Consider the following 40,392-nt stretch of genomic DNA (forward strand, 5'->3'; position numbering starts at 1 on the left):
CTGTTGGTAGCGCCTACATATTTCATGATGTTGATCTCTTTACGTCTTGCGAAAACGCTCGCTCTGGTGGTATTTGAAATGATTATCAGACAAACCACAACAAGTGCCACAATGACCGCAAAGGCAACTATCGTAAATACTCTTCTGATACTGATAAGGATATCAGCAAATGCTGTAGGGGACTTTGTTGAGTCAACATTGTCAAAGGTCTCTATCTGAGTGGTTGTTTCGCTCATCTTCTCGATATCCTTGACCGTTACCTTGTAAGTATCAGGCAATGGGTTATCATCGGCATACTGGAAGAAATCCTTTTCCTCGTCTGTCATGCCCTTGAGCATATTTTTCCACGCTTCGTCCTTTGAATAAAGGCTCACTGTGTTGATATTTCCGACCTCTTTGAGCTTGTTCTCAAGGGTCTGCATATCAGCTTGACTTGTGCCGTCCTTAACGATAACGATGACCTCACTCTTGTCCTCGATACCACCGATTATTCTTGTAAGGTTAATGGAAACCAGCACCGAAGTGCCTACCATAAGCAGGGAAACGAGCAGGATACAGAAAGAAGCGAACGTCATCATTCTGTTTTTCCAAATGCCCTTGAAGCCCTGATTTATAAGATATCTAAAACTACTTGCTTTCATTGGAGCCTCCTATCACTTCGTCAAAGGCGATCTGACCTTTGTTGATGTTGATAATTCTGCCTCCGAAATAGCGCACAAGGTCGTGCTCGTGGGTAACCATAAGAATGGTAGTGCCGCACTCGTTTATGCCTTTGAGAAGCTCTACTATCTCATATGAAAGCGCAGGGTCGATATTACCTGTCGGCTCGTCGGCAATGATGAGCTGTGGGTCGTTTACAAGGGCTCTTGCAAGTGCCACACGCTGCTGCTCTCCGCCTGAAAGCTCGGTCGGATAGCTTTTCGCCTTATCGGAAAGTCCCACAAGGCTTATAACATACGGAACACGGCTTCTTATGTACTTTGCAGGAGCGTCGATCACTCTCAGCACGAACGCCACGTTCTCATAAACTGTCATTGTAGGGATAAGTCTGAAATCCTGAAAAACAACGCCGATAGTTCTGCGAAGGGCAGGTATCTTTCTTCTTCTCAGCTTTTTCAGATTGAAGCCGTTTACCATTACTGTACCGCTGGTCGCATCTATTTCTTTAAGCACCAGCTTGATAAGTGTTGATTTTCCGGCGCCTGAAGGACCTACCACGAAAGCGAAGTCGCCGTCGTTTATCTTCAGGTTTACTTTGTTCAGAGCGTCCACACCGCTTGAATAGGTAACGGACACGTCTTTAAACTCTACCAAAATTTACACCGCCTTAGTTTTACAGAGGCAAGCAAGCCTCTTTTCCGCTCGTAGGATTTAGAACTTGACAGGGTTAGCGGAGAGATATTTCTTTACCATAAGAGCTATCTTAAAGATGATAGCGTGGTCGAACTCTCTCAGGTCAAGACCCGTGAGCTTTTTGATCTTTTCAAGTCTGTACACAAGAGTATTTCTGTGAACAAACAGTTTTCTTGAAGTTTCAGAAACGTTCAGGTTGTTTTCAAAGAACTTCTGGATAGTGAAAAGTGTTTCATGATCCAGCGACTCGATAGAGCCTTTCTTGAAAACTTCCTTGAGGAATGTTTCGCAAAGTGTTGTAGGCAGGTGATAGATAAGTCTTGCGATACCAAGATTGTCATAAGAAACGATATTCTTGTCAGTATCGAACACCTTTCCTACCTCGAGAGCTATCTGTGCTTCCTTGAAGCTTCTTGCCAGATCCTTTACGCCCTCTACTACTGTTCCTATACCTACAGTGACTCTTGTATAGAATTCACTTGAAAGGGTATCGGAAATAGAACGTGCCAGCTTTTCCAGATCCTTTGACTCAACGCCGTTTGCCACTTCCTTAACAAGCACGATATCGCTCTCAGTGATGTTGAAAACGAAGTCCTTGGACTTGTCAGGGAAAAGGTTCTGGATAACATCGTAAGCTGAAACGTCATTTGTGGAGAGTATTCTGATAAGCAGCACGACTCTTGAAATGTCAGCGCTGAAATGCAACTCTCTAGCTTTAACATGAACGTCGCCCGGCAGCACGTTGTCAAGCACTACGTTCTTGATGAAATTGTTTCTGTCGTATTTTTCGTCATAATACTGCTTTATGCTGGAAAGAGTAATGGCAAGTATGCTTGCATACTTTGCTGCCACCTCGTCTGTTCCCTCAACGAAAACAGCATAGTCAGGTTTCATATGAGCACCGAATGGCTTATAGGTATAACCGTCTCTAACAAAAATGTCGTGTGAATCGCCCAGATCTAACGAAACGAATTCGTTAGTCGTTCCGACCTGTGAAAGCTCAGAGCAGGCAATGATAGTTGCGTTCTCATCTATTACGCCTATGACGCAGTCGATAGTGTCACGCATCTGATGAACAACGCTCTGAAATAATCTGTTTGACATAAGTTATTCCCCTCTACTTGCAAAAATTTTCGACCTAAGTTCTGCCATGGGCATAATTACCCCATAAGGGCAGATGTCTGCACATTGTTATTATAACAAAAAACGATATGTTTTGCAAGTGTTTTATAGTGAAAATATGCAAAAAAACTTTTATACCGCAGTTTCAAGCACTGGTCTGCGGTCTGATATATTACAAATTGTAACACATTTTGCTCTCTTATGTGTGAATTTTTTGTTAAATCACAGGTTTTCATGGTGATTTTGTACAAAAGAGGGGCGTAAAGTTCGTTTTGAGTAACCGAATTGTAATTAATAAACTTTTTGTAAATATCCTGAGCTATGTGCATAACAGCGTAGTTAAAGCGTTGCAAAGGGTAAAAAAATATGTTACAATCTATAAAAAGAAAGCTGTAAGATTTGTTATCGGGAGGTAATCAAAATGGACGTAAAAAAATATCTTGAAGCAGGAAAGATAGTATCGGTGTTCGGCATAAAGGGCGAGATAAAAGTACAGCCATGGTGTGACGGACCTGAATTTCTCTGCGGATTTGACACACTATATTATAAGAGCGGTACTCCTGTGGAGATAGAGCGTTCGAGAGTTGCAAAGAATATCGTTGTAATGAAAGTCAAGGGCGTTGACACTGTGGAGGAGGCTCAGAAGCTTCGCAACAGGGTGCTTTATATCGACCGTGACGATGTGGAGCTTGATGAGGGCTGCTATTTTGTTCAGGATCTTATAGGTCTTGAAGTGGTCGACGCTGACAGCGGTGAAAGCTACGGCAAGATAACAGACGTAAGTCAGACAGGCGCAAACGATGTTTATCACATCACTGATGAAAAGGGAAACGTAAAGCTTATCCCTGCAATACCTGAAGTGGTGGCTGAAACTGATATTGAGAACGGTATGATGAAGATAACTCCTCTGGAGGGACTTTTTGATTAATGAAGTTCTGCAAATACGAGGACTTGAAAAGGCTTGTCAGAGATTATTCTGACGGTATGTTCAGCCTGATATTTCCAAAGCTCAACAGCCGTGAAAAGTCGCTGAAATGTATCGAGAGAGTTTTTACAGCATACATAGATGAAAGCCCAAGGCTGAGAAGTCCCAGGGCTGAGGAAAAATGGCTTATAAAAAGGCTGAGAAAAGAGAGCGGATTCAACAGGCTTGCCAACACATATAAGGGCGAGGGGCTGAGTTTTATTGAGCTTGACAATATGCTCACAAGTCTGAGGGTATACTATAATAACGAGGGCAACAAGCCGAAGAAGCGCAGGTCTGCTTTGTGGAGCTTATTTGTGGTGATAATAATCGCTATTGTGGTGACTATCGGTGTTGTGCAGGGCATAGGATACTATGAAAAAAGCGGTGGCTCTGTGCAGGAAAAGCTCAACAGCAACGCTGAGAACTGGGCTTGCCAGTCTTTTGACATGATATGGAGGAATTGATTTGAACATAGATATTGCAACGCTTTTTCCTGAAATGCTTGAGAATTATCTTTCTGAAAGCGTAGTAGGCAGAGCGAGGGCTAAGAATATTTTCACGGTAACGTGTCATAATATCAGGGACTACACTCAGGACAAGCACCGCAGAGTAGACGATACCCCTTACAGCGAAAGACAGGGTATGCTCATGCAGTGCGAGCCTATTTACAACTGCTACAAGTCGGTAACAGCTGGAAAGGCAAAGCCCCACGTTATCTATATGTCCCCTCAGGGAAAAACGCTGACCCAGAAGCGTGCAAAGGAACTTTCTCGGCTTGACAGCATATTTATATTATGCGGTCATTATGAAGGAGTGGACAGCAGGGTCATTGACGAAATAGTTGATGAAGAAATATCCGTGGGGGATTATGTGCTTACCGGCGGAGAGCTTCCTGCGTTGGTGCTGGTGGACTGCGTTGTGAGAATGCTGGAGGGAACGCTTTCGCAGGCGGATTGCTATGAGGACGAGAGCCATTATAATGGTCTGCTGGAATATCCACAGTACACACGTCCTGAGGTGTGGCACGACAGGGAAGTGCCTAAAGTGCTACTATCGGGCAATCATGCTGAGATAGCGAAATGGCGCCGTGAGGAGGCTGTAAAAGCCACCTATTTGAAGCGTCCTGAGCTGTTGGAAAGAAGTCCGCTGACGGAAAAAGATTTGGCTATTATACACAAATTAGAGGAAAAAGAGGATAAAAAGTGACATTGGTTTTCAACATTTTTCACATAATTGTTAAATGAATTTGTACAAAGTGATATAATGTAAAAATCTGTGTTGTGAACATATCACAAGTTTAATTGCAAAAGTTGCAAAGTTTAGAGCATTGTGCTGAAAATTAAGGGTTTTTCGCTTGTTTGTCTAAAATTTGCGTTGACTAAGGCAGACTTGTCGAGTATAATAAATATATCAAATAACCTGAGGGTATCTTGAAAAAGTCCCTTAATTAGGGAGTTTAACAGCATTATAATGAATGGGAGAGATCAGTATGTTCGTAAAAGACGTAGTAGTACAGAATCAGGTAGGACTTCACGCACGCCCTGCAACATTTTTCATCCAGAAGGCAAATGAATTCAAGTCATCTATCTGGGTAGAGAAAGAGGAGAGAAGAGTAAACGCAAAGAGCCTTCTTGGAATCCTTTCACTTGGCATCGTAGGCGGCACAACTATCAGGATCATTGCAGACGGTCCGGATGAGGAAGCAGCAGTAAAGGGTCTTGTTGATCTTGTTGACAGCGGCTTTGCTGAGGGTGCAAGATAATCGCTCCCTGAATATAACTAAATAGAATAGTTTGATTTAAGCGGAATGTTCTGTGTGGGGCGTTCCGCTTTTTTACGTCATAAAATAGGTTCGTCCTGCGATATCCTCGACAGGACAAAAAAACACCCACAGAAAACTGTGGGTGCCAAAAAATAAAAAATTATAGGGGAGAAGCTAGTAGAAATTAATCTACAAGCTGTATATATGAAGGCTTGGGGTAAAAGCCTACATACCAAAATCAACTGCCGCTCTCGGAACTTTCCTCGGTGGGTCTTGTCCCTTGCGACAACTATATAATACCCTGCCCGTATGTACTGCGTATGAAAGTTTTGTGTTAGTTATGTGAACTTTGTTGAACAATTTTTGAAGGTGTGGTATACTATACCAAGAAGCGACGGAAGCGTCGTGAAAGTGCGTAAAATCGTGATTTGAGATTGGAGGACAGTGCTTGACACTGGTTGGGAATATGCCTAGATTTTTTGTTGACAGCGTATCGGGAGATACGATAACTATCAGAGGTAATGACGCTTATCATATCGGCAGAAGTTTGCGTATGAGAATTGGGGATATCATAACTGTTTGTGCGGACAGGGTGGAATACAGAGCAAAAATTCTGTCCATTTCTGATAAGGAAGTGGTTTGCGATGTGCTTTCTGCTGAGAAAAGCGAAAACGAGCCTACTGTGAATGTCGTGCTTTATCAGGCGCTGCCTAAGTCTGATAAAATGGATCTTATAGTGCAAAAGGCTGTAGAGCTTGGAGTATACAAGATAGTGCCTGTTATTACGGCGAGGTGCGTTTCAAGACCTGCAAAAAGCGGCTATGAAAAGCGTGTGGAGAGATACAATAAGATAGCTTTGGAAGCGGCGAAACAGTCGGGCAGGGGATATGTGCCTGAGGTGACGAATTTTATCAGCTTCGAGGAATGCCTTGATGAACTTAAAGAGTGCGACGAGAGTTTTATGTGTTACGAAAAGGGCGGCGTGAGCCTTAGCAAGACAGGTATTTCCCCTGTCAGCGAGGACGAGGAAAAGACTATTGGCTTGTTTATCGGCTGTGAGGGCGGTTTCGAGAGCCATGAGGCGGAGAGCTGCAGTCAGGCAGGGGTCACTGTGGTGAGTCTTGGACCTAGGATACTGCGGTGTGAGACAGCTCCACTGGCGGCTCTTAGCGTGATAATGAGCCTTACGGGGAATATGTAGCAGTGGGCAATTTGTCAAAGCTTACTGAGATTTTTTGAGCAGGTTGTATAAAAAGTCAGTATTTTTTGTAAACGTCTTGATTTTTTATAACAAATATGCTATACTGTAGATAATCTGAACGCAGTTCAGAGTGGAATATTCAGAAAAGGAGCGTTTTATTATGGCAAGCGGATTGAAAGTTATAGCTGCACTCGGTGCGATCGCTGCAGGAGCTGCTGCTATTTTTGCATTTAAAAAGCACAAGGAGCTTGAAAACTACGATTACGAAGATCTCGACGAGGATTTCGACGATTGCTGCGGCTGCGACGAGTGTTCTGACGAGGCTGATGAAGCTGACAAGGCAGAGGACGCTGAGAAGTCTGAGGAAAAGGCTGAAGAGCCAGCGGAGGACGAGGCTGCAACTGAGGAGGACGCTGACGTTGAAGTTCAGCTCGACGCTATCGAAGAGCCTGTTGAGGACGTTGACAAGGAATAATCGAGTATTGTTTATGAAAATAAAAAGGACAAGCCACTGTGGTTTGTCCTTTTTTTAGTTTGCCGATATTATTTGTGTCATTTGTATGTATTTAGGCTTTGCTCAGGCGGGTTTCTATAAAGTCGAAGACCTCGTCTTGGGATATGCCCAGGACGGCTGAAAACTCATCGAAAAGAAGATTTTCAGCGTTTTTGAAAAAACGTTCGTCTAATGAATGGAGATGTCTGCCCTTCGCAATAAGATGTTTCTGTCTGAGATACAATGTTCTTACAAGCTGTGCAAGTCGCTTTCTGTCACCGCTTTCAAGTACCTGTGAATAAAGCTCGGCACGCTCGCTGCTGCTTTCTTTCCAAAGGGAGCTCTCCTCGGGCATTTCTTTTATGATCTCCTCTATCTCATCGCCTGTGAGCAGAGGTTTGAACTTTGTTTTAAGCTCGTCATTATCCAGTGGCACATACAAGGTGGAATTGATTTGGTGGACAGGCTTTAGAACTATGTAGCGCTTTTTCTGACCTTTGACTGTTTGTTCACACTCGCCCTCGACTTTGCACACTCCGGTTGTACCGTATGATATGACGTCGCCTTTTTTTAGCATTTTTAACGCTCCTTCCACATTAAATCGTGAATACAACTTTGTTTTGTCTCTTATATACATTATAACACTTTTTTTCTAAAAATGTCATAGGCAATTTTAACAAATCCTGCATAGAAGAGGATTGTATAAATGTGTATGAAATGGGTTGCAAAAAAGCGGAAAGAGATGTTCTTTCCGCTTTACATATCTTTATAGTAGGTCTTGTTTTTGGTTAGTCCCAGAAGATAGTCTACATTTGTTTTGTGATATTCAGCTAGGGCTATGAGGATATCCGTGGGAATATCACGCTGTCCTAGTTCGTAGTTGCTGTAAGCTTGCTGTGAGCAATGGAGTATTTTTGCCATATCGTTTTGTTTAAGGTCTGCATCTTCTCGCATATCTCGTATTCTTTGAAAAACCATGCGGCACTCCATTCCTTTCTGATAGTCTATATTTAATATATCATACAACATTATGTTGTGCTTTTCTTACTACATTATGTTGTAAAAACACTATGGCTGTTTGTGGGTATTTAACAAAATATTTATAAATGTCGAAAATATTGTTGACTAGCATAGGAGAATGTTGTAAAATAAATTTATTAAAGAAATATGGAGGTAACATTATGAAAAAAATATCTGCTCTTTTATTGGCGGTGGTAATGGCTTTTGGCATGGCAGGCTGTTCTGACAGCGGGTCTTCCGACAGTGATAAGGAAAGCTCTGCTGCGGCTGTGCAGACGGAAAGCAGTGCCGCTGACTCTTCGGAAGATACAACAGCAACGACAACTACCACTACAACTGCTCCTGCGGTAACGGAATCATCACAGGCTGAGGTGGCTGACACAAGCACTGCTGACGAAAATAAGCCTGCAAGCGGTGACAGCAATGACATTGCGGCTAGTGCTATAGAGCCGTCTGAAACAAGCGAGGAAAATCTTGCACCTATCGGTCAGTGGATAAAGACCACCATATACTGTCCTACAGATAAAATTTATCACACTATTTATACAAGAATAACAAAGGTAGTGAGCAAAACTGACGACGCAGATTATGTAAACAAGGCTATCGAGCTTAACAATTCTGTTGGCAGTGATTTTTATAAGATAGACGAGAGCGAGCTGAAAATACCTGATGACTGTGAGCTTTGCGTTATGGAATATGAGGTATATGTTCCTGAGGATTTCCCTAGCGATGAATGGGGCATAATCTCTCCTGATGTAAACTATTCTGCTTCTAACAAGGGCGGCGGAGGAATACCTTCTGCTGACGGTGCTTCTACTTATATCGGCATGGGCGGAACTACTGAGCTTCTTACACAGAAAAAGAACGAATATTTTGTTGGAAATACATACAAGTATGTAAACCTTTTCCTTATGGTAAAGGGCTACAAGGATTACAAGTTCACATTCAGCTCTTATCCAGAGGGAACAACTTCTGACAGCTCTGATGACGCTGTAACGGCATATATCAGCGCAGAATAATATGTATTTTGGGGCAGGCACGTTGTGTCTGCCTTTTTTCTTTGCGGAGAAATTGACAATGTGGGGCAAGCGTGTTATAATAAAGTATTATGGAAAAGTATACTTGTCTGAGAGAGGAAAAACAGTAAATGAACGAAAATAATATACGAAATTTCTGCATTATAGCTCATATAGACCATGGCAAATCTACTCTTGCCGACAGGATTTTGGAGCTTACCGATACTGTGAAGCTGAGAGATATGGAAGATCAGCTTCTCGATAATATGGATATCGAGCGTGAAAGAGGTATCACTATCAAGGCTCGTGCGGTGCGCCTTAATTATCACGCTGACGACGGGCAGGACTATGTTTTCAACCTTATTGACACCCCAGGTCACGTTGACTTCAACTATGAGGTGTCACGTTCTCTTGCTGCCTGCGAGGGTGCACTGCTTATCGTTGACGCTTCCCAGGGTATAGAAGCGCAGACCCTTGCAAACACTTATCTTGCTATCGAACATGACCTCGAGGTCGTGCCTGTTATAAACAAGATAGACCTGCCGTCCGCTGACCCTGAAAGGGCTTGCACAGAGGTGGAGAACGTTATAGGCATTCCTGCTATGGACGCTCCGAGAATATCAGCTAAAATGGGTACGAACGTCAAAGAGGTGCTTGAACGTGTCGTAAAGGATATACCATGCCCAAAGGGCGACGAGAACGCTCCGCTAAAGGCTCTTATTTTCGACAGCTATTATGACCAGTACAAGGGAGTTATCATATACTGTCGTGTGAAAGAGGGGCATATCAAGGCTGGAGATACCATCAGGCTTATGGCTACGGGAGCTGAATTCCAGACTGTGGAGATAGGCTATATGGGAGCAACTGACCTTGTGCCTGTGGGCGAGCTTCATGCAGGCGAGGTAGGATATATCGCTGCTTCTATCAAGGATATCGGCGACACTCGTGTTGGCGATACTGTGACAAATGCGGCTGAGCCTTGCGCTGAGGCACTCCCTGGATATAAGAAAGTAAACCCTATGGTGTACTGCGGAATCTATCCTGCGGACGGAGCAAAATATCCTGACCTTCGTGACGCTTTGGAAAAGCTTATGCTAAATGACGCTTCACTGTCCTTTGAGCCTGAAACTTCCATTGCGCTGGGCTTTGGTTTCAGATGTGGCTTCCTCGGACTTCTGCACATGGAGATAATCCAAGAGCGTTTGGAGAGAGAATATAATCTCGACCTTATCACAACTGCTCCGTCGGTTATCTACAAGGTAAATCTTACTAACGGCGAAACTGTGTTTATTGATAACCCGACAAATTATCCTGATGTGGCAAATATTGCTTCGGCAGAAGAGCCGATAGTTAATGCACATATTTATACGCCGTCTGAATATGTTGGAAATATAATGGAGCTTTGTCAGGACAGACGTGGCGTATACAAGGATATGAAGTATATAGACGAAACTAGAGTTGACCTGCATTATCAGCTTCCCCTCAACGAGATAGTTTATGACTTCTTTGACGCATTGAAATCACGCACAAAGGGCTATGCTTCATTTGACTATGAGATGATGGGCTATGCGAAGTCTAAGCTTGTGAAGCTTGATATACTCCTTAACGGCGAGGTGGTTGACGCACTTTCATTCATCGTACACGAGGATAAGGCGTATTCAAGGGGCAGAAGACTGACGGAGAAGCTTAAAGAGAATATACCAAGACAGCTCTTTGAGATACCTGTGCAGGCGGCGATCGGTGGAAAGATAATAGCCAGAGAAACTATCAAGGCTATGAGAAAAGACGTTCTTGCTAAGTGTTATGGCGGAGATATCACAAGAAAGAAGAAGCTGTTGGAGAAGCAAAAAGAAGGAAAGAAGCGAATGAGACAGCTTGGATCTGTGTCAGTGCCGCAGGAAGCGTTTATGTCGGTGCTGAAGCTGGACGAGTAGAGAGTTTCAGTGAGGAGTGAGGAATGGCGGAGCCATGCCGAGCAAATCACCAATACAAAGTAGAGAAAACACCGAGCGGAGCGATTTTGCGATGGTAGAATTTTGGTGTAGGGGCTGGCGCCCTCGACAGCCCGTTCGGAGAGTGGATAGGTTTTGGTTTATACAAATATATCAACATTTTTTGAAAGGAGCAGCTATGCCTGATATACAAAAGTCTATGAAATTGTCGCTGGCTTTCGGACTGAGCGGTGCGGTGATATTGCCTGTGCTTTATGAGGTGTATGCCAATATCTCTGCGGCGGCTGGGCTTGTGCTTATCGCTGTGTGGGCGGTGTGTGCAGGAGCTAAATTCTCGGCACTTAAATTCAAGGAAGCTTTTATGGGCATGGTATGCACACTTGCTTATGCAGGTATTCTTGGCGTTATCTGCTATATTGTTATCCACCCCAAAGTTTCCGATATGCTAAACAGGCGGTCGGTGTATTTTCAGCTCAGTTTGAAACAGCAGGCTTATTTCGTGCTTTATGCGGTGCTTATAAGCCTTTGTATGTTCCTTGTGTGGGGCGGTATATTTGGTGTGAAAAAGGCGATAGAGAGATTTCGGCTCAACCGTGAAAAAACAGGAGAGTATATCGACAAGGCTTTTGATGATGACGAGGATATGCTATGACAGGAATTTATATCCATGTGCCTTTCTGTAAAAGAAAATGCCCTTACTGTGACTTCTATTCCGTTTGCAGGCCTGAGCTTTATGAGGACTACACGCAGGCTGTGTGCCGCAATATAGAGGCTTTCAAGGGCAGGGACATAAAATGCGATACTATCTACTTCGGTGGCGGTACGCCCTCTGTGCTGTCGGCTGAACAGGTTGACAGGATAATAGATACGGCAGGAAAGTGCTTTGATCTTTGCCAGCCTGAAATAACCTTGGAGGCTAATCCCAGCTCTGTGGACAGGGAGAAGATGTCAGGGTGGAGAAAAGCAGGGGTAACAAGGCTTTCTTTTGGCGTTCAATCGGCTAATGACAGGGAGCTTGGCTTCTTGGGCAGGCTTCATGACTTTTCTCAGGCAAAGTCGGCTGTGGAAACGGCGGCTCAGCTGGGATTTAGGCGCATCTCATGCGATATCATGCTCGGGGTAAAGGGTCAGACCCTTGAAAGCCTTTGGGATAGCATAGAGAGCCTTACGGCACTCCCTGTTGATCATATTTCGGCTTATATGCTGAAAATAGAAAAGGGTACGGCTTTTGATTGTGATGAGATGAGAAACGCTGTGGCTGATGACGATATGCTGTGCGATATGTATTTGCAAACTGTGGGACAGCTTGCAAGCAAGGGCTTTTTACAGTATGAGATATCAAATTTTGCCAAAGAGGGCGGAAAATCACGGCACAATCTTAAATATTGGCACGGGGAAGAATATATAGGCATTGGTCCGTCGGCACATTCTTTCTTTGATAATGAGAGATATTACTGCAAGAGCGATGTTGAGGAGTTTATTTCTGACAATGTGCAGAGCATGGTGGTGCTTGAGGACGACCCTGACAAGGCAGAGGAGTATGTCATGCTGGGGTTAAGGCTCACGGAGGGCATTGACATAGGTAAAGCCGAGGAGCTTGGTGGTAAAGAACTTGGGGAGAATATCCGCAAGAAGGCGGCTTTGTTTCAGAAACAGGGGCTTTGCGTGGTCGAAAATGGTATTTTAAGGCTTACGCCTGCGGGATTTCTGGCTTCAAACTCTATTATCGGTGAACTGCTGTGGTAAACCTGTATAAATATAGGCAGACAGTGTTGTGCAGTTATACAATAGATATACGATATGTAGGGGATAAGCTTGAAAAATGACGGAAAATGTGGTATAATTTACTGCGGCGGAGTGTGTCCGCAGTTTTATATTACCGAGAGGGCTTTTTTTATGAAAAGTATAAGATTTATTGCTTTGATCTCAGCAGCGGCAATGTGTTTCGGACTTTGCGCCTGCGGAAAGTCGGAGAAAAAAGACGAGATAGCTGTGCCTATTCTTGAAACTAAGGATATAACATATAAGACGGTAAAAGCTGAGATAGGAGATATATCTCAGGAGTATCATCAGGAGGGTGTTTATGATTACCCTTACAGTGAAACTGTCACCTTCAAGGCAAGCGGTCAGATAAAGTCTATAGATGTGGAGTCGCCTTGTGATGTGAAAAAGGGTGACCTGCTTTGCACACTTTATTCTGACGATGTGGACGAACAGATAGAAGAGGAAGAAATAAGGCTCAATCAGGCGAAGCAGACGGTCGCTACATTGCAGGCGAACGGTGCTGACTACAGTGAGATACAGCTTTCTCAGTATGATTTACAGATAGAACAGCTCAAATATGACAGTCTTGTGGCGTCCTTGGAGGATTATAAGGTTTACGCTCCATGTGACGGACAGTTTGATCTTGCAGACAGACGTGGTCAGGAGCTGACAGCGTTCATGCCGGTGAATAAGGGCGAGGTGCTTGGGTATACTTCCGATAAATCACAAAAGGCTCTGTGCGTGTCTGTGTTTGATAATGCGCTCACAAACGTCAATTTTGGCACTGCAGTGCAGATAGTGCAGGGTGCCAATACGATGGGCGGCACTGTGACGGATATAATCTACAATGAGAGCGGAGATTTCTCGGCATATGTTTATGTTATAACCCCTGACGAGGAGAACGATATGCTGGATCTTGGCGGCATAGAGGTTGTCTTTGACGTGTATTCAAGGCTTGATACTGTGATAGTTCCGCAGAAGGCAGTGAAGAAGCTTGACGGACGCAACTATGTGAACCTGCTTGTGGACGGTGTAAAGATAGAACAGGACGTAGAGCTTGGCATCGAGGACAACGACAACGTTGAGATACTTTCGGGACTCAGCGGCGGTGAAGAGATAATACTAAATTGACGGCATTCAGCCAATTAAATACTATTTTATATGTCTGATTTGTGTTTTAAGAAAAAATAAAGAAATAAAGCACTTGATTTTTTGCGTAATTTCGTGTAAAATAAAAGAACAGAGTGTCTAGGGAGGACTAAAAATGAAGGATTTTTTATCTAACGTATGGGTGAAGCGAGCGGTGTCAGTTTTCAATGTCGCTTACTTTGCTGTAATAACTCTGCTCACTTATGCAACGTTCCTGTATGATCTGGAGTTTGCGGCAGGCAGAGAAAAATCGTTTTTCACAGTGTATGTGGTGCTTAACGTAGTTTTTATGGGACTTATGCTCTTTTCAAGACGTGAGCTTGTGACGGAGATACTGAGCATACTCATGCTTCCGGTCGTGTTCTGCATGATACTTTTCAACATGGGCGACTGGATATTGATAGTTCCGCCGTTCATTGTTGCTATCATAATGTTCTTTGCGGCAGGCACGAACGAAACTGTAAAGGTTATAATGGGTACGATATACCTGCTTATGTATGTTCTTGGAATAGTTGCTTACTTTGTGCTTAATATCCTTTTCGGCGGAACGTCTGTTGAAACTGTACTAAATTCTGATCTTGATACATCTTCAAGCGTTTATGCTCTCTACAGAGATAACTTCAAGAAGCTCACTGAAGTAACGTCAGACTCAAATACCATATCGCCTGACGGTCAGTATCAGATAATACTTTACGATGTAAAGGACAGCGACAAGGGTGCTGTAAAGATATGCGTAGTGCCATACAATCAGGATATCGAGCTTAAATTCTTTACTCTTAAGCAGAAAGGTATCAAAAAGACAATTTCCAACAAGGGCATAAGAGGAACAGTTCCTGATGTTGGCTGGGTAGAGGAGGACGGAGTTCTCAAGGTGCAGTACAGACTTTCGGAGGCTGACGATCTGAGAGCCACTTCTGTCACAACAATGCCGGATAAGCAGTATTTCCAGTTCCTTGGTATTCAATAAGATCGCAAGACCGTCTGAGAAGACGGTCTTTTTTTTGTTAAAAATGGCTGTCAATAAGAGTTTATTCATAAAAAGCGTGTGGCTATTTTGGTGAAAATGCTTAGCTTGTATTACAAAACAGTTACATTATATGAAAAATTGTATGGTACGCTTGACAGTTTTGTTAAAAAGGTGTAAAATATTAATAGTGTTTTATAGCGTTTCGATACTTGTGTGAACGGCTGTGAAAGCGTTTACATACAATAGTATCAAGGGAGGATAAGAATTAAGATGAGATCAAAGAGAATACTTGGCGTGGTATCAGCGATAATGATGCTTGGCGTTTGTGCTGTGCCTGCCTATGCCGACAGTGAGGCTGAAATACCTGAATATAGTGCCGACAAGAGTATCCTTACAACAGATACTTCAGCACCGTCCTTGTCGTTTGATATGAAGGATTGGGAGAGATATATCAAGGTGACTCCTGACGGAGAGAAGATATCAGTGGGAGCATCCCAGGAAAAGACCTATGCTTATCAGGGTGCAAGCCTTAAGATAACAGCAACGCAGCCTAATGACATAAGCGATTATTGTACTTATGCTTCGCTTATAAGAGATGACGATAAGAATTTGGTTTATCCCGGCTCTGAATCTGAAGATGCGCCTTATATAACGATGGGCGTTGAGATCGACGCCAAGGATTTTGGCATGACTTGTTTTGACGGCTGTATGATCTCTTTTAAGTATAGGATAAATCAGGACGCTCAGGGCAAGCTTATGGGAGATTCTGTGTTTGCTTTTCCTTGTACTGAGGAATACAAAAAGGTGACCAGCAATAGTGTTCAGCTTGAAATAAATACAGATGCAAGCAATAATGTTACTCAGTATGCGACAGCGCTTATACCGGTACCTGACGAGTGCGGAGCAACAAAGTTCATTTTTGAGATACCGGTTATCAAGAAAATGGATAAGACAGATGTGCTTTATATTGATAATCTTGTAATAGATACTCCGCTGCAAAAAAATGGTGAAGATCTTCAGGTAATGAATCTCGATGGCTACAATAAAAGTGCAAAGGCACAGGAGATCGTGCAGGGCTTAAAGGTGCAGCCTAAGTCAAACGGACTGAGCAGCACTTCGTCGTCTGAGGCTGAATCTTCAAAGGGTATCGGAGTAGTAGGCATTGTAGTTATTGTGGTCGTTGCGGTGGTTATTGTAGGTGCTGTTATTTTCGTTATCAAGAAAAAGAGATCGCAGTTCTATTGATTTTTTGATCTGACAGAGAGATGGGCTTTTGGCTCATCTCTTTTTTGTTTTTTTATGAATATATCCTCATCTCCGAGAAATAATAGCATTAGCCTGAAATGGCATATCTTATACTGAAAGGAACTTAATTATGAAAAAATTGATCGCTATGCTAACTTGTCTTGGACTTTGCGGCGTTATGCTCGCAGGCTGTTCAAGAAATGACGATAGCTCAGGTTCGACATCTTCCGGCGTTACTGCGACCACAACTTCTAAAAATGAGGTCACAAGCAGACGTGATGACAGCGACACGCTTGTAAGCCGTGTTGGCGATGGTATCAAGGACACTGTAAGCGGTGGTGCGGATATTATTGATGATACTGTAAGCACTGTAGAAAGCGTTGTTGACGATATCATCAGATAAGCTGCACATATGCTTGCGGACTGCTCAGCCGTGATATTATTTCGGCTTGCGGCAGTCCGTTTTTTATTGTGAAATCGTATGACAAAACTCAAACAATGTCAAAAATCAATGATTGACTATTGATAAATTATTAACGTCAAATCATAATTAACTAATTATTTGACTAACTGTGAACGAAATGTAAAATCCGTGTAAAATAAATGTTTAAGTTTGCGGTTTGCTCTTTAAAAATGTGGGGCTGTGTGGTATAATGAAATACATCAGGCAGATATTTTCTGCTATTAAGAAAATGTAAAGATTTATGGTGGATTTCTTTATGAAAATCGGAGAAAATAAGTGAAAAATATAGGCTCTGAGCTTGGCGGCTTGCTGAAAAAAATATGCTTATGGGGCGGTGTTATGGCTGCTGTATGCTGGGTATTTACTTTGCTGTGGGGCTTTGACATCACACAGCTTGCGGGCTTTGCATTGGGCTGGGGCTATATGTGCCTTTGTATGTACTACCTTGGTGTGACCTGCGAAAAGGCTGTGGAGCTTGAGGGCAAAAAGGCTAAACGCACAATGCTTGGGTGTTACATGACTAGGTATGGAGTGCTTTTTGTGCTTTGTGCGGGGGCTATGCTCACAAAGGCAGTAAGTCCAGTTGGGATTCTTCTGCCGCAGTTTTATCCGAGGATGATTCTGTATGTCATACAGATAAGAGAAAGAAGGGATAAATAAATGACGGGTATTGGAAACGGCCCTAAGATAGTGTTTGAGATAGGCAGTCTGAGGATCACCGAAACGGTGGTGATGGGCTGGCTTATTATAGTTGCGGTGCTGATACTGTGCTTGTGGCTCACTCATGACCTGAAAAAAGTGCCTGAGAAAAAACGTCAGGTGGTTGCGGAGATGCTTGTGAATTTCGTCAACAACATGGTCAAAGAGAACATGGGCGTTAAGATGATGAAGTATGCCCCTTATATTGCTACGCTGCTTATTTATGCGGTGTTTGGCGCTCTTATCAGTATGATAGGGCTCAGGTCTATGACGGCGGACATCAATGTTACGGCAACGTGGGCTCTTATGACATTCGTGCTTATCACATACAACAAGATAAAAGCGAATGGTTTCAAGGGCTACCTTAAAAGCTTTGCTCAGCCTGTTGCTTTCATTCTGCCGCTTAATATCATCAGTGAGGTGGCAACACCAGCGTCTATGGCGTTCCGTCTTTTTGGTAACGTTGCAGGCGGCATGGTAATAACGGGACTGCTTTACGGTGCGTTAGGCTCGCTGTCATCTGCACTGGGTCTGACTTTTGAGGCAGGCTCATGGGCGTTCAGCGTATTTCAGGTAGGTATACCTGCGGTGCTTAGCGTGTATTTCGACCTGTTCTCAGGGTGCATACAGGCTTATATTTTCTCCATGCTCACCATGGTAAACGTTGGTGCGGCTGCGGAAACAGAGTAAATTACCGCTTTGGCGGAAAAGTATAAATATGTAAATAACGGAGGTTTATCATTATGGAAAAGGCTATTCTTCTTGGCTGTTCAGCAATCGGTGCAGGACTTGCAATGATCGCAGGTATCGGACCTGGTATCGGTGAGGGCTACGCAGTAGGAAAGACTATCGAGGCTATCGCAAGACAGCCTGAGGCTAAGGGCGACTGCACAAGAACAATGTTCATAGGCGTTGCTATGGCTGAGTCAACAGGTATCTACGCATTCGTAGTTGCTCTTATCCTGCTCTTTGCTAACCCATTTATCGGAAAGCTTTAATAAAAAGCTTCAAACAAGATTTGCTCTGCATTGGTGCGGAGGGGAGGTTGGATAAATGGTATTGGCAGCAGGCGATGTGACAGAGTTTCTGTCAATAGATCTGACAACGATAATTGCGACTTTGCTCAATACGCTCATACTGTTTTTGGTGCTCAAGCATTTTCTGTTCGATAAGGTGAACAAGGTCATCGAGGACAGGAAAAATGATGTTAAGGAAACTTACAGGCAGGCTGACGAGGCAAAAGAAAATGCCGAGAAGCTTGAAGCTGAGTATACAAGCAGATTAGAGGGTGCAAAGGAAGAGTCTGCACAGATTATACAGACGGCAACAAGAAAGGCTCAACAGCGTTCTGACGAGATAATCAGCGAAGCGAGAACCGAGGCAAAGGGTCTTGTGGACAACGCTTCAAGAGAGATCGAAAGAGAAAAGAAGATCGCTGTCAACCAGATCAAGAACGAGATCACCGATATTGCTTTCTCGGCTGCGGCGGCAGTTGTGGAAAAGGATATGACAGGCGAGGACAACGAACGTCTTATCGAGAAGTTCATTGACAATGTGGGTGAGATGTAATGGCAGACAGTATCGGGAATATTTACGGCAATGCACTTTTTGAGGTGTGCTGCGAGGAAAACTGCCTTGATGAAGTCTATGGTGAGCTTGGGAGCATAAGGGATATACTTTTCTCTCAGGATCAGGAGGAATATGTGGAGCTTCTTGCGTCGCCGCTGGTGACGGAGAACGAGAAAAGGGCGGCACTGGAAAAGGTGTTTATGGGCAGGATACAGCCTGTTACGCTTAATTTTCTCTGCCTTGTGAGCGAAAAGGGCAGGATAAGGTTTCTGCCTGAGATATGCGCAAAGTTCAAGGAGCTTTATGAAAAGCATAATAATATCATAGAGGTCACTGCGGTGACGGCTATGCCTCTGTCTGAAAGGCTCAGGGACAAGCTTGTGGCTAAGCTGGAAGCTGTTTCGAGAGCAAAGATAGTGCTTGTGGAAAAGGTGGATAAAAGCCTTATGGGCGGTATCGTGCTGAGATATTCAGACACAGAAATAGACGGCAGCGTCAGAACTAAGCTTGATGATATCAAGGCTCAGATCGACGGGGTCATTGCATAGGAAAGGAACGGTATTTTAACATGAAATTACGTCCTGATGAAATAACAGGCTTGATAAAACAGCAGATCAAGGACTACCGCAGCAAGCTTGAGCTTGACGATGTGGGGACGGTCTGCACTGTTGGCGACGGAATTTCAAGAGTTCATGGACTTGACAAATGTATGTCGGGTGAACTTCTTGAATTTTCTAACGGAACATACGGCATGGCAATGAACTTGGAGCAGGATTTTGTAGGCTGTGTACTTCTCGGCTCTGAGGACGGAATAAAAGAGGGGTCTGGAGTAAAGAGAACAGGCAGGATAGTTTCTGTGCCTGTGGGAGATGCGCTTCTCGGACGAGTTGTGAACGCTCTCGGTGCACCTATCGACGGCAGGGGCGCTGTGCTTACAACAGAAACAAGACCTGTGGAAAGCCCTGCTTTCGGAATAATTACAAGACAATCAGTAAACAGACCATTGCAGACAGGTATCAAGGCTATCGACTCTATGATACCTATAGGCAGAGGTCAGCGTGAACTTATTATAGGCGACAGGCAGACAGGTAAAACTTCTATTGCACTTGATACTATCATAAATCAGAAAGGCAAGGACGTTATTTGTATCTATGTTGCGATAGGTCAGAAGCAGTCTACTGTGGCAAACGTGGTGGATACCCTTTCTAAGCATGGGGCAATGGATTATTCTATAGTTGTATCGGCAACGGCTTCTGAAATGGCGCCTTTGCAGTATATAGCACCATATGCAGGCGTTGCAATGGCTGAGTATTTCATGCTTCAGGGCAAGGACGTGCTGTGCGTTTATGACGACCTTTCAAAGCACGCTGTGGCGTACAGAACTATGTCACTTCTGCTTCAAAGACCGACAGGACGTGAGGCTTATCCGGGAGATGTATTCTATCTCCATTCAAGACTTTTGGAAAGAGCCTGCTGTCTTAACAAGGACTACGGCGGAGGCTCTATAACCGCTCTGCCTATTATTGAAACTCAGGCAGGCGATGTTTCGGCTTATATTCCGACAAACGTTATATCTATCACTGACGGACAGATATTCCTTGAATCTGAGCTGTTCTTCTCAGGCGTCAGACCTGCGGTAAACCCAGGTATATCAGTATCCCGTGTAGGCGGTTCGGCACAGATAAAGGCTATGAAAAAGGTTTCAGGCTCGCTGAAACTGCTGTATTCTCAGTACAGAGAATTGCAGTCATTCTCGCAGTTCGGCTCTGACCTTGACAAAGACACTAAGGAAAGACTTGCACAGGGCGAACGTATTGTGGAGGTGCTCAAGCAGGGCAAGACCTCACCGCTGGACGTTGAGAAGCAGGTGGTCATAATCTATGCGGTGGTAAACAACTATCTGAAAGATATCAGAGTTGAGGATATCGCTGAATTTGAGAAAGACCTTTTTGTGTATATAGATGAAACTCACCCTGATATTTTCTCATCAATAAGAGAAACAGGAGAGCTTACAAAAGAGAATGAACAGGCAATAAAGGACGTGCTTGCGGAGTATTCACAGAAGTTTCTTCAAAGCAGATAAGGAGCGCTGAGCGATGGCAACAGCTAATATGAAAGACGTCAAAAGACGTATCAAAAGCGTTGAAAGCACCATGCAGATAACAAAAGCCATGCAGCTTGTGGCGGCTTCTAAGCTCAGACGTGCCAAGGACAAGGCGGTGGCAGTTCAGCCGTTCTTTGAAACGCTTTTTAAGACAATGTGCGATATATCCTGCGACAGTGCGTTCAAGTCGGTGTATACAAAGAAGAAGTTCCTTAATTCCACACTGCTTATAGTGGTGGCAGGCGATAGGGGACTTGCAGGAGGATTTAACTCCAACGTGCTGAAAATGGCTAAGGCAAAGGCTGACGAGGTGCTGTCATCAGGCGGTCAGCTTCGTGTTATGGCTGTGGGCAAAAAGGCTGTTGAGTTCTTTGAGAAGCGTGATTATGACCTTGTGTGGAAATATCCGCAGATAGCGGAGAGCATTGACGCTGACACTGTTATGGACATTGCGGAAGATGTTATCGCAGGCTTCAGAAATGGGGATTATGACAAGGTAGAGCTTGTGTATACCACCTTCGTGTCGGCTCTGACACAAGAGCCTTGCAGCTTGCAGATACTTCCCGTGGAGGATCTTGACAAGCTTGGGGGAAGAAAGCACCCGTCAACTATCTATGACCCGTCCCCTGAGGAGGTCTTTGACGGCATGATACCGCAGTATATAGGCGGTATGCTTTATTCTGCGATAGTGGATTCTTACGCTTCTGAGCAGGCGGCAAGACGTACTGCAATGGAGTCTGCAACGGACAACGCAGGAGAAATGATAGACAATCTGTCGCTTCTTTACAACAGAGCAAGACAGGCGCAGATAACTCAGGAGCTTACAGAGATAAGCTCGGCAACTATCGGAAGATAGAAATAATAATTATGCCCCGAATGTGGGCGTTCAAAAGTAAATGTTGTGGGTATTGTTGGAGAAGTCTTGCAGGGGCGAACAGCGTTCGTCTGCATTTTGCAGGCTTTTAAACATATCAAGCTATGATATCCCTTTTTGAAAGGTGGTAAATAAATGGAAAGCAAAAACATAGGCAAGGTAGTCCAGATAGTTGGAGCGGTAGTTGATATACGCTTTGAAAAGGACAGCCTTCCTGACCTGCTCAATGCCATTGAGATAGACAACAAGGGCGAAAAGCTCGTTGTTGAGGTGGCTCAGCATATAGGCGACGATATAGTAAGATGTATCGCCATGGGCTCTACGGACGGTCTTGTGAGAGGTATCGACGCTGTTGATACCGGCAAGGCTATATCTGTTCCGGTGGGCAAGGAAACTCTTTCGAGAATGTTCAATCTTCTGGGTGAGCCTGTTGACAATCTGCCTGCACCTGAAACTAAGGAGCGTTGGGAGATACACAGAGAGCCTCCGACATATGAGGAGCAGTCCGGCTCAAATGAGATACTTGAAACAGGCATCAAGGTAATCGACCTTATCGCACCATATCTGAAAGGCGGAAAGATAGGTCTTTTCGGCGGTGCAGGCGTAGGCAAGACGGTGCTTATTCAGGAGCTTATAAATAACGTTGCCAATCAGCACGGCGGTATCTCGGTATTCACAGGCGTTGGAGAGCGTACCCGTGAAGGCAACGACCTTTATTATGAGATGAAAGAGTCGGGAGTTATCGACAAGACTGTGCTTGTGTATGGTCAGATGAACGAACCGCCTGGAGCAAGAATGAGAGTTGCACTTTCAGGTCTGACAATGGCGGAGTATTTCAGAGATGTTGAGCATCAGGACGTGCTGCTTTTTATCGATAACATATTCAGATTCACTCAGGCAGGCTCTGAGGTGTCGGCTCTGCTTGGCAGAATGCCGTCAGCCGTTGGTTATCAGCCTACCCTTGCAACTGAAATGGGTCAGTTACAGGAGCGTATCACTTCAACAACAAAAGGCTCTATTACTTCCGTTCAGGCAGTTTATGTGCCTGCGGACGACCTGACAGACCCTGCGCCTGCAACTACGTTTGCTCACCTTGACGCAACGACGGTGCTTTCAAGAAGCATTTCATCACTTGGTATCTATCCTGCGGTTGACCCGTTGGAGTCAAACTCCAGGATACTTTCGCCTGAGATAGTGGGAAATGAGCATTATCAGGTAGCAAGACAGGTCCAGTCTATCTTGCAGAGGTATGTGGAGCTTCAGGATATTATCGCTATCATGGGTATGGACGAGCTTTCTGACGAGGATAAGCTCACAGTATCAAGAGCAAGAAAGATACAGCGTTTTCTGTCACAGCCGTTCTCCGTTGCTGAGCAGTTCACAGGTATGAAGGGCAAATATGTGCCTATCAAGGAAACTATCAGAGGCTTCAAGGAGATAATTGAGGGCAAGCATGACGACCTGCCTGAATCTGCTTTCCTGTTCGTGGGAACTATCGACGAGGCTGTTGAAAAGGGCAGACAGATCGCAGAAAGTGAACAGTAGTAACAGAACGTTTAAAGAAAAATACTTGACAAGAGTCGGATTATAGTATATAGTGAATGTATGTGGCAATTTTGTGCCGCATGCGCTGATTTGTAAAAACTTATGGAGAAAGATTATGACGCCTTTTGATCTTAAGATAATAACCCCTGAAAAAACTTTTTTTGAGGGAAATACTGAGCAGATCATTGTGAGGACCGTATCAGGTGATATTGGTATACTTGCAGGTCATGCGCCATATGTGGCAAATATCGTTTCTTCTCCTTTCCGTATCAAAATAGAAGGTGAGTTCAGAACAGCCGCTATTTCGGGAGGGCTTATAAAGGTGTCTGCTGACGGTGTGACAGTGGTGACATCTGCTATCGAATGGGCTGATGAGATAGACGTTGCAAGAGCCGAAAAGGCAAAGGCGGCGGCAGAGAACAAGCTCAGAGAAAATGCTGGCCAGAAAGAGTTTGAAAGGGCGGAGCAGAAACTGCGACGTGCCATGAACAGACTTGTGGTGGCAGGAAAGAAATAATTATCAAAGTCAGAGCCTTGCGGGATATCCGTGCAGGCTTTGGCTTTGTTTTATTTATTAAGTAAAATCGGCGTAAAGGTAAGGTAAGTAATGGGGTGCGCAGGGGCGTGCTCGGACGTTGTGCAGTGGAAAAAACAAGAAAAGGAATGAATTGATTTGAGTATCTTTAACATTATCGGAATGGCGGGCGGACTTGGTCTGTTTTTGTACGGAATGACCATATTGAGTTCGGGACTTGAAAAGGCTTCGGGCGGACTTATGGAGAAGGTCCTTGCGAAAATGACGGGAAACGTGTTCTCAGGAATACTTTTCGGTGCATTGGTAACAGCAGCGGTGCAGTCATCATCGGCAACTACTGTTATCGTGGTGGGACTTGTAAACGCAGGCCTTTTGAAGCTTAAGGGCGCAGTTGGAATAATCATGGGCGCAAATATCGGTACTACCATGACAACTCAGATACTGAGGCTCACAAACCTTGAGGGTGACAGCAGCGGCCCTGCTATATTGCAGCTTTGCAAGCCGTCGAATTTTTCGTCTATACTTATCGTTATCGGTCTTATCATCATAATGGTGGGCAAGAAGAACAAGACAAAGAACGTGGGCGAGATAATGATGGGCATAGGTATCCTCTTTACCGGAATGATACTTATGCAGGAGAAGATCGCTCCGCTGGCAGAGCTTCCGCAGTTCGAGCAGCTTTTTGCAGTGCTTAAAAACCCTGTTCTGGGCGTATTGGTGGGTGCGATATTCACGGCTATCATACAGTCATCAGCCGCTTCTATAGGCATTTTGCAGGCGCTTTCAGTGTCAGGCGCTATCACATTCGCTTCTGCATTTCCTATCATAATGGGTACTAACATCGGTACTTGTGCTACACCTCTTATATCAAGTATAGGTGCTTCAAAGAACGCTAAGAGAGCCGCTATGATACACTTCTATTTCAACCTTATCGGTACTATAATCTTTCTTATCGGCGTTTATATCATTCAGTATACAATAGGATTTCCGTTCTGGAATAATAGCTTTACAACGGGAAGCATCGCAAACTTCCATACTATCTTCAATGTTGTGGTAACTATAATCTTTCTGCCGTTCTATACAGTGCTTGAAAAGCTTGCCGAATGGACTATCAGAGATAAGAAGAACGCTGAGGACGATGATACTTTCACTAAGGAGGATCTTCTTGACGACAGATTTCTTGTTACTCCAAACGTTGCTATCGCACAGGCTACAGAGGCAGTTGTTCAAATGGGCGTGCTGGCACAGAAAAATTTCATATCGGTAAGAGAGCTTTATGACAAGTATGACCTTAAGTCTATCGACAAGATAAAAGAGCGTGAGGAGCTTATCGACAGGCTGGAGGACAGAGTAGGCTCATATCTTATAAAGCTCAACGACTGCGGTCTGAACGAGGATGAGTCGAGAACTGTTACAGCGCTTTTCCACCTTATTTCAGAGTATGAGAGAATAGGCGACTATACTATAAACATCTATGAAACTGCGGATGTTCTTTATGAAAAGGAGATCGGTTTTTCTGAGCAGGCAAAGCATGAACTTGATGTTGTGTGCAACGCCATTCAGGAGATAATCGGGCTTGCTATCGAAGCCACAAAGACAGGGGATATGAACGTTCTCAAGGAGATCGAGCCACTTGAAGAAGTAGTAGACAGACTTGTTGAGGAGCTTAAGGCTGTTCATATCGACAGGTCAAAGAACGGTCTTTGCAACATCGAGGTGGGTGTGAACTTCCTTGATATACTCACAAATGTTGAGAGAATATCAGACCACTGCTCAAATATTGCGGTCTATCTTATCGCAAACCGAGAGAAATACAACAGCCTTAAAAAGCATGAATATCTTGATAAGCTTCACAGAAACGGTCCTGACTATTACGAGAAGCTGTTGGCTGAATATTCAGAAAAGTTTGCGCTTTAGTTCAGGTTTTTGCACCTGTGGCGTGATATAATATTGTAAAACAGCAAGGAGGGACGTTAGTCCCTCTTGTTATAAGCTGAAAAGGAGAGAGCAAAATGGACAAATTCAATTACACTATGCTGTGCGATTTTTATGAGCTGACAATGGGAAACGGCTACTTTGTAAGCGGTATGCAGGAAAAGATATCTTATTTTGATCTGTTTTTCAGACAGATACCTGACGGCGGCGGATTTGCCATTGCCTGCGGTCTTGAGCAGGTCATAGACTATATCGAAAATCTGCATTTTGACGAAGAGGACATAGAGTTCCTGCGCTCAAAGGGCATTTTTGACGAGGGCTTCCTTGAATATCTTAAGGATTTCCGCTTCACAGGAGATATATTTGCTGTGCCGGAGGGTACGGTGGTGTTTCCTAACGAGCCTATTATAACGGTGAGAGCACCTGCGGTGCAGGCTCAGCTTGTGGAAACTTATCTTCTGCTTTGCATAAATCATCAGACACTTATTGCTACAAAGGCTAACCGTATTGTAAGGGCGGCTCAGGGCAGGGCGGTATCTGAGTTTGGTTCAAGACGTGCTCATGGTGCAGACGCTGCCATACTCGGTGCAAGAGCCGCAGGCATAGGCGGTTGCTCAGGCACAGCCTGCACTATCACTGACCAGCTTTTCGGCTTCAATGCAACAGGCACAATGGCACATTCATGGGTGCAGATGTTTGACAGCGAGCTTGAAGCTTTCAAGACTTACTGTAAGTGCTATCCTAATGGCACTGTTCTGCTTGTGGACACTTATAATGTGCTGAAAAGCGGTGTGCCTAACGCAATAAAGGCTTTTGACGAGGTGCTGAAGCCTATGGGCTGCCGACCTGTGGGAATAAGGATAGACTCGGGAGATATAACTTATCTTTCCAAGAAAGCAAGAAAAATGCTTGACGAGGCAGGCTATCCTGATTGCAAAATATGTGCCTCAAACGCCCTTGACGAGTATCTTATAAGAGATATGATATATCAGGGCGAAAAGGTGGATATGTTCGGCGTGGGCGAAAGACTTATCACCGCAAAGAGCGAGCCTGTTTTCGGAGGAGTTTACAAGCTTGCGGCTGTGGAGGACGATGATGGCAATATTCAGCCTAAGATAAAGATTTCTGAAAACGTGGCGAAGATAACGACTCCGCATTTCAAAAAGCTTTACAGAATTTATGATAAGGACAATCACAAGGCTGTGGCTGACCTGCTGTGTATTCATGACGAGGTGATAGATGAAAGCAGACCCCTTACGCTTTTTGACCCGCAGTTTACATGGAAGAAAAAGGTCATCACAAACTTTGAGGCAAAGCCTATTCAACAGCAGATATTCAAGGACGGCAAGTGTGTATACAAGAAGCCTGCATACGAGGATATCGTAAAGTATGCGGCGGCTGAGATAGACACTCTTTGGGACGAGATCACACGATTTGAAAATCCGCACACTTATTATGTTGACCTTTCTCAGAAGCTTTGGGAAGTGAAGAATTATCTTCTTGCGGAGAACAACAGACAAACGGCAGATTAAAATTTACATTATTGACTTGAAAAAAGCTATAGGCTGTGTTACAATAAGCATGGTTAGCAAGTTCTAACCTATCAAGCATTGGAGGGTCAGAAATGGAAAAGATAACAGTAAAAATAGACGGAATGATGTGCGGAATGTGTGAATCGCATATGAATGACACTTTCAGGCAGAATTTCAAGGTGAAAAAAGTAAGCTCTTCCCATGCAAAGGGCGAAACTGTGGCTATAGTTGATGAGGATATCCCTGATGAAAAGCTTAAAGAAGCAGTTGAGAAAACAGGCTACACTTTTATTTCCGCTGAAAGAGAGCCTTATGAGAAAAAAGGATTTTTTGCAAGATTCAAGTAAATAGCTATGCACAAAGTCGTGGCAGATGAAAAGGTCTGTCACGGCTTTTTTGTTTGCTTGACAAAACATATTTTCTGTGATATAATAAACATTAGTTAGTATACATTAACCGATGTTCTATACTTTTGATACTGCACGAGAAGGGTGCGGCTAAGTTTGCAAAAAGCTTTTTGTGAAAAGGCATTTTGTTTTGATAGGCTTAGCTTCGTGGCGTGCAGTAATTTTATAGATGTAAGTTAGCTATAACTAACAAAGAAAGGGGCATACAAATGGCAAACATTCACACGTCCGGGGAGGACTATCTGGAAGCGATACTCGTTTTATGGAACAAGCAAAACGGCGAGGTGAGGAGCATTGATGTTGCAAGGGAGCTGAACGTTACAAAACCCAGCGTATCAAACGCTATGAAGATACTTCGTGAGGGAAAGTTCATCACAATGGACGAAAACGGCTTCATTACTCTCACTGACGACGGCAGATATGTTGCGGAAAAGATCTACGAAAAGCACCTTGTATTGACAGAGTGGCTTGTAAGTCTTGGTGTTGACAGAAAAATATCAGAACATGACGCCTGCAAGATAGAACACGTTTTGTCTGACGAGAGCTTTGCGGCATTGAAGAAGCATATCAGTGAAGAACAATGAGCATGACTATTTTTAAAGGCATTCTGATACCGTTTTTGGGTACATCTCTTGGTGCGGCGTGTGTGCTTTTTATGAAGAAAAATCTGCATTATCTTGTTCAGCGAGCCTTGACAGGCTTTGCGGCAGGAGTAATGGTGGCGGCAGGAGTGTGGAGCTTGCTAATACCCTCTATGGAGCAATCAGCGAAAATGGATAGACTGAGGTTTGTTCCTGCGGCGGTTGGATTTATTCTTGGAGTGTTTTTTCTGCTTTTTCTCGATAGAGTTATACCACATCTTCACATGAACGCCACTGAGCCTGAGGGAGCGAAAAGCGGTTTCAAGCGCACAACGATGCTTGTGCTTGCGGTGACGCTTCACAATATCCCCGAAGGAATGGCTGTTGGCGTTGTATATGCAGGCTGGGCGGCTGACCATCATGCTATAAGCGCCGCTGGTGCGTTGGCATTATCCCTCGGTATCGCAATACAGAACTTTCCAGAGTGTGCAATAATATCCATGCCACTGCGTTCGGAGGGTATGGGAAAGGGAAAAGCCTTTGTTTACGGCGTTTTATCGGGAGTTGTCGAGCCTGTTGGGGCTGTGCTGACGATACTTTTGGCACAGTTTATAATCCCTGTTTTGCCGTATCTTCTAAGTTTTGCGGCAGGTGCTATGATTTATGTGGTGGTGGAGGAGCTTATACCTGAAATGTCGGAAAAGCCACACTCCAATATTGGAACTATAGTTTTTGCGCTGGGCTTTGTGCTTATGATGATACTTGATGTGGCACTTGGATAGGTGTTTTTTTATGTTTACATAGGGCTCATCTTTATGCATGGTAAGTGTATTGAATATCTTTTTGTATAGCCGAGCATATCATTTTGAAATGATATGCTCGGCTTTGTTTTGTGTGTAATTTGCATTTGTTAATTTGTTTATCTTAAACGTTTGATGTTAATATGAAATGTAAACGTTTTTTAACTATTATTTTCTTTGGTAACAAAAGACGAAAATAATAAAAAATGATGATTACTTATAGCACAATTCACTAAGTTCGTACTTCTTTATTTGTCAAAAACATTGATTTTTAAAAACTTGCTTGCTTAATCGTTTTAAGAGATTGACATTAAATTAAGTTTGTGATAAAGTAAAAACGCAATAATTCGGCAAGCTAAATTAATTAAAATTAGCTAAAATGATGAAAAAGGAGTATGGTTATGACAGGAGTAATGAGAAGATTTTCTGCGGCTCTGGCGGCTGCTGCAATGGCTGTTAGCATTGTGCCTTTCGCAGATATCAGCGCATATGCGGAGTATGCGGCGACACACCCAGAGGGATTTGTTTATGCTGACGGCTCAAAGTTTATGTGTGACGGAAGCCCTTACTATTACGGCGGCACGAACTGCTATTATCTCACCTATAAGTCAAAGAGTGAGGTAAAGAATGTTTTCGATGACGCTTCAAAAATGGGGCTTAAAGTAATAAGAATTTGGGGAAATCTTGACGTTGGTAAGAAAACAGGCGAGATCGACTCGCAGTCTGGTCATGAGACCTTTGAGGGCAACAATGACGGAACGGGCGAAAAGGACGGAGTTTACTTCCAGTATTGGGACGATGAGGCTGGCAAGCCTATTGTGAATGAGGGTGAGGACGGCCTGAGACATCTTGATTATATTATCAAGCAGGCTGAAGAACATGATATGAAGCTTGTTATTACTTTCACGAACTATTGGGAAGCGTTCGGCGGAATGGGCCAGTATGTAAAGTGGTATCAGATGTCACAGGGCAAGAGCGTTGGCAATAGCAAAGTGGACGAAAAGGACACCTGCGATTTTTACACTAATGAAACTATCAAGGGGTGGTATAAGGATTATATCAAGACTTTGTTAAATCACACCAACTACTACACAGGCGAGAAGCTTATGGATTCTGAAGCTGTTTTTTCTTGGGAGCTTTCAAACGAGCCGAGATGTACTGTTGACGAGTTCTGCAAGGACGATATTCTTTATAACTGGGCAAAGGAAATGTCAGCATATGTAAAGTCTATCGACCCTTATCACATGGTATCTGTTGGCGACGAGGGCTTTTATAACCTTGGCTATCAGGAAGCTGCAAGGCAAGATCTTCCGTCTTCCGCATATTCAGGCTACTACGGTGTTGACTTTGACAAGCTTATGACTATCGACACTGTAGACTTTGGCACACCGCATATGTACGTTGATCAGTGGGGCTTTGACCTTGGCGATGATGACCTCGAGTGGATAAAGCGCCATGCCCAGACCACATCTTCCGCTGACAAGCCTATTATCTTTGAGGAATTCGGTCTTACAGACAAAACAAAGCGTGACGCCGCTTATTCCGATTGGCTGGATATTGTAACAGGGGACTACTATGAGGGTGTCGAATATCAGGGCTTCAACTACTGGATGATAGCTTCCTATCTTGATGACGGCACTCTTTATCAGGACTATGACGGCTACACCGTTTACGGCCCTGAGGGTATCGAAAAGACGGACAGCACAAGAACTCTTATGATGAACGCTGCTGCAAAAATGGAAAAGAAGAACATTGTAAACACCACTGACAAGTCTACATACAGTTTTGACAGAAGCAAGTCAGGTAACGTTGTGGTGAATGTTTCTATGAAAGAGGGCAGCATAAGCGGTGTTGAGGTCGGCGGAAAGAAACTCTCGTCAGACGATTACACCATAAGTGGCAACGCTGTTACTATCAAGGCTTCTTATCTTAAAAGGCAGGAGCTTGCAAAGTATTCGTGCAGGATACTCACAACAGGCGGCAATCAGCCTAAGTTCAATCTGACGGTGAGCGACAGCTCTATCCCTAAGCCTATTATCTCTCCTGAGATAATCTCTGTTGACGTAAACCCTAAGAAGTGCAGTGATGTTGATATCACCATGGATCGCAAGACAAGCGAGTTCAGAGGCATTGTTGCTGATGGAAAGGCACTCGCAGAGGGTACAGATTACACAACTTCGGGCGACACTGTGACCCTTAAAAGTGCATATCTCAAGACGCTTTCAGCAGGCATTGTGACGCTTAAGTTCGATTTCTATGAGGGCGAGGATAGGGAGCTTACAATAAATGTTTCCGACACCACAGGCCTTGATGAGCTTGACACATTTGAGAGCTATTCATATGATAAGGCACTTTGGTCGTCTTATTCAAGAAACACAAGCGGCAATGAAGTTTCACTTTCTCTTGCTGCAAAGAACGGTTCAAAGGCGCTTGCTTTCGGATATGATATCGGCTCGCCAAACGGCTACTGCGGAGTAAACCACCCTATTGCAATAAGAAATGCTTCATCATTTGCAGGCGTTGAGCTTTGGGTAGAGGGGGACGGCACAGGCAACAGCCTTACTGTTCAGCTTAGAGACGCAAACGACAATTATTTTGAAGCGCAGATAGCACTTGATTTCGCAGACGGAAAAACTATCAAGATACCATTCGCTGACTTTAAAGCGCCAAGCTGGCAGTCGGGCGGAAATCTTGATACATCAAAGCTTAACCAGTTCTCGTTCTATATGGGCGGAGATTCTGCCCAAAAGACAGGTACAGTTTACATAGACGATGCTGTTTTCTATGAGGACGGACAGACCGAGAAGCCACACCTTTCCACAAAGTCAGGCATATTTGACGCTGATGCTCCAAGCGGTGTGAGAACAGACCTTGTGCTTTATGGAAAGAGCGTTGAGTCTATCACAGCAAACGGCAAGAAGCTTTCAGGCGGCTTAGATTATTCCACAAACGGAAGTCAGATAATGCTCAACGAAAGCTGGATCAAGACGCTTGCAAATGGTAATTACACACTTACATACACATTCTCAGACGGAAACACAGATACATATGCACTCACTGTCAAGAATGTTAAGTCATCACACACTCACAGCTACACCGCAAAGGTAACAAAGGAAGCTACTTGCACAACAGATGGCGAGAGAATTTACACTTGTACTTGCGGAGACAAGTACACTGAAACTATCCCTGCAAAGGGTCACAGCTGGGTAAAGGGCGAGACAGTTGCTCCTACGGAGAACGAAAAGGGCTACACTATCTACACCTGCGCTTCCTGCGGCGAGACAAAGAAGGACGATTACACCGACCCTATCGGTCACAGGCACAGCTATACCCTCACATCAACAAAGGCTGCAACTTGCGAAGCTGACGGCGAAAAGGTATACACTTGCTCATGCGGTGAAAAGTACACTGAAACTATCCCTGCGACAGGTCACAGCGAAAGCGCATGGATAATCGACAAGGCGGCTACTGCGACAGAAAATGGCTCAAAGCACACTGAGTGTACAACTTGCGGCAAGGTTATAAAGACAGAGGTTATCCCTGCAACTGGCGAGGTAAGTGACAAAAAGGAAACTGTTATCTTCACAGGCTCGGCAAAGACATCAGGCTGGGGTCAGGCTATCACTCTTTCCACAACTAAGGAAGGCGGCAGCTTTGACAGCTCAGTTATCGAAAAGGACGGATATTTTGAAGTTCAGTTCAAGGGCGGCACAGACAAGGCGGAGGTCATTCTCCAGAGTTGGTCAGGCGGTGCAGACTGGGCGAGAGTTTCACCAACTGAGGTAACAGAAAAGGACGGCATTGTATACGCAAAGTACAGCTACGACGATGTTGCGGCGGCGTTCGGAACAACAGATTTCTCTAAAGTAGACCGCTTCCATGTTGGTGCTGCTAACGGAGATATCGAAGTTCTTAGTGTTAAGTATATTGTCGAGAAGTCAACAGAGCCGGTTGATCCGGTAGATCCTGTTGACCCTGATAAGCCGGAGCAGGATCCATATGTATCTATTTTCTGGGGTGCAAAATCATGTGGCTCATGGGGTCAGGCAGTTTCAGTTATGACTTCAAAAAATTATGGCAGTTTTGATGTTTCGCATCTCTCTGCAAATGGCTATTTCTATGTTGAGTACTCTGGCGCAGAGAACGAGCTTGAGCTTATTCTCCAGAGCTGGTCAGGAGGAGCAAACTGGGCAAGAGTTCAGCCTAGCGAAACAGGCAGAGCGAATGATCATTACTATGCTAAGTTCACTTATGCAGACTGTGTAAAGGAGCTTGGTGCAGGTTTTGATAAGCTGGATCAGCTTCATGCTGCGGCAAAAAACGGTGATATCACAGTTTATTCTATTTGCTACTGTACACCTGCTAAGTAATTTAAGAAAAAGCGTTACATTTATTAAGATGCAAAAAGAGCGAATGACGTTACGATCATTCGCTCTTTATATTTTGTTTACTTGTTTTTCTTTTTGCGTTTTTTATCCTCTAAAGGAGTCATGCTCTTTGCACAGATCGCCATTGTTGAAGCGTTGTGCAGAAGCGCTGAGGCTGACGGCTGTAAAAGCCCGAAAGCTCCTGACAGCAGAAGCACTGAATTGAACAGCAGTATAAATCTGTAGTTACTGTTTATTCGGTGCATTAGCTTTTCGCTAAGCTGTCTTATAGCCGCAAGCTGTGTAAGGTCTGCTCCACGAACTGTGATATCGGCAGTTTCCTTTGCAATATCGGAAGCGTCGCTCATTGCGACAGAAACGTTTGCCGCCGCAAGGGCTGGAGCGTCGTTTATTCCGTCGCCTACCATTATTACTCTGTGTCCATGCTCTTTGAGCTGTTCAACATATCTGTGCTTGTCCTCTGGGAGCACCTGCGCCCTGAAATCTGATATGCCAAGCTTCCGGGCGGTTATCTCGGCAGCCTTTGCGCTGTCGCCTGTGAGCATAATGATATTTGTTATGCCTGCTTCTTTGAGCTGTTTAACGGCTTCCTCAGCTTCAGGTCTAGGCGGGTCGCTTATGCAGAGCGCACCTGTGAGCTTGTCGCCTACAGTAAGATAAACTACCGAGCATGCTCCCGACTTTTCGTCGATCTCAGCCTGCTGTTCGTCTGTTATCTCTATGCCCTCGTCCTCGCAGACAAAATGCCTGCTTCCTATGATAGCACGTTTGCCGTGAAGCGTTGTTGAAATTCCGTGGGCAACTATATACTGCACCTCGGCGTGTTCCTCGGCATGGTCGATATCTCTATCGGCCGCACCCTTTACTATAGCTCTCGCTACGCTGTGAGGAAAGTGCTCTTCAAGGCAAGCCGCAATTTTCAGCGTTTCCGCCTCGGAGTAATCCCCAAGGGCTATTACCTTTTCAAGCACCGGCTCGGCGTTTGTAAGAGTGCCGGTCTTGTCAAAAACGATAGAGTCGGCAAGTGCGTATTCTTCAAGATATTTTCCGCCCTTTACCGTAACGTCATCATCAGCGGCTTCTTTAATAGCGGATATAACGGCTATAGGCGTTGAAAGCTTGATAGCGCAGGAATAGTCCACCATAAGAACGGAAACTGCTTTTGTGACATTTCTAGTAAACAGCAGTGTAAGACCAAAGGCAAGAAAGCTGTACGGCACGATAGAGTCCGCAAGACGCTCCGCTTTGCTCTGCACACCTGCTTTAAGGTTTTCTGAGTTGTCGATAAGTTCGATTATCTTGCTTATCTTTGTGTCGGAAGAAAGCTTGCGAACTTTTATCACAACTGAGCCTTCCTCGACAACTGTTCCCGCAAATACGCTTGCTCCTGCGCTCTTCATGACCGCAAGAGGCTCGCCTGTCATGGAAGCTTCATTTATGTAAGCTTCGCCCTCGGTTATCTGACCGTCAACAGGAATAACGCTTCCTGTGCGAACTCTTATGCAATCGTCCACCTGAAGCTGTGACATTGGTATAAGAGTATCAGCGTCCTTGCCTGCCAGCCATACCTGATCTGCCTTTATCGCCAAGCTGTCAGTAAGAGCAGCTCTTGTTCTCGCTCTTGTGTAATCCTCCAGCAAGCCTGATACAGAAAGCAGGAACATGACAGTGCCAGCCGTATTGTAATTTTTCTGGATAAGACAAGCGCTTATTGACGCTCCGTCAAGCACCTCAACTGTAAGCTTGCCGTCAAACAGTGCGCTTACGCCCTTTGCTATATATTTAAGTCCGCTGTACACGATAAGTGCTGCGCCTATAGGTGCAGGCAGAATAGCTTTTCTTATATATCTTTGCATCACAAGCTTTGCAAGGTCAGATTTGAATGTTCTGTCTATCTCCTCGGTGTCATACTGATTGTCGCTGACAGGTGCTAGGTCGCTTCCTCTGAGCTTTCTTACAAGTTCGACAGCTTCGGCTCTGTGACCCTCTTTATAGCGTATAAGTATTCCGCCGTTCTCATAGTGAGCCTCGCAGGCGATCGCCCACGGGTTTGACATAACAAGCTTATGTATCGACCGTTCAAGTTCTTTTGTGAAAGCGTTGCTACCACAGCGGAAACGTATGCGGCAGGGCTTGTCATAAACGATCTGAGCTTTCATTATTCAGTTACTTCTTCCTCGTTATCTATTCCTGCCTCGACCTTAGCGTCATAGCAGATGTCAGATGCTTCGTCCTTCATGCTTCTCAGTGCTGACTGAGCATCGCTCTTGAGCTTCATTCCCTTTGCAAGACCTGTAACGGCAAGCTCTCTTGTTTTCTTAGCCTTTACTACTTTCTTGCCAAGAATAACTGCGGCTGCTCCGCCTACTGCACACCAAAATTTCTCGTCTTTAAAACATTTTAACATAATTATTACCTCCTGTTTTCGTCTTTAAAGATTAGTAAGAACTAATTATTTAGGTATATACAGAAACTCTGTCAAAAGACCGGTTTTTTACAAGTCTTATGACAGATTCTTACCACGTTTTTATTATAATCCCAAGATGTTTATTAGTCAAGTCAAACCGACAAATTTAAAAATCATTTAAAACTATGTATAATTTTTTGCCGTAAGTTAATTTATTGCCATTTTTCTAACTTTTCATTTTTGGGTGAAGCTTTAGGATAATGTTAAAATGTTTATGATATCTTATCAGTAAACCGCAAGAATGAACATTACAACGAATAGATAATAATTGACAAAAACCATAAATTCGGGCTTTTATTTATATGTAAGTTATGCACACAACCAAAAAAATTATAACTTTTTGTTAAATCTGTTGAAGCCATAACAGAGTTATGTTAAAATATTATCATAATAATATGGGGAGGTCTGCGTTGTGGGTTATATTATCCATTATGATATATGTGCCCTTGTGATATATGCTATCACAGGAGTTGTATTCTATTTCAAGAAGCGTATTCCGTGCAGCAAGAATAAGGTCTTTGGCATTCTCGTGGGCGACTCGGCTTTGTCAACTGTTTTGGATATTTTAAGCGTGTTGTCTACCGGTGAATGGGGCATAGGGCTTAAAACCTTCTTCCATACGGCTTATTATTTTACACATAATCTTATTCCGTTTCTATTTGTGATCTATATACTTTTCCTGACGGACGGCTTTAAAGAGATGTCGGCACTTTTCAAAAGCTTTTTATATACACCGATGATCGTTGACCTTTTGCTTGTGATCACGACGCCTGCAACACATTTTATCATCTATGTGGATAGCCAAGGCGGTTATCATCGTGGCACTCTTCAGCCATTTACATACATTGTGGCGATTTATTATCTTATATTTGGCATCGTTTACGCAATGGGTAATAGAAGTATGCTCTCAAGACAGGTGGTCACTTCTATAACAGCCTTTATCTCAATGACGGTAGTGGCAGTGATTGTTCAGATAATCAATAAACATCTTCTTGTGGAGTGCTTTGCGGCGTCTGTATGTATGCTTCTAATAATGTTCACTTTGCAAAGTCAGGACGATATGATAGACCAAGGAACAAAAATGCTCAACTGGAGCAGCTTTGTCAATAGGTGTTCCATAAAATATGCCTCAGCTTCTGATTTTACATTATTGCTCATAAGGATACCGGATTTCAAAATGTTTATGAAAACCTTTGGCGGACGTTTTTCCAACTCTCTGTTAAGAAGCTTTTCCGACTATCTTTATAACTTTGTTAATCTGGGCGATGGATTTTATTTGGAGGACGAATGCTTTGCTCTTATGTTCCCGAAGGATTCTGAAAAGGTGGGGGAAACGTATCGTGCAATAAGGAAAAAGCTGTCTGAAAACTGGAATATAGGTACTGTTGATACTTTGATAACAGCCTGCTTTATGCGTATCGACTGCCCTGAGGATGTTGACAATGCAGATATGCTGGTGGACTTTATCGAGCAGTTCAAGCATCGTGAACCTGAAACGGAAAGACTTCTTCATGCAACTGACATAAACTTTTATGACAGCAAACGTCGAAGCGAGGTAGAGAATGCTATAGACAAGGCTCTGGATAATCGTGGCTTTGAGGTATACTATCAGCCGATATATTCAAGTTCAAGAAACAAGATAGTTTCCTGTGAAGCCCTTGTTAGGCTTAAGGATGAAAAGCTTGGATTTATCTCTCCGCAGGAATTTATTCCTATAGCTGAGGAAAATGGCAAGATACTCAAAATAGGCAAATATGTTTTCGAGGAAGCCTGCCGCTTTATAAAGAAAGGCATGGGAACTTCACTTGGTATCGAATATGTGCAGGTAAACCTGTCGGTAGTCCAGTGTATGCAGTCGGACCTTGTAGAGCAGCTTCTCAGCGTTATGGACAGATACAAGGTAGACCCGTCATCTATCTGTCTTGAAGTAACGGAAACTGCGGCGGTGTATACTCCGCACATTATGGAGAAAAACATCAAGACCCTTTCCGATTATGGTGTGAAGTTTGCACTTGACGATTATGGTACGGGATATTCAAATATGACATATCTTCTCAGCCTGCCTTTCAGATTTATCAAGCTTGAAAAGGAAATAGTCTGGGAATGTTTCAAGAGCGAAAAGGCGCATATTGCCATTGAGAGTACAGTGGCGATGATAAAGAAGCTCAATATGCAGATAGTTGCCGAGGGTATCGAGGACAAGCACCAACTCGACACGCTTCTTGGCATGGGCTGTGATTTCATTCAGGGATACTACTTCTCAAAGCCTGTTCCTGAAAAAGATTTTATCGAGGTGCTTAAAAAGAATAATACTCAGGCTGTGACGGTTTAAGCAGTCTGATGAAAAAAGCCCTGACTTCGGTCGGGGCTTTTTTTTCACATGGTTTTCACTTTGTATTAAGGTCTGTTTAAGTAAGGAACGCTATAATATAGTCATAACAAAACCGAGACGGGAGGCGTTCTTGTGAACGTAAGTAATATGGCTATTCTTATTATTACGGCTGTGCTGCTTTCTTTGCCGCTTGTTTTATCCGCTGCATTTTGTGTTGAAGAACGCTGGGGCTTTCTTTCACGAAAACATGATAAGTGGATAGACGAACATTACAGATAATAGGCAGACAGATAAGCATGAGTTGTACGCCATACAAATACAAGCGTATTTCACAAACATACATCGAAAAAACTATAAAAATTAGTCCATTTATACATTGACTTAATCACGCAAATTCGGTATACTATTTATTGTAACGTCAGCGTGGGAAAAGTACGCAGACAGGAATAATTCTATAGTTTATAAGGGGTTTGTGAAATGACAAAGGTTGTAAAATTCGGTGGAAGCTCTCTTGCAAGTGCTGAGCAGTTCAAAAAGGTAAAGGAGATAATCACAGCGGAAAGCTCAAGAAGATTTGTTGTGCCGTCTGCTCCTGGTAAAAGATTTTCAAACGATACAAAGGTAACTGATATGCTTTACGGCTGCTATGATCTTGCTGCAAAGGGCAAGGATTTCAGCAGCGAGTTCGACGCTATCAAGGAAAGATATTACGGCATAATCAATGATCTGGGTCTTGACCTTTCTCTTGAAAGGGAGTTTGAAACTATCAAGGCTTGCTTTATCGGCAAGGCAGGACGTGACTATGCGGCTTCCCGTGGCGAGTATCTTAACGGTATCGTTCTTGCTAAATATCTTGGATATAACTTTATTGACGCTGCCGATGTTATCTATTTTAACGATCAGGGTCAGTTCGATTCTGCAAGAACCAACGAGGTGCTTCCTCAAAGACTTGCTACACTTGACAATGCGGTAATACCTGGTTTCTACGGCTCAATGCCAAACGATACTATCAAGACATTTTCAAGAGGTGGTTCTGACGTAACAGGTTCTATCGTTGCCGCAGCAGTAAACGCTGATCTTTATGAGAACTGGACAGACGTATCAGGCTTCCTGGTATGCGACCCTAGAATTATCGACAACCCACAGCCTATCACTACCATAACATATAAGGAACTGAGAGAGCTTTCCTACATGGGTGCAGGCGTACTTCATGAGGACGCTATTTTCCCTGTAAGAAAAGCAGGTATCCCAATAAACATCAAGAACACAAACAAGCCTGAGGATATGGGTACAATGATCGTTGAGTCCACATCTCAGAAGCCTGCATTCACGATCACAGGTATAGCAGGAAAGAAGGGCTTTACTGTAGTTAATATCGAAAAGGATATGATGAACGCAGAGCTTGGTTTCGGCAGAAGAGTGCTTGAAGTATTCGAGAAGAATGGTATCTGCTTTGAGCATATGCCATCAGGTATCGACACAATGTCTGTCGTTGTTCATCAGGCAGAGTTTGCTCCAAAGGAGCAGGAGATAATGTCAGGTCTGCACAGAAACTGTCACCCTGATACAATTGATATTGAAACAGACCTTGCGCTTATTGCAGTTGTGGGACGTGCAATGAAGTCAAACAGAGGTACAGCAGGCAGAATATTCTCAGCCCTTGCACACGCTCATGTAAACGTAAAGATGATAGATCAGGGCTCTAGCGAGCTTAACATCATCATCGGTGTGAATGAGGCTGATTTTGAATCTGCAATGAAGGCTATCTATACAATTTTTGTTGATACACAGCTTTAATACAATATGAAAAATATGGCGGACGGCTTAGGTCGGTACTAATATAGAAGCTTTTCAACAACTATTATGAAAGACCTATACAGCAGGCTATAACTAAGAAATAAGAAAGACAGATACTTCATTTGACTGAGGTATCTGTCTTTTTGCGTTATATATCAAAACTTATTTGAAAATGCTATCCGGTTTATTTTCCAATGTCCCATTCTTAGCCAACGGCAAAGCCTCGCACTGACGCAGATGATGTTTTTTTGATCAGCTTACCCCTTGATCTCACTTATCACACCCTTATCCATTTCGTGTACAGTATCGCACAGCACGGAAATATCCTCCGCCGAGTGTGAGCAAATAAGGAT

At 43.8% G+C, this 40,392-nt stretch carries 39 protein-coding genes (1 of these 39 only partly in view); 32 read left to right on the forward strand and 7 right to left on the reverse strand.

Annotation, left to right across the window (positions count from 1 at the left end):
- The 3 genes in view from ftsX to DWW81_RS01570 are tightly spaced (at most 57 nt apart) and all read right to left on the reverse strand, a layout consistent with a single transcriptional unit that may run on beyond the window.
- Positions 1 to 641 carry the 5' portion of a permease-like cell division protein FtsX gene (gene ftsX, locus DWW81_RS01560; RefSeq protein ID WP_117896466.1) on the reverse strand. It extends 265 nt beyond the left edge of the window, so the window shows 641 of its 906 coding nt (coding positions 1-641); the start codon lies at positions 639 to 641; the stop codon falls past the left edge of the window.
- Positions 628 to 1,314: a cell division ATP-binding protein FtsE gene (ftsE, locus tag DWW81_RS01565; protein WP_022288638.1), complete on the reverse strand. Its 687-nt coding sequence runs from the start codon at positions 1,312 to 1,314 to the stop codon at positions 628 to 630. The genes ftsX and ftsE overlap by 14 nt, the downstream gene beginning before the upstream one ends.
- Before the next feature lie 57 nt (positions 1,315 to 1,371).
- Positions 1,372 to 2,457 (reverse strand): helix-turn-helix domain-containing protein, encoded by a 1,086-nt coding sequence (locus DWW81_RS01570; RefSeq protein WP_022288637.1) that lies wholly within the window; start codon positions 2,455 to 2,457, stop codon positions 1,372 to 1,374.
- 439 nt (positions 2,458 to 2,896) lie between these two features.
- Here DWW81_RS01570 and rimM point away from each other — a divergent pair, with 439 nt between their 5' ends.
- The 6 genes from rimM to DWW81_RS01600 all read left to right on the forward strand — a co-directional run bounded on the left by rimM (position 2,897) and on the right by DWW81_RS01600 (position 6,880).
- Positions 2,897 to 3,403, forward strand: coding sequence for a ribosome maturation factor RimM (gene rimM / locus DWW81_RS01575; protein WP_117896467.1), 507 nt, complete (start codon positions 2,897 to 2,899; stop codon positions 3,401 to 3,403).
- Entirely contained in the window at positions 3,403 to 3,906 is a 504-nt protein-coding gene (locus DWW81_RS01580) for a hypothetical protein (protein WP_117896468.1), read from the forward strand. Before rimM ends, DWW81_RS01580 begins: the two co-directional genes overlap by 1 nt.
- A 1-nt stretch (position 3,907) precedes the next feature.
- The gene (gene trmD, locus DWW81_RS01585; RefSeq protein ID WP_117896469.1) at positions 3,908 to 4,648 is read left to right on the forward strand and encodes a tRNA (guanosine(37)-N1)-methyltransferase TrmD; all 741 of its coding nucleotides are present in this window, start codon (positions 3,908 to 3,910) and stop codon (positions 4,646 to 4,648) included.
- Positions 4,649 to 4,931: 283 nt separating this feature from the next.
- Positions 4,932 to 5,204, forward strand: a complete 273-nt coding sequence (locus DWW81_RS01590) for an HPr family phosphocarrier protein (RefSeq protein WP_022288633.1) — start codon at positions 4,932 to 4,934, stop codon at positions 5,202 to 5,204.
- A 448-nt stretch (positions 5,205 to 5,652) separates the two neighbouring features.
- Complete coding sequence (locus DWW81_RS01595) at positions 5,653 to 6,405, forward strand: 16S rRNA (uracil(1498)-N(3))-methyltransferase (RefSeq protein WP_242989541.1); 753 nt, start codon at positions 5,653 to 5,655, stop codon at positions 6,403 to 6,405.
- Positions 6,406 to 6,565: 160 nt separating this feature from the next.
- Positions 6,566 to 6,880, forward strand: a complete 315-nt coding sequence (locus tag DWW81_RS01600) for a hypothetical protein (RefSeq protein WP_022288631.1) — start codon at positions 6,566 to 6,568, stop codon at positions 6,878 to 6,880.
- 91 nt (positions 6,881 to 6,971) lie between these two features.
- On the opposite strand, the gene DWW81_RS01605 is transcribed toward DWW81_RS01600, so the two are convergent.
- Both DWW81_RS01605 and DWW81_RS01610 read right to left on the reverse strand, forming a co-directional pair.
- Positions 6,972 to 7,475 carry a CarD family transcriptional regulator gene (locus DWW81_RS01605; RefSeq protein ID WP_181982637.1) on the reverse strand — a complete coding sequence of 168 codons (504 nt, stop codon included), beginning with the start codon at positions 7,473 to 7,475 and terminating at the stop codon, positions 6,972 to 6,974.
- Positions 7,476 to 7,654: 179 nt separating this feature from the next.
- Positions 7,655 to 7,927 carry a helix-turn-helix transcriptional regulator gene (locus DWW81_RS01610; RefSeq protein ID WP_347562316.1) on the reverse strand — a complete coding sequence of 91 codons (273 nt, stop codon included), beginning with the start codon at positions 7,925 to 7,927 and terminating at the stop codon, positions 7,655 to 7,657.
- Positions 7,928 to 8,079: 152 nt separating this feature from the next.
- Here DWW81_RS01610 and DWW81_RS01615 point away from each other — a divergent pair, with 152 nt between their 5' ends.
- The 23 genes from DWW81_RS01615 to DWW81_RS01725 all read left to right on the forward strand — a co-directional run bounded on the left by DWW81_RS01615 (position 8,080) and on the right by DWW81_RS01725 (position 33,425).
- Complete coding sequence (locus DWW81_RS01615; RefSeq protein ID WP_117896471.1) at positions 8,080 to 8,937, forward strand: hypothetical protein; 858 nt, start codon at positions 8,080 to 8,082, stop codon at positions 8,935 to 8,937.
- Between the two features lie 128 nt (positions 8,938 to 9,065).
- Positions 9,066 to 10,868, forward strand: coding sequence for a translation elongation factor 4 (gene lepA / locus DWW81_RS01620; protein ID WP_022288627.1), 1,803 nt, complete (start codon positions 9,066 to 9,068; stop codon positions 10,866 to 10,868).
- Between the two features lie 196 nt (positions 10,869 to 11,064).
- The gene (locus tag DWW81_RS01625) at positions 11,065 to 11,538 is read left to right on the forward strand and encodes a hypothetical protein (protein WP_022288626.1); all 474 of its coding nucleotides are present in this window, start codon (positions 11,065 to 11,067) and stop codon (positions 11,536 to 11,538) included.
- The gene (gene hemW, locus DWW81_RS01630; protein WP_117896472.1) at positions 11,535 to 12,632 is read left to right on the forward strand and encodes a radical SAM family heme chaperone HemW; all 1,098 of its coding nucleotides are present in this window, start codon (positions 11,535 to 11,537) and stop codon (positions 12,630 to 12,632) included. The genes DWW81_RS01625 and hemW overlap by 4 nt, the downstream gene beginning before the upstream one ends.
- Before the next feature lie 150 nt (positions 12,633 to 12,782).
- Positions 12,783 to 13,781 (forward strand): efflux RND transporter periplasmic adaptor subunit, encoded by a 999-nt coding sequence (locus tag DWW81_RS01635; protein WP_117896506.1) that lies wholly within the window; start codon positions 12,783 to 12,785, stop codon positions 13,779 to 13,781.
- 133 nt (positions 13,782 to 13,914) lie between these two features.
- Positions 13,915 to 14,766 (forward strand): hypothetical protein, encoded by an 852-nt coding sequence (locus DWW81_RS01640; RefSeq protein ID WP_117877644.1) that lies wholly within the window; start codon positions 13,915 to 13,917, stop codon positions 14,764 to 14,766.
- Between the two features lie 270 nt (positions 14,767 to 15,036).
- Positions 15,037 to 16,011 carry a hypothetical protein gene (locus tag DWW81_RS01645; protein ID WP_117896473.1) on the forward strand — a complete coding sequence of 325 codons (975 nt, stop codon included), beginning with the start codon at positions 15,037 to 15,039 and terminating at the stop codon, positions 16,009 to 16,011.
- 130 nt (positions 16,012 to 16,141) lie between these two features.
- A complete protein-coding gene (locus DWW81_RS01650; protein ID WP_117896474.1) occupies positions 16,142 to 16,414 on the forward strand; it encodes a hypothetical protein in 273 nt (90 codons plus the stop codon).
- 336 nt (positions 16,415 to 16,750) lie between these two features.
- Entirely contained in the window at positions 16,751 to 17,134 is a 384-nt protein-coding gene (locus DWW81_RS01655) for a hypothetical protein (RefSeq protein ID WP_117896475.1), read from the forward strand.
- Positions 17,135 to 17,863: a FoF1 ATP synthase subunit a gene (locus tag DWW81_RS01660; RefSeq protein ID WP_046439674.1), complete on the forward strand. Its 729-nt coding sequence runs from the start codon at positions 17,135 to 17,137 to the stop codon at positions 17,861 to 17,863. It abuts the gene before it with no gap.
- Between the two features lie 53 nt (positions 17,864 to 17,916).
- Entirely contained in the window at positions 17,917 to 18,171 is a 255-nt protein-coding gene (gene atpE / locus DWW81_RS01665) for an ATP synthase F0 subunit C (protein ID WP_022288618.1), read from the forward strand.
- Positions 18,172 to 18,226: 55 nt separating this feature from the next.
- Positions 18,227 to 18,742, forward strand: a complete 516-nt coding sequence (atpF, locus tag DWW81_RS01670) for a F0F1 ATP synthase subunit B (protein WP_038671185.1) — start codon at positions 18,227 to 18,229, stop codon at positions 18,740 to 18,742.
- The gene (atpH, locus tag DWW81_RS01675; protein WP_117896476.1) at positions 18,742 to 19,290 is read left to right on the forward strand and encodes an ATP synthase F1 subunit delta; all 549 of its coding nucleotides are present in this window, start codon (positions 18,742 to 18,744) and stop codon (positions 19,288 to 19,290) included. Before atpF ends, atpH begins: the two co-directional genes overlap by 1 nt.
- A 20-nt stretch (positions 19,291 to 19,310) precedes the next feature.
- Complete coding sequence (atpA, locus tag DWW81_RS01680) at positions 19,311 to 20,825, forward strand: F0F1 ATP synthase subunit alpha (RefSeq protein ID WP_117896477.1); 1,515 nt, start codon at positions 19,311 to 19,313, stop codon at positions 20,823 to 20,825.
- Positions 20,826 to 20,838: 13 nt separating this feature from the next.
- On the forward strand, positions 20,839 to 21,702 hold the full coding sequence (gene atpG / locus DWW81_RS01685) for an ATP synthase F1 subunit gamma (protein WP_117896478.1): 864 nt from the start codon (positions 20,839 to 20,841) through the stop codon (positions 21,700 to 21,702).
- A 153-nt stretch (positions 21,703 to 21,855) separates the two neighbouring features.
- Complete coding sequence (gene atpD, locus DWW81_RS01690) at positions 21,856 to 23,265, forward strand: F0F1 ATP synthase subunit beta (protein WP_117896479.1); 1,410 nt, start codon at positions 21,856 to 21,858, stop codon at positions 23,263 to 23,265.
- Between the two features lie 115 nt (positions 23,266 to 23,380).
- Entirely contained in the window at positions 23,381 to 23,782 is a 402-nt protein-coding gene (gene atpC, locus DWW81_RS01695; RefSeq protein WP_117858550.1) for an ATP synthase F1 subunit epsilon, read from the forward strand.
- A gap of 156 nt (positions 23,783 to 23,938) precedes the next feature.
- A complete protein-coding gene (locus tag DWW81_RS01700; protein WP_117896480.1) occupies positions 23,939 to 25,717 on the forward strand; it encodes a Na/Pi cotransporter family protein in 1,779 nt (592 codons plus the stop codon).
- A gap of 95 nt (positions 25,718 to 25,812) precedes the next feature.
- Positions 25,813 to 27,267 (forward strand): nicotinate phosphoribosyltransferase, encoded by a 1,455-nt coding sequence (locus DWW81_RS01705; protein WP_117896481.1) that lies wholly within the window; start codon positions 25,813 to 25,815, stop codon positions 27,265 to 27,267.
- Positions 27,268 to 27,359: 92 nt separating this feature from the next.
- Positions 27,360 to 27,614, forward strand: coding sequence for a heavy-metal-associated domain-containing protein (locus tag DWW81_RS01710; protein ID WP_022288609.1), 255 nt, complete (start codon positions 27,360 to 27,362; stop codon positions 27,612 to 27,614).
- A 269-nt stretch (positions 27,615 to 27,883) separates the two neighbouring features.
- A complete protein-coding gene (locus DWW81_RS01715) occupies positions 27,884 to 28,258 on the forward strand; it encodes a metal-dependent transcriptional regulator (RefSeq protein ID WP_117896482.1) in 375 nt (124 codons plus the stop codon).
- Positions 28,255 to 29,037 (forward strand): ZIP family metal transporter, encoded by a 783-nt coding sequence (locus DWW81_RS01720; RefSeq protein ID WP_117896483.1) that lies wholly within the window; start codon positions 28,255 to 28,257, stop codon positions 29,035 to 29,037. The genes DWW81_RS01715 and DWW81_RS01720 overlap by 4 nt, the downstream gene beginning before the upstream one ends.
- A 419-nt stretch (positions 29,038 to 29,456) precedes the next feature.
- The gene (locus DWW81_RS01725) at positions 29,457 to 33,425 is read left to right on the forward strand and encodes a X2-like carbohydrate binding domain-containing protein (RefSeq protein ID WP_181982638.1); all 3,969 of its coding nucleotides are present in this window, start codon (positions 29,457 to 29,459) and stop codon (positions 33,423 to 33,425) included.
- A 77-nt stretch (positions 33,426 to 33,502) separates the two neighbouring features.
- On the opposite strand, the gene DWW81_RS01730 is transcribed toward DWW81_RS01725, so the two are convergent.
- A complete protein-coding gene (locus tag DWW81_RS01730; RefSeq protein ID WP_117896485.1) occupies positions 33,503 to 35,602 on the reverse strand; it encodes a heavy metal translocating P-type ATPase in 2,100 nt (699 codons plus the stop codon).
- Positions 35,602 to 35,850 (reverse strand): DUF1490 domain-containing protein, encoded by a 249-nt coding sequence (locus tag DWW81_RS01735; protein ID WP_117896486.1) that lies wholly within the window; start codon positions 35,848 to 35,850, stop codon positions 35,602 to 35,604. Before DWW81_RS01735 ends, DWW81_RS01730 begins: the two co-directional genes overlap by 1 nt.
- Positions 35,851 to 36,322: 472 nt before the next feature.
- Here DWW81_RS01735 and DWW81_RS01740 point away from each other — a divergent pair, with 472 nt between their 5' ends.
- The 3 genes from DWW81_RS01740 (at position 36,323) to DWW81_RS01745 (ending at position 40,039) form a co-directional block, all read left to right on the forward strand.
- Complete coding sequence (locus tag DWW81_RS01740; protein WP_117896487.1) at positions 36,323 to 38,242, forward strand: bifunctional diguanylate cyclase/phosphodiesterase; 1,920 nt, start codon at positions 36,323 to 36,325, stop codon at positions 38,240 to 38,242.
- A 132-nt stretch (positions 38,243 to 38,374) separates the two neighbouring features.
- Positions 38,375 to 38,521, forward strand: a complete 147-nt coding sequence (locus DWW81_RS13175; RefSeq protein WP_181982639.1) for a hypothetical protein — start codon at positions 38,375 to 38,377, stop codon at positions 38,519 to 38,521.
- A 198-nt stretch (positions 38,522 to 38,719) separates the two neighbouring features.
- The gene (locus tag DWW81_RS01745) at positions 38,720 to 40,039 is read left to right on the forward strand and encodes an aspartate kinase (protein WP_117896488.1); all 1,320 of its coding nucleotides are present in this window, start codon (positions 38,720 to 38,722) and stop codon (positions 40,037 to 40,039) included.
- The last annotated feature ends 353 nt before the right edge of the window (positions 40,040 to 40,392 follow it).

The sequence above is a fragment of the Ruminococcus sp. AF17-1AC genome (assembly GCF_003461385.1).
GTDB lineage: Bacteria > Bacillota > Clostridia > Oscillospirales > Ruminococcaceae > Hominimerdicola > Hominimerdicola aceti.

Coding starts and splice junctions, on each gene's coding strand:
- DWW81_RS01710 (WP_022288609.1), top strand. CDS start 27,360: ATGGAAAAGATAACAGTAAAAATAGACGGAATGATGTGCGGAATGTGT.
- DWW81_RS01705 (WP_117896481.1), top strand. CDS start 25,813: ATGGACAAATTCAATTACACTATGCTGTGCGATTTTTATGAGCTGACA.
- atpG (WP_117896478.1), top strand. CDS start 20,839: ATGGCAACAGCTAATATGAAAGACGTCAAAAGACGTATCAAAAGCGTT.
- DWW81_RS01605 (WP_181982637.1), bottom strand. CDS start 7,475: ATGCTAAAAAAAGGCGACGTCATATCATACGGTACAACCGGAGTGTGC.
- rimM (WP_117896467.1), top strand. CDS start 2,897: ATGGACGTAAAAAAATATCTTGAAGCAGGAAAGATAGTATCGGTGTTC.
- hemW (WP_117896472.1), top strand. CDS start 11,535: ATGACAGGAATTTATATCCATGTGCCTTTCTGTAAAAGAAAATGCCCT.
- DWW81_RS01610 (WP_347562316.1), bottom strand. CDS start 7,927: ATGTTGTATGATATATTAAATATAGACTATCAGAAAGGAATGGAGTGC.
- DWW81_RS01730 (WP_117896485.1), bottom strand. CDS start 35,602: ATGAAAGCTCAGATCGTTTATGACAAGCCCTGCCGCATACGTTTCCGC.
- DWW81_RS01615 (WP_117896471.1), top strand. CDS start 8,080: ATGAAAAAAATATCTGCTCTTTTATTGGCGGTGGTAATGGCTTTTGGC.
- DWW81_RS01660 (WP_046439674.1), top strand. CDS start 17,135: ATGACGGGTATTGGAAACGGCCCTAAGATAGTGTTTGAGATAGGCAGT.
- DWW81_RS01645 (WP_117896473.1), top strand. CDS start 15,037: ATGAGATCAAAGAGAATACTTGGCGTGGTATCAGCGATAATGATGCTT.
- DWW81_RS01735 (WP_117896486.1), bottom strand. CDS start 35,850: ATGTTAAAATGTTTTAAAGACGAGAAATTTTGGTGTGCAGTAGGCGGA.
- DWW81_RS01600 (WP_022288631.1), top strand. CDS start 6,566: ATGGCAAGCGGATTGAAAGTTATAGCTGCACTCGGTGCGATCGCTGCA.
- DWW81_RS01570 (WP_022288637.1), bottom strand. CDS start 2,457: ATGTCAAACAGATTATTTCAGAGCGTTGTTCATCAGATGCGTGACACT.
- atpH (WP_117896476.1), top strand. CDS start 18,742: ATGGCAGACAGTATCGGGAATATTTACGGCAATGCACTTTTTGAGGTG.
- atpE (WP_022288618.1), top strand. CDS start 17,917: ATGGAAAAGGCTATTCTTCTTGGCTGTTCAGCAATCGGTGCAGGACTT.
- atpC (WP_117858550.1), top strand. CDS start 23,381: ATGACGCCTTTTGATCTTAAGATAATAACCCCTGAAAAAACTTTTTTT.
- atpA (WP_117896477.1), top strand. CDS start 19,311: ATGAAATTACGTCCTGATGAAATAACAGGCTTGATAAAACAGCAGATC.
- DWW81_RS01640 (WP_117877644.1), top strand. CDS start 13,915: ATGAAGGATTTTTTATCTAACGTATGGGTGAAGCGAGCGGTGTCAGTT.
- DWW81_RS01725 (WP_181982638.1), top strand. CDS start 29,457: ATGACAGGAGTAATGAGAAGATTTTCTGCGGCTCTGGCGGCTGCTGCA.
- DWW81_RS01745 (WP_117896488.1), top strand. CDS start 38,720: ATGACAAAGGTTGTAAAATTCGGTGGAAGCTCTCTTGCAAGTGCTGAG.
- lepA (WP_022288627.1), top strand. CDS start 9,066: ATGAACGAAAATAATATACGAAATTTCTGCATTATAGCTCATATAGAC.
- DWW81_RS01625 (WP_022288626.1), top strand. CDS start 11,065: ATGCCTGATATACAAAAGTCTATGAAATTGTCGCTGGCTTTCGGACTG.
- atpD (WP_117896479.1), top strand. CDS start 21,856: ATGGAAAGCAAAAACATAGGCAAGGTAGTCCAGATAGTTGGAGCGGTA.
- DWW81_RS01720 (WP_117896483.1), top strand. CDS start 28,255: ATGAGCATGACTATTTTTAAAGGCATTCTGATACCGTTTTTGGGTACA.
- atpF (WP_038671185.1), top strand. CDS start 18,227: ATGGTATTGGCAGCAGGCGATGTGACAGAGTTTCTGTCAATAGATCTG.
- DWW81_RS01635 (WP_117896506.1), top strand. CDS start 12,783: ATGAAAAGTATAAGATTTATTGCTTTGATCTCAGCAGCGGCAATGTGT.
- DWW81_RS01650 (WP_117896474.1), top strand. CDS start 16,142: ATGAAAAAATTGATCGCTATGCTAACTTGTCTTGGACTTTGCGGCGTT.
- DWW81_RS01580 (WP_117896468.1), top strand. CDS start 3,403: ATGAAGTTCTGCAAATACGAGGACTTGAAAAGGCTTGTCAGAGATTAT.
- DWW81_RS01590 (WP_022288633.1), top strand. CDS start 4,932: ATGTTCGTAAAAGACGTAGTAGTACAGAATCAGGTAGGACTTCACGCA.
- DWW81_RS01715 (WP_117896482.1), top strand. CDS start 27,884: ATGGCAAACATTCACACGTCCGGGGAGGACTATCTGGAAGCGATACTC.